Origin of the sequence: Bradyrhizobium sp. AUGA SZCCT0160 (assembly GCF_018130105.1) — a bacterium.
Lineage (GTDB): Bacteria > Pseudomonadota > Alphaproteobacteria > Rhizobiales > Xanthobacteraceae > Bradyrhizobium.
The window spans coordinates 114,004-168,930 of sequence record NZ_JAFCMD010000001.1 but is presented as its reverse complement, the minus strand read 5'-3'; the positions used below and the strand labels follow the sequence as shown (position 1 = coordinate 168,930).

Genomic DNA, 54,927 nt, shown 5'->3' with positions numbered 1-54,927 from the left:
TCGTTCGCGCACGACATCCTTCGCCCGCTTGTCGGACCTCAGTCCGAGGTAGACGGGCTGGCGCAGTTCGCCCTTGGCCGTCCACTCCGCGAATTTGACCTAGGCAACCAGCGACGGCCTGACCCAGGTCGTTACGGCCTCGTCCTTCACCTTGGCAGGAAAGGGCGATTTCGGAGCCGTCAGCTTCACGAGCTTGGCATGGAGGTCTTCCAGGACCTTATGGCTGAAGCCGGTGCCGACATGTCCGATGTAGCGCCATGCGGCGCCTTCCCGCACGGCGAGGACCAGGGCGCCGAAGAACGGCCTGGTGCGCCTGGGCGCCGTGAAGCCGGCGATCACCACTTCCTGCCGCTTTGCCGTCTTGATCTTCAGCCAATCCGGGGTCCGGCTTCCGGACGTATACGCGCTGTCGGCGCGCTTCGCCATGACGCCTTCCAAACCCTTCCGCTCTGCCTCGGCAAAGAATTTGGTACCATCCCCTTTGCGGTGAGCGCTGAAGGCGACCAGCTTGTCGCGCGGTAGAATCGCCTTCAGCCTCTTCTTGCGTTCGAGGAGAGGTTGCTTGCGCAAGTCCACTGCGTTCTCAAACATGAGATCGAAGGCGCAATACAGCAGCTTCGCTTCATGGCGCAGCGCGTTTTGAAGCAGCTGGAAATGCGAGACGCCGTCCTTTCCGATCGCGACGAGTTCGCCATCGATCACGGCGTCGCCCCTTCACGCCCTCCAGCGCTTTGGCGACTTCCATATAGTTGCGGCTGATGATCTTGCCATTGCGGCTGTAGAGCGCAACCTTGCCCCGGCGGATTTCTGCGATCATCCGGAAGCCGTCGTACTTGTCCTCAAAAACCCAGCCGGGATCGTCGAACGGCGCGTCGGTGAGCGTAGCGAGCATCGGCTGCAGGCGCTTGGGCAGGGTCGATGTCCGGCTCATTCGAGGGCAATCCTTTTAAGGGCGCGTTGCGAACTGCATGGAAGTCCTTCAAGGATGAAGGGAACGCTTCGAGGCCGCGTCGTGTTCCGCGGGCGCCGTGGCGTGCGCGACATTGACGATCGATCGGGAAGGGTGGCTCAGGCCGATGGCCAGGAAACTAAAAACCTACCAGACTTCGCTGGGCTTCTACGATCTGGCGATCGCGGCGCCGTCGATGAAAGCGGCTCTGGAAGCGTGGGGGGCGGATAGCAATCTCTTCCATCAGGGCGCGGCGAAGGAAAGTGACGATCCGGACGTCATCGCCGCGGCCATGGCGAAACCGGGCGTTGTGCTCCGGCGCCCCGTCGGATCCGAAGGATCCTTCGGTGAGCATGCTAAGCTGCCCACCAATCTAGGCGGCTCCGGGCCAAGGAAGGCCGCCCGCAAGTCGAAAGGCAGTCGAGCGAAGCAACCTTCCTCTAGCCCCGTCGACAAGGCTGCGGAGCGAAAGGCCGCTCTCGCCTTCGAAAAGGAGCAGAAGCGGCGTGAGCGCGAACGAGCGAGCGAAGAGGCCACCAGGCAGAAGGACCGTGAACGCCGTCAACAGGCGGTCGACAAGGCGCAGGCTGCGTTGGAGAAGGCCGAGCAGGAGCACGCGAGGCGGGCCGCCGCCATCCAGGCCGAGCTCGAGGCTCTCGAGCAGAGATCACAAACCGAGGTAGCCCGCTGGCATAAGGAGAAGGAGCGATTGCAAGCTGCGCTGCGGCGCGCGCGGGGCTAGTCAACGGCTCTTAGTGGCGGAGAGCGTACAGCATCCTTCTGCAAAAACCGTTTGCAAGAGCGCAGCTGGTCACAGCGTTCTCCAAGCTTCTGAACGCCGCAGGGCCGGCGGCGACGCAGCACCGGCCCGCCGGTGGGTGATAAGGTCTCGGTACATATCGCGGCAACGTCTTTGACTCGTTGGACTACCGCCCGCCGTTTGAGTAGGGCGCCTGTAGCGGATAGCCAAAGGCGCAACCCCCGCTGTTCATAGATGTGCGCTCGCGCAGATAAAATCGCGGCATCTCCATTCTCCGTCCCGCCGGCGAGGGTTTTCTGCTGACCGGTCCCCGGTCGACGTAGGCCCCAAGGGCGGCAGGCGGCGGCGTGGAAAATCGTTAACCAAGCCACCTATGGCCAGGCTGAAAAATTTTCAGGCACCCCTTGAAACCAAAATCCGGTTTTTTTATTTTTCAGTCGCCATCGCAAGATGGCTCCTGGGCGCCTGATGGGCCCGGGAAACCAGAGACGGGCACCGGTCGTGTCCGGTGCCGCTCGTACCCATTTTGCTCTTTGGAGGATCTGGCTATGCGCAGTTACGACTTCTCTCCCCTTTGGCGTTCGACCATCGGTTTCGACCGCCTCTTCGACCTCGCGGAATCCGCCCAGCGCGCGACCGAGGACAACTATCCGCCCTACAACATCGAACGGCTCGGCGAAGACAGCTACCAAATCTCGCTGGCAGTGGCCGGCTTCTCGCCCGACGAAATTTCGATCACGGCCGAGCAGAACGTCGTGACGATCGAAGGCAACAAGCCCGAAAAAGCCGAGCGCGAGTTCCTGTACCGCGGCATCTCGACCCGGCACTTCAAGCGGCAGTTCAACTTGGCCGACTACGTCCAGGTCAAGAGCGCCTCGTTCGACAACGGGCTGCTGAAGATCGAACTGGTCCGGGAAATCCCCGAGGCCATGAAGCCGCGGCGGATCGCCATCAACGGCAGCAACGTCCACCAGATCGAAGCCAAGGCGGCTTGAGCGAATACCCTCGGCGGCCCGGCCTCGTTGTGTCGGGCTGCCGCCCACACTCGTCTTAGAATGGAGGAAAACATGCGGCCGACGACCGCCATCCACGACAACGTTTTCGACTTCCAGGCGCTGCTGCACCCCGGCACCGTCTTCGAGCATCCCAAGGAGGTGGTATCGCATCCGGACCTGACGCTGGCCGAGAAGCGGGCGATCCTTGCTTCCTGGGCTTCCGACGCTTCAGCAATCGCCTCATGTCCCGCGTTGCGGGCTCCGGAAGGACTGAAGGCGCCTGTAAGCATTGACGCCATCCTCGAGGCCTTATGTGAACTCGATGGTGGCCCGCGCAACCCGCCTGGTGGCACGCCAAAGCGCCGGTTCTCGACGGCGCGGGCGCTGGCAGCTTGAGGAGGTACGCATGGACGATATCCGTTTACCTCGTCACGTGATCGACCGTCTGGAGCACCGCTGGGCGAACCGGCTGCAGCAAGACGCGAAGTCATGGAGCCAGAGGGGTAGGTCGGTCCGTTTACGCCATGTGCAGTCCAACGGTCCGCGAGACATCCCTGTTACCATCAGGCGCGCTCGTCGTGCTGCGGATGCCGTTAGGTTCGAATAGAACCGCAAGATTTCGAAAGCGATGGATGACCCGTACGATCTGGTGCTGGGCATGTTTGCCGTAGGGATCGCTGCCGTCATGCTGGTAGCGGGCGAACTCTACCTTGTGATGCGGCCCGATCCACCGGAAATCTACGCGCCACCGCCTTTGGTCGTAACGTCATCCATCAACTAGCGTAGCGTCGGGATGTCATACGATATGATCTGTCGAGACCAGGAGTTGGGCAATGGGAGGCACTGCATCTGTTCCAATGCTGTCGCCGGACGGCGGCTTGACGCATTATCTTACGGAAATCCGCAAGTTTCCCATGTTGCAGCCGGACCAGGAGTCGGCCTATGCGAAGCGCTGGCGCGAGCATGGCGAACGCGAAGCAGCATATCATCTTGTCACCAGCCATCTACGGCTCGTCGCCAAAATAGCCATGCGATATCGGGGCTACGGGCTGCCGATTGCGGACATCATTTCTGAGGGAAACGTGGGCCTCATGCAGGCCGTGAAGCGCTTCGAGCCGGAGCGCGGCTTCCGGCTTGCGACCTATGCGATGTGGTGGATCAAGGCTTCGATACAGGAATACATCCTGCGTTCGTGGTCGCTGGTAAAAATGGGATCCAGCGCCGCCCAGAAGAAGCTGTTCTTCAAGCTTCGCAGGACAAAAGCGGAAATCTCGGCGCTTGAGGATGGCGATCTCCGCCCGGAGCACACCGCCACGATCGCCCAGAGGCTCGGCGTGCAGGAGAACGATGTCGTTGAAATGAACCGCCGCCTTGGCGGTGACGTGTCACTCAACACCTTGGTGCATGCAGACGAGGCCGGCGAAGTGCAGGACTGGCTCGTCGACCCGGCACCTAGTCCCGAAGCCATGTACGCCGATCAGGAGGAAGCCAACCACCGGCGTCAGGCGCTGGCGGAGGCCATGGAAGTCCTCAACACGCGCGAGCGCTGCATATTTCAAGCCCGGTTCCTGTCCGAACCGGCAGTCAGGCTCGAGGAGCTAGCGACACGATACGGCATTTCACGCGAGCGGGTGCGGCAGATCGAAATTCGCGCATATGAAAAAGTTCGGGCTGCCGTTCGCGCCTGCCCGACGAGGGACCGCCCTCTGGAACAGCGACCAGATGCGCGGCCAAGCAGTACTCCGAAGAGCTTGCCGCCAATTGGCGGAAGTCGGGGAACAGCGATGTCCCTTAGGCGTTAAAGATTCGTGGGAAAAGCGTGAGTAGACTGCCCGTCGTTGGTCCTCTAACGGCGGGCTTTTTGTGAGTTGCGTTTGTGGCAAACCGTTTGGAGATGCCGGGGTTCATTAAGCCCCAGCTTGCGACCCTGAAGAGCAAGGCTCCCCAGGGCCGGCAGTGGATTCACGAAATCAAATACGACGGCTACCGCGTCCAGCTTCATGTCAACGGGGGAAAGAAGCGCGTGTTTACGCGGAACGGCCTCGATTGGACCAGACGGTTTTCCACCATCGCCGGCGCCTTCGATATCTCCGGCCAGGCCATCATTGATGGTGAGGTGGTCGTGGTTCATGAAGGCCGGACCAACTTCTCCGAACTCCAGGCCGAACTCGCCGCGGGCGGGCAAGATCGGCTGGTCTACTACGCCTTCGACCTGCTCTGGCGAGATGGCGACCTAAGGAAGCTGCCCCAGATCGAACGCAAGCAGATGTTGGTCGACCTTATGGGGGAGAATGATGTCGGCATGCCGGTGCTCTACAGCGAGCATCTGACCGGCGACGGCCAGGAGATGTTTGAGCATGCCGCGAAGCTTGGCTGGGAAGGCATCATCTCCAAACGCGCGGATGCGCCATATCGATCGGAGCGCACTGAGGCCTGGGTGAAAATCAAAACCGTCCAGACGGGGAAATTTCCGGTCGTTGGATTCGTCAAGGATCCTAGCGGTGTTGCCGCTCTTTATCTCGGGAAGAAGGAAGGCAAAGAGCTCGTCTACATGGGTAAGGTCGGAACAGGCTGGAATCGCACCACCTCAAGCCAAATCCGCAAGGCACTCGACACCGTCGTGAGTCCAAGGAGCAAACTTAGTAAGCCGCTCAAGAAGCCTAAAGCAACGTGGGTGGAGCCTGTTTTTACTGCCAGTATCGAGTATCGCGATATCACGTCTGAGGGCCTCCTCCGGGCCAGCTCGTTCAAAGGCCTGTCCAAGGGAACGAGCGGTTCCTGAAAGTGTTTTAGGTGGGAGGTGCACCATGGACAATAAAACTCAAGACACACCCGCTGAATGCGCCCGCGAAGCCCGGAAACAGGTCGCCTTGCTGGCGCCGGGGAAGGTTCGCGATGCGCTTATAGAAAAGGCCAAGCATTACGAGGCTGAAATGCGCGAAAAGGTTCTGAGTGATTGACGGTCTCAAGCTGAATCCGCAAGCAGCTTGGTACGGTCGTGAGCCCGAAGTCCAAGCTCACCAGGCAGGTGAAGAAAACCGAAGGCGACGTGGGTAGACCCGGTGTTTATGGCAGATATTAGTACCGGGATATCACCTCGGAAGGGCTGCTGCGGCAAAGCTCATTCAAGGGGCTGAGCAAAAAGGAACGTTAAGGCCTGGGCGGCGTTCCTGTTTTATGACCGAATCGCTTCCAACCCTTATCGAAAACTCGCTTCAAATCGCCTGGGATTACCTGGAGGGAATAGGCGAGCTTGCCGACCAGCAGCAAACCGCTGAATTCCTTCTCAGGAATGTTCAATCGCAGATGCTTAAGGGCGAGCGGCGGGCCCTTATGCTGTCAAACCGCGCGATCGAAAGCTACCGTAAACAGCCAAACCATCTGCAGCTCGTTAGGTGGGGCTAGGTATGGAATACGTCTACAAAGACAAGCAGCAGCCCACCAAAGAAGAGCGCGTGGCCAAGAAAGAGAAAGCCCGTTGGGATGCGGAGCAGAACCTCACCGCCCGAAAGAAGGTGGATGACGCGTTCCGGTCGAATTTTGAACGACTGAAGGCGGAACGTCTGGCCCGTGAAAACAAAGAATAGGATTGGCGGCCTGGCCCCCCAAGATGGCCGTCGTGGGCGCGCGGTATACCTGCGACATCTGGAGCAGGGGCCGCGCGTTAGTATGAGGCTACATGGATTCTGACTGTCCGATCTGCCTGGGGATAGGTTTCGTCTGTGAGAACCACCCTGACAAGGCATGGTCCAAAGAGAGTGGATGCCAGTGTGGCGCGGGAATGCCTTGCCAATGCGTGCGCGCCGAGGGGCTCAAGAATCCTACAGGGCAACCACGTGCAGATACATCCCCAGTAGAATGAGAACGCTGATCATGATGATTCCGATGAAGAACCGGCCCATCACTTCTCCTTGCGGACACCCTTAAACTTCTTGGCGCTTTTCTTGACGGCCATGAACTGCCCGCCCGTCTTGTTGCGCTTGGTCGCTGTCTTGGTCAGCGGGTTCTTGAGCTGGGTGCGCTTCTTCACGGCGCCCTTACGGGCGTTGTCGCCGGTCGGTTTGTTGATTGCCATTTGGTGCCTCCAAAGAACATCAATTTCCGAACCACTCGTGAGTTCCCTATTCGGAGGCGGCCGCCAGGCCGCTCGCATCTCGGTCTCGGGATGCTTCCACCTCTCTCCTTCCTTGCGTCTCTCTTTGGCGCCCATCGAGGAATAGTAGCATCATGCTCGGCGCCGGTCCTTCTAATCAGGAGGACATTCGAGGCAGGTATCACCGATCGAGTTCAGGACGCCGCGAACCTCGGCCGCCGCTGCATCAGGAGAGACCCCTGCTGGCGGGTCTTCACGGGCGATATCGATTGCTCGCTCCCATGCATGCGGATCGGCGCGGTCCTGCATCCAACCGTGCTCCTCGCACTCCCGGATGGCGCCAGCGTTTTGAAGCACGTCAATCGCCCATCCGCGCATCGTCCGTATCGCCGGCCTTCGTTCACGTGTCATCAGCATGGAAATGGCTCCTGAACGGCGAATCGTTTTGTCCGTCATTCGTTCCGGCCGATAACACATGGCTGGGATTCGCAATGGTGGGAACTCGCGGTATCATTGACACGCCGACACCCAGTCCCTGAACTTGGTCTTCCTGGCTTTTCGGTTGGGCGCGTGCGGCAAGTGCCGCACCGGGCTCTCGTGAACCGAGCCTTAAAACGTCTCGGCCACCCGGCTTCGATCCCTCGCGCGATAATGTCTCGCTCGCCGGAGGCACTCACCCTCGGTCCCGCCGTCATTTCATGCCGGCGTCGCTATCACTGCCCTTCGTTCGGGTGCCTTTTTAACCGGTCTCGCGACTGCACTCGGTCCCGGGTCCCGCCGCTATCGCGTCGGCGCTATGCTGACCCTCCTGCGGGTGCCTCTTTCTGTTGAGTGCTAAGGGCTCCGCCCTCGCGCGGGCAAGGGTGAAGTCCCGGAAGATCCGGGACCGGCCGGAGCGGTCTCCCCGACCTTCCGCGCGGAGGCCAAGACCGGACAGCTTCCACCATGTGAATCCGCTTGTGCAGGCCGGGTGATCCCCCTCCGCCCCGCCCGCCCTTGCCCTTGCTACCCCGGTCTCGCCGACGGGCAGGGCTGCAGGCGCGCGGTGCGCGCTGCACCCATGCCCTCAAAGGAGATTGATCATGACTGCCAAGAACGTTGAAATCGCAGCAGTGAGCGGGACCGAGAGTTTCATTCCGCTCAACAAGCTCAAGAAATCCCCCAGGAACGCACGCAAGACGCCGCACAGCGAGGCGTCGATTGAGGCCTATGCGGCCAGCATCGCCGCGAAGGGTATCCTGCAGAACCTTGTCGTCGAGCCGGAGCTGGACACGGAGGGTGCGGCTACTGGCTTCTATTTCGTTGCCCGGTTCGGTGTGACGCCGCATGTGGTGCGGCAGCGCCTGCGCTTGGGCGCGGTCTCGCCCAGGCTGATACAAGTCTACCGCGACGGCGATCTGGCGCTGGACCAGTTGATGGCCTTTGCGATTGCGGAGGATCATGCCCGGCAGGAAGCGGTGTACGAGCGATTGTCGTACAACCGTGATGCCAGCACCATCCGCCGCCTGTTGACGGAGACACATGTGGCAGCATCCGATCGCCGGGCGATCTTTGTCGGTGCGGAGGCCTACACGGAGGCGGGCGGCACGATCCTGCGTGATTTATTCACCGAAGATCGCGGCGGCTATTTCGAGGACGTGGCGCTGCTCGATCTGTTGGTGGCCGGAAAACTAGGACGAGCCGCAGATGCCCTGCGAGAGGCCGAGGGCTGGAAATGGACGCAGGCCCATCTCGACTTTCCGCACGCCCATGGTTTGCGCCGGACGTACCCGCATCCGGTGGAGCTCTCAGTGGAAGATCAGGCCGCCCTTGATGCTGCGCAGGCCGAATTCAACAGCCTGACCGAGCAGAACGAGACGGCCGAGGAACTTCCTGACGAGGTGGACGCGCGGTTTGGCGAGCTTGAGGCCGAAATCGAGCGGCTGGAAGCGAAGCGACAGGCCTATGACCCGGACTACATCGCGCGGGGCGGAGCATTCGTCATCCTCAACCATGATGGCACCGTGCGGATCGAACGCGGCTTCATCCGAACCGAGGATGAAAAGCCCCAAGGCGAAGCCGAGCATGCGGGCGATGCTTCGGAGAGCGCCGACGCCGACAGCAGTGAGGGCCGTTCAGGCGAGGAGGGAGAAGGGGAGGTGGATCAGTCCACGGACGAGGAAGAAACCGACAGTCCATTGTCGGATATCCTTGTTCGCGACCTCACCGCCCATCGCACCTTGGGGCTGCGGCTCAATCTGAGCGAACAGCCGGACGTCGCCGTGGTGGCCGTCACCCATGCACTCGCGGCGCAAATCTTCTATCTCGGGGCAGAGGCGCAAGTTGTCGAGATTCGTCCGGTCAACACAGTGCTGGCGTCTCATGCGGACGGGATCGAGGATACCCCGGCTGGCAAGGCATGGGCGGATCGTCATGCCAATTGGGCAAGGCAAATGCCCCGTGACGTGACCAGCCTGTGGACGTTCGTATCCGATCTTGATCACGACAGCCGTATGGTGTTGCTCGCGCATTGCGTCGCACTGACGGTCAACGCGGTCAAATTGCCTTGGGAGCGGAAACCACGGGCGCAGGCCACAGCCGACCGACTGGCGGAAGCTGTCTCGCTTGAGATGACCGGCTACTGGCGGCCGACCGTGCGGACCTACTTCGGGCGCATTACCAAGGAGCGCATCCTGGAGGCCGTGCGGGAAGGCGTCAGTCACGAAGCGGCCGACCGCATGGCCGACATGAAGAAGCCGGACATGGCAGAAGCCGCCGAGCAGCTGCTGGCCGCGACGGATTGGCTGCCTGCGATGATGCGGACACCGAAAACCGCGCAAGAGTGCGTAGAGCAATCGCAGACGGATGCTGCTGCGGAAGCACCCGCAAACGCTTATGCCGACGCCGCCGAGTGATCGGTATGGCCGGGACCGTCAACGCGGTCCCGGCTTGTCATCGTGCGACTGTCGAAATTTTCGGCCGCGCGCCTTCGGGCGCGCGGCCCACCTCATGATGCTCAACCCAGCCTTGATCGGGTGCATTTCATAGGAGAGCCTAAAGCCGGTAGGCAGGGCGCGTTGCGGTCAGCTCCTGTGAACCCACCCGAAGGATGGCACGTTGCGTCGAACCGGTTGGATCAGTCGCCGTTGCGGCGGGACCAGATCAGCGTGAAGCTGTCGTCGCCCTCCCCCTTCACCAGCGAGGCCTAAACCGGGGTTCTATCGGTCATCTCTGACATCGAGATCACAATTGGACTCCGCGGGGGTCTGAGTGAGGGCGGCACGGTCGGCTGCACCGCGATGCGAAATCATGCGCCATCGTTCGTTGGGTCACGCCTTCGCCTTTCGTTGATGCGCAAGCGCAAGTCTTTGTGCGACCGGTGATGCCATATCCTTGTGCGGTGACGATGACGGCAGTCATGGTGGTCTCCATCGGTCTGTTTGATGGGCGCACTCCTCACGCAACCTCGAATGGACGGATCAGGCCCGAGGGGCGGCTTCGCCTCGATCGCCTTCCCGCAACGGCTTAGCCGGCTTTTTTCCCCTGCCGCCAAGAGGCGGCATTCCTCGCGAGGCAAAAAAGCCGTCCGCCGCCGTCCTCCGCTGCGCTGCGGGCCCGAAGGCTGCGGGCCGATCGCTCCCCGGGCCAAGGACCGCCATCGAGGCTGCGATGGTCGCGGCCCGACAACAGAACGGAGACCACCATGGCTACCATCGGAACCTTCACCGCAGCGGACAACGGCTACACCGGTTCGGTCAAGACGCTCACGCTCAACGTCAAGGCCAAGTTCGTCGCAACCGAGAAGGACAACGACAAGGCGCCCGACTATCGCATCTTCGCCGGCGCCACCGAATTCGGCGCCGCCTGGAAGAAGACCGCGCAGAACAGCGACCGCGAATATCTCTCGGTCAAGCTCGACGATCCGAGCTTCCCGGCCCCGATCTACGCTTCGCTGGTGAAGGGTGAGGGCGACGACGGCTTCACGCTGATCTGGTCCCGCCGCAACGGCGACTGATCCAACCGGATCGACGCACCCCGCCTCTTCGGAGGCGGGGTTTTGCTGCGCTCATGACCACAACGCGCAGAACGAGGGGGAGAAGGCCTTCGGCCTCCTTGTTCGCATAATAGTCGCTAAGGGCTCCGCCCTCGCGCGCGCAAGGGTGAAGCGCCGAAGCCGGCGCCGGCCGGAGTGGTCTCCCCGGTCTTCCGCGCTGGTCGCAGAATTTGCATGAAGCAATGAGCACCAGGCGCGTGCAGACGCGCGCGTGCCGCGCGCCCCCTTGGGCGGGTGATCCCCCTCCACTCCGGCCGCCCTTGCCCTTGCCCTTGCTACCCCGGTCTCGCCGACGGGCAGGGTTGCAGCGCAGCGCTGCGCTTTAACCCAGCCCCATAAGGAGAAAGATCAATGACCCTGATGACCCTGACCCAGAATGAGCAGCCTGTTTCCGGCGGCTTTCGCGTGGACATATCGCGCGGCCAGCGCGTCGGCCGCGTGTCGTCGGAATGGTTTTCGCGGCCCGATGACGAGCGATATCTGAGCTTGCCTGACTTGTACGATGCTGTCCGCAGCCGCGCCGAGCACGCGCAAGCGCGGACGGTGGAGAGCCGGGCCATCAGGGTGGACGCAAGCCGTGACAATCCCGAGCGGTTGGCATTGGTGGTGTCGGGAAGAGACGAGCCGGTGGCCCCGACCCATTGGAGCTTTGGACAGTTGTGTACCCTTGTCGGCGCGCCAACTTCGTATCTGCGGCAACTCCCCGGAACGCTCTCGGGCATCAATCTGCAACATGGTCTGCTGACGCATCGCGCCGAATTGGTGAAAACCTTGGAAGCCGATAACGGTCGCGTCGAGCTTCGTGCTGTCACCGGGCCTGACTACGGCCGTATCTGGGATCACGAGCTTGTCGCGGCCGTGATGAAGATTGCAGGGAATGGGACGGGCGACACGCGTTGGAAGGTGCCGGGTGTGCTGGATTGGGCCACCATGACCCATAATCCCTTTGTGGACGTGACCAAGGACACCACCACGCTCTACGCCAGCGACCGCGATGTGTTCCTGTTTCTGGTTGACGACACCAACCCGATTGAGGCGGGGCGCTTGCCGGACGGATCACCGGATTTGTATTTCCGGGGATTTTATTGCTGGAATAGCGAGGTTGGCAGCAAGACGCTTGGGATTGCGAGTTTCTATCTGCGCGCCGTCTGCATGAACCGCAATCTGTGGGGCGTGGAGAATTTCGAGCAGATCACGATCCGGCATTCTAAATTCGCCGCCCAACGCTTCGCGCACGAGGCCGCGCCAGCCCTGACGAGCTTTGCCAATTCTTCGCCTGCGCCATTCGTCGCCGGGATCAAGGCGGCTCGGGAACGGATTGTGGCCCGTACCGACGAGGACCGGGAAAGCTTCCTTCGCAGGGGCGGGTTCTCCAGGTCGGAGACGACGAAGGTCATCGAGACCGTATTGGGCGAGGAAAACCGCAAGCCGGAAAGCGTGTTTGATTTTGTCCAGGGGATCACGGCGCTTGCCCGTTCCAAATCTTATCAGGATGCGAGGCTTGAACTGGAAGGCAAGGCCAAGCGCTTGATGGAGCACGCCATCTGACCGATAGGCCGCGCGATCGATAGCGGTTGCGCGGCCGCTTCCACCAGTGGGCCAGCATTGGCGCCGATCCGGAAGCCGGATCGGCGGCGATGACGCGTGGCCGCGTCCGGCGCTCGCCGGGCCTACGGCCCGGCTCGCGAAGAGAGAGGCACCAAGAGCCCGAAACGGTTACTTCTGCTTGCGATTCAATCGGATCGGCTTGCGACCCTTGGGTAATGTCTTGGGCGTCGCCGCTCCTCTAGGCGGCTGAACGAAGAATTCCGACAATTGAACACCCAGCGTTTCGGCCAGTCGATCGAGCAGATCGATGGTCGGATTCTCCGATTGCCGTTCAAGGCCACTCATGTATGAACGATCTATTCCCGCATCATATGCCAATTGCTCTTGCGGAATGCCACGATCGACGCGAATCCGGCGGACGTTCCAAGCCACAAGCGCACGTGCTTTCATGCGCAAAGGCAGCCATTAGGTAGGCCATCAAACCACTGGCTATAACCAATCTATTTGTATAGTTTGGTCCACAAGTCAGGCTTAGACTTCAATGAAGTGCCGTGCTGCATGATTAGACCACCTGTGGATCCCGACGTCGCAGATGTCGCACCAACCGATTCGGTGCTGACGACCTATGACGAGCAGCACGTCCTGACTTATGCGCGCCTTCTACAAGCGGAAAACGAGGGGGCCGATTGGCGGGAAGTCGCACGAATCATCCTGCATATCGATCCGGTGCGCGAGCCTGATCGTGCGCGAAATGCATATCTGAGTCATTTGAAACGCGCTAAGTGGGTTACCGAGCAGGGACGTCTGTTGCGCGGTTCTGGCCAGAATTAGAAGAAATTTTCCGACGATATTCCCCCGTGAATACAATTTTCTCCAGCCGAGTGGTGGTCGACCGCATGCACCACGTGGTGCCAAATTAGGGCCTTCCTACAACCCAGTCGATCAGAATTATTGCGCCGCAATCCTCGTTAGCTTTGTGAATGGGGCGGAAGCAATGCCTGAGTTCGACTGGCGGTCGCCGGAGTCTTACAAGAGCCTGCAAAATGCTGACATCACGGACATCGCCTGGGAGTGTCTTCGTCGCAATGCGGATTATCGACGCGACTACGAAGCGATGATCGCCAACAGTCCGGACGGCGAGGTAACGCCGGAATTCAGGAGGAGGTGGGGCATCTGCTTTCGCGCATGACCCGCAAGGCTCCAGCGGCGAGCAGAACGTTTTTTGGGCGCCCGAGGTTCTGCCGACTGTCATTCCAGTCGCAGGGACCATGTCGTCCTCTAACGGGGATACGTCTCAGCCACTACTCGACCTTGCGGCAGGCGAGGTCCGGCGTGCCTCCGATGGATGGCACGCGATCCTTCGCGTCGGCGCCGTAGAGCATCGGGTCTGGCTCAAAGAACCGCCAGCAATCGGGGCCAGCTACGTTGCAGAGTTGCCGTTCGACGGCGACTTCGACGCACGCGCGTATGCTGCCCGGCGGCTGTGGCGTGCAATGAATGGGCGTGCACCGGGGCCCGCGTTTCATGAACTGTCAAAACAGAGACGCGAGCGGCTGAGCGCTGCTATTCGCGCGCTCGATGCCCGCAATTTTGGCGGTACTTACCGATCAATTGCCGAGGTGTTGTTCGGCAAGGAGCGTATCCCGGATCGCGCGTGGAAAACCCATGATTTGCGCAACCGAACCATCCGTCTCGTGCAAACCGGCCTTGCATTGATGCGCGGCGGCTATCGCGACCTTCTACGGGCCTGGCGCAATGACAAGTAGTGCCTCTTTGGGGGTATCGAAAAGCTACCCCTTGATCATCGGCATCCCCCTGCGAGGGCCTGCTCCTCCACGATGACCGCACATCCGCCGGCGCCACCGCCGGTACGCGTCGTCAGCACAGAGTTCTCAAATGTCCGATCCGTTGGCCGGCTTACCCCCGCGATTCCTGCGCACGCCAGAGGCTGCGCGATATCTGGGCCTCTCCGGCCGCACCCTCGAAAAGCACCGTACCTACGGCACCGGGCCGACCTATCGGAAGATCGGCGGCCGGGTCGTCTACGCGCTGGATGATCTGAAATCGTGGGCCGATCTCGGTGCCAAGACATCGACCTCTGATCCCGGCAAGGGCACGGTACTGCCCGCCAAAAAACATCCGAACCTGCGCCCTTATGCGGGCCAGGAACGCCGCTGATCGCCAGGAAGGACAACGGCGATGCGGCGCAAATACCTGTCCGAGCGCGATCAGCTTGAGCTCTTTCGCGCGTTGCCCGGCGATTTGGCGCCGCGCGACGCGCAGGATCTGATGGCCTATCCGTTCTTTTCGCTCGCAAAGACCAAACGGGTCGTTCCCATCGATTTTCGTGCTGGCGCGATAGCCATTCGCGTCGAGGCTGTGCCGGAGCACGGCATGGCGACCATCTGGGACGCCGACGTGCTGATCTGGGCTGCGTCGCAGATCGTCGAAGCGCGAGACGCTGGCTTGAAGACTTCGCGACTGATGGCTGCAACGCCGTACGAAATTCTGACATTCGTCGGTCGTGGCACCAGCGCACGCGATTACCACCGATTGAAAGCCGGTCTCGACAGGTTGCAGTCGACGACCGTGCTGACTTCGATCCGCCAGCCGACCGAGCGGCGGCGTCATCGATTCTCCTGGATCAACGAATGGAAGGAGACGGCGGACGCAAACGGACGCCCGTTCGGGCTCGAATTGATTCTCCCCGATTGGTTCTACGCCGGCGTGATCGATGACGCGCTCGTGCTCACCATTGATCGCAAATATTTCGACCTGACGGGCGGACTTGAGCGCTGGCTTTACCGTCTCGTGCGCAAGCATGGCGGCCGGCAGGAGGGCGGTTGGAGTTTCGATCTTGTGCACCTCCATGCCAAGTCCGGCAGCCTCTCGCCGCTAAAGCATTTTGCATACGACGTGCGGCAGATCGTCGGGCGGCAGACATTGCCCGGCTATCAACTGGTGCTCACGCGCGCCCCGAACGGTGCCGAACGTCTGAACTTCGCGCCCATTCCTGTTGATCCCTTCACGGCGAGGCTTCGCAGGCGCGGACTCATTCCACAATCGGGAGAAAACCTGTGAATCAGCTCGTGCTATCGGGGACCACAACCCTCGTGCCATCGGGGACCGGATCCTCGTGCTATCGGGGACCGAAATCGGACCTAAGTCCCTGTTCCCCGGCGCTTTCCAGTCGCCGTAACTCTTCTAACCGGAAATCCTTTGGATTTCTTCTAACGCACCGCGCCGTTCGCGTAGCGGGGGACGACGACCAACAGCGATCTGCATGTCCCGCCTCGTGTCGCTGTCCACGACGGCGACGATGCTCCGTCGCCATCGCGCTCCAGCCAGACAATCGAAACATCTCTCAAGCCCGGAGCGTCTCATGAGCGATTTGACCGAAGTCGAGCTCCTTTGGCTCGAGCAGCGAATCGAGAACCGCATTCGCTTCGGCCGTGCTGTCGAGGAAAAAACCCTCGATCGTCGCCGGCGGCTGATGTCATTTGCGCCAGGCAGCATCTTCGCATTCGTTCGCTGGACGTCGAACGACTTCGGAACGGCGATCTCGCGGATCGACATTCTGCGAGCGGTCGCACCCGGACAACGCTGCTCGACCGTGCCCTATGTGAAACCGGGTGGTGAAATCCTTCTGCGGCTGTCTGGCTGGCCCAAGGTCGAACGGGCGCTCCAGCTGATCGATGCTGTCGAAGCATTGGACATCAATCCGGCAGACGCAGCACCCGACTATTGGCATCACGTTCATAACCGACTGTCCGTCAATGAGAACCCGCGTCTCTACACGAAAGCGCGCCACCAGGCGTGGCTTCACCGGCAGAGGGTCATGCGATGACCAGACGCCTGAAGACGTTGACGGCAATGCTTGTGGGGACGGCCGCCCTCATCGCGCCGACGGTTCTCGAAACGACACCGCTATACGTCTGGAATGCATCTGAGAGCGTGCCGATTGGCCTCTATCGCTTACAGCCGGCGGATGACCTCTTCGTCACAGAACTGGTCGCCGCTCAGCCGCCGGAGCCGCTTGCGACCTTCCTCGACCTGAACGGTTATCTGCCGGCGGGGGTGCTTATGCTCAAGCGCGTGCTGGCGCTTCCAGGGCAGACCGTCTGCAGAAGCGGACTCGCCGTTTCGGTGGATGCGATTGAAGTGGGCGAGGCGCGAGAGCGCGATGGCCGCGGCCGTCCGCTGCCGAAATGGCAGGGCTGCCACGTCGTCGGCGAGGGCGAACTCTTTGTCATGAACTGGCAGTCTACCAGCTCGCTGGATGGCCGCTATTTCGGGTTCTTGCCGGCATCGGCCATCATCGGCCGCGCGCTCCCTGTCTGGACCTGGGAGAATTAATCGTGCGCGCATTGGGTTCCCGATCTGCCATTCCTCTGTTCGGCCAAGTGCTACACCATTCCTCCATCCCGACCAACAATTGCGCAGCCGTCGCGCGCAGCGGCGGTCCAGGGCGGCCGAAAGGCCGGCGCGAAGCAGCTTTACCCTGGACGGGGGCGAGCACGGCGGCATGCTTGCGCTTGTTCGAGAGGAGCCTGCGCGCAGTCGTACCGTTGTTCGTTGCGGTGATCGTGAGTAACGCTACTGCTGTCGCCGAAACGCGACTCGCGCACCCTCCCGCAACGTATGCGACTAGCGATCCATCCGCGGATTTCGTCGAAGACGCCTCGCGTCGCTTCGGCGTTCCGGTTCGCACGATACGCGCAGTCATAAACGTCGAAAGCGCCGGAGACGTGCGCGCGAGGTCACCGAAAGGCGCCATGGGGCTGATGCAGATCATGCCGGAGACATGGGCAGAGCTACGTCTGCGGTACAACCTTGGTAGCGATCCCTACGATTCCCACGACAACATTTTTGCAGGTACCGCGTACCTGCGCGAACTGCACGACCAGTACGGTTCACCAGGCTTCCTCGCAGCCTACAACGCGGGACCTGGTCGCTACGAAGAGCATCTCGCCGGCCGTCCATTACCCGCAGAGACCCAGGCCTATTTGCAGAAGCTTGCGCCCGTCATCGGCAACGACATTGCCGCTTCCAGCGCGGTCGCGAGTCTGCGGCCATCGGCGGGATCGCTCTTCATCGTGCGGTCTGAAAGCTCAAAAGGCCGCTGCCCGCCCGCAGCCTGTGCGCCCGCCGAACCCGGCTCCAACGGCCGCTTCCGTTCACGACCTCTCGGCCGTTGTGCCGCAGGCAACTGGACAGTTCGTCGCGAGATCTGATGCGGGAGGCCCGCGATGACGGAATGCCCAAGCTGGCATGCATTGGTGTGCTCTGGAGAAGAATCGGCGCAAAGGCGATGGAGGTGGGCAGGTACGACAGCAGGACGGCGAGATAAAAGAGGCTCGCCGGTCGAACTGCAAGCCATTGGCATGGCTTGGGTTCTGGCGTGCCGGTCGGTCGGGGCGCGTGCCGCGCCAAGCAGTTTTAACAATGCAATCAAGGACATTCTCGGCACCGTTGGCACTTTCGCTCGCTCGGGGGCCCGGCCGTGACCGCGGGCGACAGCGATCTGCGTATTCGACCCGGACGCATCCGCAGCACTCGCGCGCCCAAGCCGAAGAGATTCATCAACCAGGTGCTGCGTGCTGCGAAGAAAGCCGGACACACTTCGGGTCAGGCTGCGCCGGGCAAGCGTTCCGCAGCCTATGGGCGCTCGACGTTTGGCCGCGGTAGGCTCGCGTTTAGCCGCAGCCGATTGTTCAGCGCGACGCGGCGCGTCGTGGTGAAGGCGCGCGTTGTCCGTCACAACGGACGAGCATTCCGCTCGGCACCGCTGACGACCCATCTTTCATATCTGAAGCGCGATGGCGTCACCCGGAGCGGCGAGAGGGCCGAGATGTTCGACGCCGGCAGCGACCGCGCCGATAGCAACGCTTTCGCGGAACGGTGTCAGGACGACCGCCATCATTTCCGGTTCATCGTCTCGCCCGAAGATGCCGGCGACATGACCGACATTAGGGCCTTCACCCGCGATCTGGCCAGACAGATGGAGACCGATCTCGGCACGCGGCTCGATTGGATGGCCGTCGATCACTGGAACACCGACAACCCTCACGTCCATCTTCTCGTTCGGGGAGTCGATGAGGAAGGCGCTGATCTCGTGATCTCCCGCGACTACATCAGCCGAGGCCTGCGCTCACGCGCTGAGGAATTGGTCGCGATCGAACTGGGTCCAAAGCCGGAGCATGAAATCCGCAATTCGCTGCAGAGGGAAGTTGCGGCAGAGCGCTGGACGCGACTCGACCATGAGATACGGTTGGCTGCCGACGAAACCGGCTATGTCGATCTCCGCCCCGACAACCCCGGCAGCTCCGACCCTGAGATCCGACGTCTGATGGTTGGTCGCCTCCAGCATCTGGCGAAGATGGGCCTCGCGGCACCAGCATCGCCAGGGGAATGGATGGTCGGGCTCGAGGCCGAGCGCAACTTGCGCGACCTCGGGATGCGCGGCGATATCATCAAGACCATGCACCGCGCCTTCACCGAGCGCGGCGAGGCGCGCGGTGTTGCCGACTACGTCATCGAAGGTGGACCGTCGGCGTCCCAGATCGTCGGGCGGCTGGTCGATCGGGGACTGTACGACGAGCTGACCGGCGAGGCATATGCCGTGATCGACGGAACAGACGGACGCGCGCACCACGTCCGTTTCCGCGGAATCGAGGCGTTCGAACATGTGCCACCGGTTGGCGGCATCGTCGAAGTGCGGCGCTTCGGTCAAGCCGGCGAGCCGAACCCCACCGTGATGCTCGCGACTCGCTCCGATCTCGATCTTGGCGAGCAAGTCAAAGCGAAAGGCGCGACCTGGCTCGACTACCGGATGGTCGAACGCGATCCGATGCCACTTGCCATGGGCGGCTTTGGCCGAGAGAGCCGCGACGCTATGGAAGCCCGTGCCGAGCATCTGGTTCAGGAAGGTCTGGCGCGGCGGCAGGGCCAGCGCGTCATCCTGCAGCGCGATCTCCTGGACACGCTGCGCCGACGCGAGCTGGACGAGGTGGGAGCAAAAGTCTCGGCCAAGACGGGCCTGCCTCACGTGAAGGCGGCATCTGGCGAGAACGTGGCGGGCACCTATCGACAGCGCCTGACGCTCGCATCGGGACGCTTCGCCATGATCGATAACGGGCTCGGTTTCCAACTCGTGCCTTGGTCGCGCGAGCTCGAAATGAGACTCAGTCAGCACGTCGCCGGCGTCGTGAAGGACGGCGGCGGCATTGAATGGGGCTTTGGTCGCAAGCGCGACCTCGGCCTCTAGCTTGAACTCGCCAAAGTCTATTGCGCAAAGGATGGCCAGGATGTCCGGAACCAAAATCCTCTGGGGACAGGTAATCGTTGTCGGCCTGATCGTCTTGCTCGGTATCTGGGGTGCAACCGCGTGGACCGCCTGGCGGCTCGCTTACCAACCGGAGCTAGGGCGCCCCTGGTTCGAATTGTCGGGCTGGAAGATCTACTACCCACCGATCTTCTTCTGGTGGTGGTTCGTCTACGACGCCTATGCGCCTCAGGTCTTTGTCGAAGGTGCCTTCATCGCGGCGTCTGGAACTTTCATTTCGATTGCGGTGGCGATCGCCATGTCGGTCTGGCGCGCGCGCGAGGCCAAGAATGTCGAGACCTATGGCTCGGCGCGCTGGGCCGATCTACGGGACGTGAGAGTGGCCGGACTTCTCGGTCAGGATGGAGTAGTGCTTGGCAAGCTCGACCGCGATTACCTTCGCCATGACGGACCGGAGCACGTGTTGTGTTTTGCGCCTACCCGGTCCGGCAAGGGTGTCGGCCTCGTCGTTCCCTCGCTGCTGGCTTGGCCGGGTTCGGCCATCGTTCACGACATCAAGGGTGAGAACTGGCAGCTGACCGCTGGTTTCCGCGCCCGTCATGGCCGCGTCCTGTTGTTCGACCCGACCAACCCAAAGTCCTCAGCTTACAATCCGCTCCTCGAGGTCCGGCGCGGGGAATGGGAGGTTCGCGACGTCCAGAACGTTGCCGACGTCTTGGTCGACCCCGAGGGCTCGCTCGACAAGCGGAACCATTGGGAGAAGACCAGTCATTCGCTCCTGGTCGGCGCTATCCTCCACGTCCTCTATGCCGAGCCGGACAAGACCTTGGCCGGCGTGGCCGCCTACCTGTCCGATCCGAAGCGGCCGATTGACGCGACGTTGAAGGCAATGATGACCACACCGCACCTTGGCGAGCAGGGCGCCCATCCCGTGGTCGCTTCCACCGCGCGCGAGCTCCTCAACAAATCCGAGAACGAACGCTCCGGCGTACTCTCCACTGCGATGTCGTTCCTCGGGCTCTACCGCGATCCGGTCGTGGCCCAAGTGACACGCCGCTGCGATTGGCGGATCGCAGACCTGATCGCCGATCTCAGCCCGACGACGCTTTACCTCGTGGTGCCGCCCTCCGACATCTCGCGGACCAAGCCGTTGATCCGCCTGGTGCTGAATCAGATCGGCCGGCGCCTGACCGAGGACTTGCACGACCGCGACCGCCGGCATCGAGTCCTGATGATGCTCGACGAGTTCCCGGCGCTGGGAAGGCTCGATTTCTTCGAGTCCGCGCTCGCCTTCATGGCGGGTTATGGCATCAAGAGTTTTTTGATCGCGCAGTCGCTTAATCAGATCGAGAAGGCCTACGGGCCGAACAATGCTATTCTCGACAACTGCCATGTCCGTGTCAGCTTCGCGACCAATGACGAGCGGACCGCGAAACGCGTGTCCGACGCGCTGGGGACGGCGACAGAGATGCGGGCAATGAAGAATTATGCCGGGCACAGATTGAATCCTTGGCTGGGGCACCTCATGGTCTCGCGCCAGGAAACCGCGAGGCCGCTCCTGACCCCTGGCGAGGTCATGCAGCTTCCGCCGCTAGACGAAATAGTCATGGTGGCGGGCACACCTCCGATCCGGGCCAGGAAGGTGCGTTACTACGAGGATCCGCGGTTCATCGAGCGGATCTTGCCGCCACCCGATCCTGCGGCCTCCGGCCGGTCATCGCGAACGGACGGTTGGTCGACGCTTGGAACGCTGAAGCCTTCGACAAATCCACCCGATAAAGACGAGCAAACAGAGGGAGACACAGCCAACAGCGGTCTTCGTCGTGAGCCCGAACTCCCCGATCACGTTGCGATCGTCAAGGAGACGACCGAGCCGACGCCGGCAGAAGAGTTTTCTGTCGTGCTTGACGACGACGAGGACGCGGTCCGCCAGTCTCGACTTCTTCGTCAGCAGATGCGTGGCGTTGCTCGCCAAGTCGCGCTTGATCCAAATGATGGTATGGAGCTGTGAGACCTCATGCGCGACCGGATGAATGTGTACTTTCCACCAGAGCTTCTGAAACAGATCTCCGATCTTGCCGATCGCAAGAAACTCTCCCGGTCCGCAATCGTCGAAGCGGCGGTTGCTTCATTTCTGTCACCGGACGGCGCCGACCGACGGGAGGCGGCGTTTACCCGTCGCCTCGACCGGCTATCGCGTCAGATGCAGCGGCTGGAGCGTGACGTCGGTCTGACGGCCGAGACATTGGCCCTCTTCATCCGCTTCTGGCTGACGATCACGCCACCATTGCCAAACGACGCGCAGGCGGCCGCGCAGATAAAGGGCCGGGAGCGCTTTGAAGGATTTGTCGAAGCGCTCGGGCGCCGTCTGCAAAAGGGGCAGAGCTTTCTACGTGAAATTCCAGAAGATATCGTCCGTCAGGAGACGCCCGGCGAAACCTGATAGAGTTGTGAAGCAAGCTATCTCGCTGGTCCTTCTTTTTCTACGCCAACCTACGATCGCCGAAAGCGCTTGTTGCGCCGGTTCGATTGATGGCTTTTCTAATCATCCCCATCTGAGGACGCTTTAGTCGTCCTCATTCGGTGGGGGCGACGATGGCAATCCATTCTTTTCAATCCGAGGCGACTTCGCGCGGCGCGCGAATGCTTCGTAGCGCGCTTGGCACTGCGATTGCACGCTACCTGGAAGATGACGCGATCGTCGAGGTCATGCTCAATCCTGATGGGCGGTTGTGGATCGACCGGTTGTCGAGTGGCCTCATTGATACGGGTGAAACTTTGTCTGCGGCGGACGGCGAGCGCATCGTTCGGCTCGTGGCGCACCACGTTGGGGCAGAGGTGCACGCTGGTTCCCCACGCGTCTCCGCCGAACTACCCGGGACCGGCGAGCGTTTCGAAGGCCTGTTGCCGCCGGTCGTCGCGGCTCCGGCCTTCGCCATCCGCAAGCCCGCGGTCGCTGTGTTTACACTCGACGACTATGTCGCCGCGGGGATTATGACATCTGATCATGCCGAAACCCTGAGGGAGGCGGTCGCCGCGCGCAAGAACATCCTCGTTGCGGGTGGGACATCGACCGGCAAGACCACGCTAACCAATGCGCTTTTGGCCGAGGTGGCAAAGACCTCCGATCGCGTCGTTCTAATTGAAGATACACGCGAACTTCAATGCAAGGCGCTCAATCTTGTATCGCTTAGAACCAAAGACGGCGTAGCCACACTATCGGATCTTGTCCGTTCCTCGCTTCGCCTGCGTCCTGACCGCATCCCGATCGGCGAGGTCCGGGGCGCCGAAGCGCTCGACTTACTCAAGGCCTGGGGCACCGGTCACCCCGGCGGGATCGGCACCATCCATGCTGGCACCGCGCTCGGCGCGCTACGGCGGCTCGAGCAACTCATTCAGGAAGCCGTCATCACGGTTCCGCGCGCCCTGATCGCCGAGACCATCAACCTCATCGCCGTGCTTGCCGGCCGCGGCTCAGACCGTCGCCTCAGCGAACTTGCCCTCGTCACAGGGCTTGGGTCTGCCGACGACTACAGCCTTTCACCAGCAGGAGACTGACATGCGTCCGCAATCTCGATTTCTTCGACAAGCCGCTTCAATAGCTGCTTCCGGCACGGTTCTCCTGACGACGGCGCGGGCTTGGGCGGCTGGCTCCAACATGCCGTGGGAGCAGCCACTCAATCAGATCCTGCAGTCGGTTGAAGGCCCGGTCGCGAAGATCATCGCCGTTATCATCATCGTCGTAACCGGGCTCACGCTTGCGTTCGGCGATTCGTCCGGCGGCTTCCGCAGGTTGATCCAGATTGTGTTTGGTCTGTCGATCGCGTTCGCGGCCTCGAGCTTCTTTCTGTCGTTCTTCTCCTTCGGCGGCGGCGTGGTGATCTGATGGATGACTCGGTCGCAGGTTTTGTCGTGCCCGTTCACCGCGCACTCATCGAGCCGATCCTGATGGGCGGTGCGCCACGATCGGTCGCGATCGTCAATGGCACATTGGCGGCCGCTCTTGGACTTGGACTGCGGCTTTGGATCGCGGGTCTCGTCCTCTGGTTCATCGGCCACATGGCCGCCGTCTGGGCCACCAAGCGCGATCCCGCCTTCGTCGATGTGGTGCGCCGACATCTGCGCATTCCCGGTCACCTCAACCTCTGAGCTCTCGGTCATGATGAACCTCGCCGAATATCGTCATTCCAATGCTCGTCTTGCGGACTTCCTGCCTTGGGCAGCCCTGATCGACGAGGGAATCATCCTGAACAAGGATGGCTCGTTCCAACGCACAGCAAAGTTCCGGGGACCTGACCTCGACAGTGCGGTGCCAGCTGAACTGGTCGCCGTCGCAGGGCGCCTGAACAATGCCTTGCGTCGTCTGGGATCCGGCTGGGCCGTATTCGTTGAGGCGCAGCGCCATTCTGCAGGTGCTTACCCGCCCAACACCTTTTCGGATGTTGCGTCTGCGCTCGTCGACGCCGAGCGGAGAGCACAATTCGAGGAGGCAGGCGCACACTACGAGTCCAGCTATTTCCTGACCTTCCTATATCTGCCGCCGGAGGAGGGGGCGGCCAAGGCAGAGCGACTGCTATATGAGGGCCGCGATCGCACAGTAGGAGCTGACGCTCTAGAGGTGCTCCGAGGGTTTGTCGATCAAACCAACCGCGTGCTCGGGCTTGTTGAAGGGTTCATGCCTGAATGCGTCTGGCTCGATGACCAGGCCACCTTGACCTATCTGCACTCCACGATCTCGACCAGGCGTCATCGCGTTTGCGTGCCCGAAATTCCCATGTACATCGATGCTCTATTGGCCGATCAGCCGCTGACCGGCGGGCTCGAGCCGATGTTGGGTTCAGCCAATTTGCGGGTTCTAACGATTGTCGGCTTCCCGGGCATGACGACTCCGGGAATTCTGGACGATTTGAATCGCCTGCCATTTTCGTATCGCTGGTCGACCCGCGCGATCATGCTCGACAAGACCGATGCCATCAAGCTGCTGACCAAAATCCGCCGCCAGTGGTTTGCCAAGAGAAAGTCCATCGGCGCAATTCTCAAGGAGGTCATGACCAACGAGGCCTCGACGCTGCTCGATACCGACGCTCACAACAAGGCGATCGACGCCGACACGGCGCTTCAGGAATTGGGGTCGGATCAGATCGGACAGGCCTTTGTCACGGCAACGATCACCGTCTGGGACGGCGATCCCGGTGCGGCCGATGAAAAGCTGCGGCTGGTGGAGAAGGTCATTCAGGGCCGCGATTTCACGTGCATGATCGAAACGGTGAATGCCGTCGAAGCCTGGCTCGGCAGTCTGCCGGGGCATGTCTACGCCAATGTGCGGCAGCCGCCGGTTTCGACCCTCAACCTCGCCCATATGATTCCGATGTCGGCCGTGTGGGCAGGCGAGGCGAGGGATCTGCACTTCAAGGGCCCGCCGCTCCTGTTCGGCAAGACCGAGGGCTCCACCCCGTTCCGGTTCTCCCTGCACGTCGGCGATGTCGGCCATACCCTCGTGGTGGGCCCGACAGGGTCTGGCAAGTCGGTGCTGCTGGCGCTGATGGCGTTACAATTCAGGCGTTACCCTGACTCGCAGGTCTTTGCGTTCGATTTCGGCGGGTCGATCCGGGCGGCCGCGCTCGCCATGGGTGGCGACTGGCATGATCTCGGCGGTGCCTTGTCCGACGTGAGCGAAAACCCCGTCGCCCTGCAACCGTTGGCCTGGATCGACGACGCTTCCGAGCTCGGATGGGCCACCGAATGGATCGGGGCGATCCTAGCACGGGAAAAGATCGAGATCACCCCGGAGGTCAAGGACCATCTGTGGTCGGCTCTCACTTCGCTTGCTTCGGCGCCAATGCAGGAACGCACCCTGACGGGCCTGTCAGTCTTGCTGCAATCCAATTCTGTGAAGCGTGCCCTGCAACCTTATTGCCTGGGCGGTCCGTCCGGGCGCCTGCTTGATGCCGAATTCGAGCGCCTTGGCGAAGCTTCGGTCCAGGCGTTTGAGACCGAAGGGTTGATCGGAACGAGCGCGGCCCCGGCCGTGCTGGCCTACCTCTTTCATCGTATTGGGGACCGCCTCGATGGCCGGCCCACACTTCTCATCGTCGATGAAGGCTGGCTCGCGCTCGACGACGAGGATTTTGCCGGCCAGCTCCGCGAATGGCTGAAAACGCTTCGCAAGAAGAATGCGTCCGTCATTTTCGCCACCCAATCACTTTCGGACATCGACGGCTCCGCGATCGCGCCCGCGATCATCGAAAGCTGTCCAACGCGCCTGTTGTTGCCGAACGAACGGGCGATCGAGCCGCAGATATCAGCCATCTACCGGCGCTTCGGCCTCAACGACCGACAGATCGAGCTTCTGAGCCGAGCGACGCCGAAGCGTGACTATTATTGCCAGTCCCGCCGCGGCAATCGGATGTTCGAGCTCGACCTTGGCGATGTTGCGCTCGCCTTTACGGCAGCTTCCTCCAAAACCGACCAGGCCGCCATTGAGCGGCTACTTGCCGAGCACGGCCGTGACGGCTTCGTGCCCGCCTGGCTCCAGCATCGTGGCGTCGCCTGGGCCACAGATCTGATCCCCAGACTAGGCAATCTGGAGGGATCGTTATGAGCCGTCTTAACAGTTTTCTGGCCGCGGGCACCATTGTCCTCACGCTTAGCGTGACAGCACCTGCTCGGGCGCAGTGGATCGTCTTCGATCCCAACAATTACGTCCAGAACGTCCTGACTGCCGCTCGGACACTGCAGCAGATCAACAACCAGATCACCTCGTTGCAGAACGAGGCGCAGATGCTGATCAATCAGGCAAAGAATCTGGCAAACCTGCCGTATTCATCGCTTCAGCAACTGCAGTCATCGATCGTGCGTACCCAGCAATTGCTGGCTCAGGCTCAGCGCATTGCTTACGACGTCCAGCAGATCGATCGCGCGTTCTCGATCAGCTATGCGCCGGCCACCGGCAATCAAACAAATCAGGTCTTGATCGCCAACGCTCAATCGCGCTGGCAGAATTCTGTTGCCGCGCTGCAGGACGCGCTCCGGGTCCAGGCCGGCGTGGTCGGCAACCTCGACACCAACCGCGTCCAGACGTCTGCGCTCGTAACATCGAGCCAGGGTGCCAGTGGCGCCCTGCAGGCAACCCAGGCAGGCAATCAGATCCTCGCGCTTCAGGCCCAACAGCTCGCCGATCTCACGGCTGCCTTTGCGGCTCAGGGCAGGGCGCAGAGCCTTGAAGCAGCTCAGCGCGCGGCCGCGCAAGACCAGGGCCGAGAACAGCTCCGGCGGTTTCTGACGCCGGGACAGGGCTATCAGTCCCAAGACGTGCGGATGTTCCACTAATGACCGACGTAAGGGCATTCAAGGCTCTGTCGCTTGCCACAACAGTCGTGGTGTTGGTCGTCGCGGCCTCCACGATCCACCTTCGTGGTGGAGAAGAGTCCGCGCCGCTGAAGGCACAGAAGACGTCGGACGCTGATGATTCCGATCTCGTCCGTTGCCGCAACGTCACTCTCGAAGAAGCAACTACTAGGTATCACCATTGCCAGGAAATTTGGGCCAAAAACCGGTGTCGCTTCTTTGGCAAGAAGGACGGTGCCGCAGTTTCCGGCCGGGGTGATCCAGCCTCCGGCCTCACGCCCGCACCAAAGGATCAGAGCCGTATGCCGCAAGGCTATCCCTCAGTTGCGATACCTGAGGTGAGCAAGCCATGACCGGTACCGGAGTCATCGATCAATTCCTGGAAACGTTCACTCGTTACATCGATAACGGCTTCGGGCTTCTGGGTGGTGACGTCGGATATCTCGCAACAACGCTTGCCGCGATCGACATCACGCTTGCCGCGCTGTTCTGGAGTTGGGGAACGAACGAGGACATCATCGCCCGCCTCGTCAAGAAGACGCTCTTCGTCGGTGTTTTTGCTTACCTCATCGGCAATTGGAATAATCTTGCGCGCATTGTCTTCGAAAGCTTTGCGGGACTTGGGCTGAAGGCATCCGGCGCAAGCCTGTCGTCAGCAGATTTCCTGCGACCCGGACGAATTGCTCAAGTCGGCCTCGATGCCGGCCGGCCGCTGCTTGATTCGATCTCGAACCTGATGGGTTACATCAGCTTCTTCGAGAATTTCATCCAAATCGTCGTTCTCTTGTTCGCATGGGTCGTCGTGCTGCTCGCCTTCTTCATTCTGGCGATCCAGCTCTTCGTCACCCTGATCGAATTCAAGCTGACGACGCTTGCTGGGTTCGTGCTCATCCCGTTCGGTCTGTTTGGCAAGACCGCATTCGCCGCCGAGCGCGTGCTGGGTAACGTCATATCTTCCGGCATCAAGGTCCTGGTCCTGGCCGTCATCGTCGGCATCGGCTCGACCCTGTTCTCCCAGTTCACTGCTGGCTTCGGTGGCGGCCAGCCGACGATCGAAGACGCGATGACACTGGTCCTTGCGGCGCTCACGTTGCTAGGCCTCGGTATCTTCGGTCCGGGAATCGCAAATGGCCTAGTGTCCGGCGGACCGCAACTCGGCGCCGGCGCCGCGATTGGAACGGGCCTTGCTGCTGGTGGCGCTGTTGCGGCAGGTGCCGGCCTTGCCGCTGGTGGTGCGGGCCTTGCCGGCGGAGCTATCGCAGGTACTGCGCGCGGTGGCGGCGCCCTCTTGAGCGGAGCATCCGCAGCTTATCGAAGCGGCGGACTTGCAGGCGTCGCTGAAGCGGGTACCTCCGCTGCCGCGAGCCCCTTGCGCCGAGCAGCGGTTGCATTCGGCAGTGGACAAACGGGTGAACCGGCCGCGAATGCTTCGGCGGACGGGCAACCCGATTGGGCACGGCGCATGAAGCGCGCCCAGACCGTTCGGCATGGCGCGTCCGCGGTCAGCCATGCCGTTCGCTCTGGTGATCACGGCGGGAGCGGCGTTTCCGTCAATCTTTCCGAAGGAGGGCGCTGACAACGGCCGAGCGTCGCTTTCAACATCGGCAGCGGGCAAGAACGCCGCAACCCGGACGCTGCACGACTTCAAACCGGACCACTCGATCTCAGGGGCAATAATCCATGTTCAAACGATCTTCCGTTCATTACGGGCGCATGCCCGAACCGGTCACACCCTACCAAAAGGCAGCGCAGGTATGGGATGAACGCATTGGATCCGCCCGCGTACAAGCCAAAAACTGGCGCTTGATGGCGTTCGGTTGCCTGATGCTGTCGGCAGGTCTCGCCGGGGGATTCGTTTGGCAATCGAGCCAAGGATCGATCACGCCCTGGGTGGTCGAGGTCGATCGTCTCGGCCAGGCCCAAAGGGTCGCCACGGCCAGCATCGACTATCAACCCACCGATGCTCAGATCGCCTACCACTTGGCGCGTTTTATCGAAGACGTCAGAGGCCTGTCCGCCGACGCCATCGTGCTGCGACAGAACTGGCTTCGGGCCTATGATTTTACGACCGATCGCGGCGCGGCCGCGCTCAACGACTATGCGCGTAACAACGATCCCTTTGCCAAGTTGGGTAAGGCGCAAATCTCCGTCGATGTATCGAGCGTCATCCGTGCCTCACCCGACAGCTTTCGGATCGCATGGACCCAACGCACATACGATAACGGCTCGTTGAGCTCGACCGAGCGTTGGACCGCGATTCTCACGGTCGTGATCGAGACGCCGCGCGATGCCGAGCGCCTGCGCAGGAATCCCCTCGGCGTCTACGTCCGCGCCATCAACTGGTCAAAGGAGTTGAGTCAGTGACCAATACGACGCCCGACGCGTATTCGAAGTTTCCCTTCACACATCGTAAGTTCAACCCTACCTGGTCCGAATTCGTGACCTCGAAGCGAACGCTCCTGGCCGCGGTTCTGCTTTGTACGTCGGCTCTCGGTGGATGCGCGACCTACATTCCGTCGGAGATTAGCTATGACAGGGAGGTTCCGTCGTTGCCGGCGTCTCCAGCCGCTCTCGACGACAGACAGCCGCCGCTTCACGTTCCACCACTTTGGAAGCCAGTTCTTGGCGGCAAGTCGGGAGGCAAGGAAGAGGCCGAACCTGTGACCCGGGTTGAGACAGCAAACAGTGCGGCGCGCGTCGAACCGCGCAAGAAGGGATACTTCAACGCGGCACAAATCTACGCGTACAGCCCCGGGGCGCTCTACCAGGTTTACGCAGCGCCCGGCCAGATCACGGATATTGCGCTCGAAGAGGGAGAGCTGTTGACGGGATCAGGACCAATCGCGGCCGGAGACACGGTACGCTGGGTTGTGGGCGATACCGAGAGCGGGAGTGGTGACACGCGGCGCGTCCATATCCTGGTGAAGCCGACCCGCGCTTCGATCGAGACCAACCTCGTCGTTAACACGGACCGGCGCACCTACCTGATCGAACTCCGCTCCCGCGAGCGGCCATACATGCCATCCGTTGTCTGGTACTATCCGGAAACCGTTCGCGAACGATCGCGATCGGCCCAGCTAAGACCCGTTCTTCCCGAATCGGCTCAGCGTGTCTTTCGTTACGCAATCGAAGGGGACAGCCCACCCTGGCGGCCGCTTGCCGCGTATGATGATGGCCGCAAGGTCTATGTCGAATTTCCGCAAGGGATTGTCCAGGGCGAGATGCCGCCGCTCTTCGTCATCGGTCCCGACGGTAAGACCCAACTCGTCAACTATCGCGCCTACGGCAATGTGTTGATCGTAGATCGGCTGTTTGCAGCCGCAGAACTGCGGCTCGGTGGCGAACACCAGCAGAAGGTCAGGATTGTCAGGACTGACGGGAGGCCGTCGTCATGAACAGCCAGAATGGAAACGATCACGAGCAGGCGATTCCGCCGCAAACACAGGACGAGCAGTCCAGGAACTTCCGGTTAAGGGCGGAGCATCCGCGCGTGACACGGTTGTCGCGAAAGATTCTGGCGGGAGGGAGCGCGGCTGCCTTGCTTGTCATCGGCGGCGCCGTGTTGTGGTCGTTGCAGAGTAATCGCTCCCGAAACCAGGCGGCCGATGAGCTCCATAGCACCGAGCATCACAATATTGCCGATGGCATTACAACGCTGCCGAAAGACTACGCCGGTGTGCCACGCCAAGCGATCCCGCAACTCGGTCCGCCGCTCCCTGGAGACCTTGGCCGGCCGATTCTTGCTGCTCAGGGCCAGTCGCCGACGATCGGCGCTACGGCTCCGGATGCGGAACAGCAACGCCGGGATCAGGAAAACGAAGCAGCCCGAGTAAGTCATTTGTTCGCTTCGACCAATGGGCGAGAAGTGCGTCCGCCTGCTGCCACGGTTCAGGGAGGCGACCGCAATGCTCCATCGATCTCGACCACCAATAACGACGAAGGATCCTCGCAGAGCGGTCAGGACAGGAAGCGCGCCTTCGTCAACGCATCCGTGGATCGCCGTACAGTAAGCCCCGACCGCGTAACCAGGCCGGCTTCACCGTATATCGTGCAGGCTGGAACCGTGATTCCGGGCGCACTGATCACCGGGGTCCGATCGGACCTACCAGGCCAGATCACCGCGCAGATAACAGAAAACGTTTTCGATTCGCCGACCGGGCGCCTTCTGCTCGTCCCGCAGGGGGCGCGTCTGATTGGCATTTACGACAGCCAGATTGCGTTCGGTCAGTCACGCGTGTTGTTGGTCTGGACCCGCCTTATCATGCCGAACGGTCGTTCGATCGTTCTTGAGCGGCAGCCGGGTGCAGACGCGGCCGGATATGCCGGCCTCGAAGACGAAGTCGACAACCATTGGGGCGAATTGCTCAAAGCCGCTGCCCTTTCGACGCTGCTTGCTGTCGGCACCGAGCTCGGAGCGGGCTCCGACACTAACAGTAACGACAGTGCCATCATCCAAGCACTACGGCGCGGAGCAGGGGACTCACTAAATCAAACCGGCCAGCAGGTTGTCCGTCGCAGCCTCAATATTCAGCCGACCCTGACCATTCGTCCGGGATTTCCGGTCCGCGTAATCGTCAATCGCGATCTCGTTCTCGAACCATACAGAGAGTGACATGACCAAGCTCAAGATCGGGGCGCTTCCAGACGAGAGACCCGTAAAAATTCACATTGAATTGCCGGCTTCGGTGCACCGAGATCTCGTCGCCTATGCGGCCGCCGTGGCGCAAGAAACCCGTCGGCCGGTCAGCGATCCGGGTAAGCTCATCGCGCCCATGCTGGCGCGGTTTATGGCCACGGATCGTGGTTTTGCAAAACGGCGTCGTGCGAGTCAATCACCGGACGAAAGCGAGGGATAGCGTTCGGACAATAGCTTGACAAAGCCGTGCAGCGCGGGATTTCCGTTTTCCCGGAGCCAATGAGCATGGAATGCCACCTCCGCGTGGCCTGCGTCGTCCTGCAATTCGCGATAAACAACGTCACTACCAACGCATTCAATATCGGATTCTAGAACGAAGCTAAGCCCACGTCCCATCTTTACAAGACCGTTGATAAGAGGTCGACTTGCGTCATGCCACTGCACGTTATCGGCATTATCCCAGATCAATAGCCTGGATTTAAGCATGTCCTGCAGATCGCCCCCTTGTTCGGATGCGCTCAGCAAGATGGGTTGATCGGCAAGATCGCTCCAGCAGATCCTTTGGCGCGCAGCCAAAGCATGCTCGCGAGGTAGTGAGACGAAAATGCGTTCGTCCCAAAGCGAACGGAACTCAAAATCGCTCGATCTAATTCGTCCTGGGATAATGATGACGTCGACGGTCTTACTCCGAAGACATTTATTCAGTCCGACTGGTGACCGCTCAATCGCGGCCATTTCAATCTGTGGAAAGCGTCGCGAAAAATCAGACAGCATTTCCCGCAAATTCCCATTTGAAATCGAGGTACATAAGCCTACCGAAAGCTGACCAGATACGCAGCGCGAAACAGCGCCAGCTGACCAGATGAGGGTGTCAATTTGCTCCAAAGCGCCTTTGGCACGGCTTAGGAAGCGCTCGCCTTCGTTAGTAGGCCGCACGCCTGCGGTCGATCGCTCGAATAAGGTGATCCCGATAACATGCTCGAGCTGAGACACTGACCGGCTTAATGCGGAATGCCGGACCGACAGTACGTCAGCTGCCCTCCGGAAGCTTCCACAGCTAAGTGCTAGTACTGCTGACCGTAGCTGCTTCAGCTCGATCGGGTACCTTAGTTGGCCACAATCGATGTTGCGCCTTGATTGCGCGTCCACTTCAGGAACCTCTCGAAGCGTCAAAGAACAAGATGCCGCACAGAGTATCAGCCTCAGCCAATAGAGCACCTGTATGATTTAACAGGAGAGCCGTCACTCTCAAGCAGGTACGTTCGACGGCCGCAAGAAACCGGCTGCTTGGTCCTACGCCACGATCGAAATTTGGTGGTGCTTCGAAACTTTGAATCCGCAGCACCAAAGGCAAGACGAGCTTGCATAATGGTTGTGGTGCTCGCAACCGAGCGAAAGAGGAGCTTACCGATGTCTGCCGTGAAATTTCCTGAGGTTGAACCTTTTGGTGAAGTTTACCACCTCAACGACGCAGGACATTCAAATGAAGTATTAAGGTTTGGCTATCGTGTCGCAGGGACAGATACCGTTCTAGCGTCTATCGCGGTTCCGCTGTCCGTCGTTCAGCGAGCTCTCCCACGAGAGGTGTCGGCGAGACTGGATCCGAATGGCACCATTTACGTGAGCCTCGAACTTGATGAGTTGGGCGGATCGGCACATTTCGAAGAGATAACATTGGTCCGGCTCGTGGAGCAGCTCTTGGAATCACGCAATCTATCGATGGAAGAAATCGAAGCGTCGGAGTTGGAAACTCTCCTGTGGACTTTCGAGGCATCAATTCAGCTCGTGAAGGCTGCGCTAGCGAACGTCAAGGCTCGCGAAAAGCGTATCGGTCGCTAATGAGGAAAGCGGCTCGGTCAGGCAAGCGAAGGGCCGCAACGTCGGCATCGCGGGCGACCATAGTGAGGGGGGGTTGAGGATGCGAGTTATACTAGTTTGGCGAATTCAGTATAACTCTAGGACAGCGCCTTTGAGCGCGCTAAGCCGCCTCTTGAGCGCTTCGTTCCGGGACAATCTTGGCAATAGCGTCCCTTAGTACGGTTGAGCTGGCACCGAGCCGCGTGCCGTGCTCAGCCAGGTGCCGACGGAAGGCACGTGCACCGGACACTCCGAAGAATGCGCCTACAAAATGCCGCGTTACGGCGTGCAATCGTGCCCCCTGCGATAGTTGATCTTCGATGTAAGGTATCATCTCCTCCAGAGCGGCTTGCATAGATTCGTGGGGAGCGGGTTCGTCGAACAGTTCACGATCAACCGCCAAAAGGCGCCATGGCTCCTGATATGCGCTGCGGCCGAGCATCACGCCATCAACGTGCGCAAGGTGGTGTTTGGCTTCTTCGAGGCTTCTGACACCGCCATTGATGATGATAGGCATATGCGGAAATGCGAGCTTGAGACGATAAACGCGCTCATAATCAAGCGGTGGAATGTCGCGGTTTTCCTTCGGAGATAAGCCGCTAAGCCAAGCCTTCCGGGCATGCACAATTAGGGCGTCCGCACCCGCCGCGACTACACCGCGAGCGAGCGTGTCCAACGCGGTTTCCGGATCTTGATCATCAATACCTATTCGGCATTTCACCGTCACCGGGACTCTTATCGCTTTTTTCATGGCGGCGACACCTGCAGCGACAAGTTCGGGCTCCGCCATTAGGCACGCACCGAACCGCCCGTCCTTCACTCGGTCGGAAGGGCAGCCGACATTGAGATTGACTTCGTCATAGCCAAAATCCTCGGCGATCTTGGCGGCAACGGCAAGTTCGCTTGGATCCGAGCCGCCGAGCTGCAGCGCAACCGGATGCTCATCGGCGGTATATCCAAGTAGGCGGGCTCGGTTGCCGTGGATAACGGCGCCCGTGGTCAACATCTCAGTATAGAGTCGGGCTTTTCGCGTTAGCACACGATGGAAGAAGCGGCAATGGCGGTCTGTCCAATCCATCATGGGCGCCACGGCAAAGCGCCAAAGCTGATCTTCCAATCCAGTATCCCTCTCGAATGCGTTACGAACCATCAAGTACTTCCGGCATGCGCAGGTCGTATCGGATGACACGAAAAACTGCAAATTTGTACGGTCTAGAGAAGCAATTTATTTGAGGTTTCTGTTCTCGAATACCGCCAGAATAGACCTACATCGGGATAATGTCATGGCAGCCCTTACTAAATTGACTTCGGGGAACTGGCGCATTCAGATTCGACGCAAAGGGCAGTATGCCACAAGGACCTTTCGAAAAAAGGAAGACGCTGAAACATGGGGTTTGGCCCTGGAACGGGAGATTGATCTCACGGCGAGGGCACCGTCAGACTGGGATAAGCTCACTCTTGAGGAGTTGATTGATCTGTATCTCCAGGACATGCTCGAGGTGGGTAAGAGAGTTGGAAGGACAAGACAGCTCTTCTTGGAGAGTATTCGGCCGACTCTAGGTAAGCTAAAGCTTTCGGAACTTACCCGTGCCAACTTTATCAAGTATGGTCGTGCTCGTGCCCAATTGGGAGCCGCACCGGGAACGGTCCTGTTCAATTTCTCCGATATTCGCGCAATACTGACCTATGCGGAATGCGTTTATGGAGCGCCTGTTCAACACCACGAGTTTGCCCTCGCACGTATTGCTCTCAAAAAGCTTGGTCTGATGCACAGAAGTCGCGCGAGGAATCGGCGTCCTACAGTCGACGAACTTCAGAGCTTGATCGACTACTTTGCAAATAGCCCGCGTCAATTTATTCCCATGGATCGCATCATTCAGTTCGCCGTCGCGACCGCAATGCGCGAGGGCGAAATCTTTCGTCTCGAATGGCCCGACGTCGACATGAGGAAACGTTTGATGACGGTGCGCGACCGAAAAGCGCCTCAATACAAGGAGGGCAACCACGAAATTGTGCCCATGCTCAGCCTGACGGGATTTGATGCTTGGCAATTGCTTCTTGAGCAGAGGATTCTTACCCGAGGAAAGGGAAGGGTCTTCCCTTATAGTGCCTCAAGCGCCGGCGCGGCATTCTCTCGTGCCTGCAAGGTTCTTCATGTCGAAGACTTGCGGTTTCACGATTTGCGCCGTGAGGCGGCGACTCGGCTCTTTGAAGCTGGGCTGCCGATTGAAAGGGTCGCTCTGGTCACAGGCCACAAAAGTTGGGATATGCTCAGGCGATACACCCGCTTGCGGCCCGAGGACCTTGTCAAAACGCAGCCGCCTCCTGAGACCTCCGTCGCAGATTTCATAGATCAGTTGATCGATTCGTGAACGTTGTGAGTGTTACGCAAGAAGGAGCACGACAGGCATGTCACGTCGCTTGCGCAAGGAGATTTATGACCGCGCTCATTACGTGGAAGGGCAAGGCGATGGAATAGAAATGGTCTTAATACGGATGGACGCTATTGAGGACGCAGTTAGGGCTTGGGACAGAGCAAAGCGACAGAAAATTAGGCGCTTGCAAGAGCGAGGGGTAACTAAGGCGCGGACGGGGTAAGCGTGTTCGGTTTCGGAATGTTGATTGGGAGCGCCGGGTGCGCTGACCCTGGGCCGCAGGCGCAGCCGGCGAACATAAAGCCTCCGAGGGCTTTAGATCGTTTTTGACCCAGCCTGCTTCAGCTTGTGGAAGGTATCGCTACCCGGCTTAGGGCCAAGTCCAGATCTGCCCGAATCGTCACGGTCCGCGTTCGCTTCGCCGGCTTCAAACTTGCGACCGGCAATCCGTACAGGGACCTCATCTTCGGCTTGATGAACGGCGGCGTGATGATCGATATCGACGCCATGGCTCGGACGATTCAACTTGTTCAGCAGGGCTTTGTGAAGATCCCCGAGTGATTAGACGAGGCGTAACCTCGCCAAACTCACCGAGAGAGTCATCCGCTTGCCGCTGCAAATGTAGAGCGATACTCGCCCGAGGGATTTTAAGCCGACATGCATTCTGGAAGGCTCGTCCATAGGGCAGCCCATGCCTGATGCAATAGGAGGACGCCACCACCGAACATCTGGTCGATGCACCGCAGCCACAATTTGCAGTCAACGGCGTCTCAACGGTACCCGGCGCAACGGCATTGACGCGGATCCAGTGCGGCGCCCACACGACTGCCATGAGCTCGCTGAGGTGGATGATTGCCGCCTTGACGGTGCTGTAAGCCCCCGACCCACCGTAAGGATGGAACGCAGACACGCAAGACAGATTGACAACTGCACCTTTCCGCCTCGCTGAAACCATGCGCCGAGCGAACGCCTGTCCCATGAGGAAAGTGCCGGTCAGGCCTATGTCGATGGTAGCCCGCCATTTGTTGAGGGGAAGATCGATCAGTTCACCGCCGTTAATCGCGCGATCGCGCTATTTACGAGATAGTCCAGGACCCGAATGCCTTCCAGGCAACACGACGGCATTCGCGCACTGGGCAGGATTACATCGCTAACGACAAAGACGGCCTTGCCTTTGCCCAACTTCGCGGCAAGCTCCGATCCGAACCGCATTCACGTCGCCGATTGCGACGCGCCACCTTCGGCCACGAAATCCTGAGCGAACCTCTCGCCCAAACCGCGAGCGCCTCCCGCAACGACGGCAACCTTGCCTTCAAATCGACCCACCACATCGCCTTTCGTACAGATGGAGTCTGCAAAGACACGCGTCCACGCGCTCCGCGAAAATCATTCCAGAACCGTACATGCGGCGCCTACTGATCTGAATTGCGTTTCTGTCAGCATAAGCGTGACGCGAAATCACCAAAGCCTGTGCAAGAAGTTACGACAGTCCGACGGGCCGCGTCGTGGGTGACGACGTAAGGCCCGCTGGCAATGTCGCGCACGGCTCCGCCAAAGTTATTGAGCGTCAGTTCACGCGTAGCCGATCATTGGCGCCGGTCGCCGCCCGGCATTTTTTTTGCGGGGACGTCCCTCTCTGACGCGCCGGCACCGGTTACGACTGAGCCTTGGCGGTAGCGGCCGCACTCCAGAGGGAGCCGGGATTAACGCGATCGGGGTAAAGCTCCAGCATCTTGTCGTAGAGCTCCGCCGCGGTTTTCGTCGCGTCATTCGACCGGATGAAGTCGCGAATGTACTGGCGCGTTTCTTCGACCTGTCGCGGGCTATCATCGTTGCCGGGAATCTTGTGCCCGGCAACGACCGCCGACGGTTTCAGGGCGTCGATCTTATCAAGCGCGGCAATCCATTCCAGCCGGGTTTGCCTGTTGGATTCGCTGAGAAACGGGTGAATGCCGTTATAGACAACGTCGCCAGCGACGACCAATCCGATGGACGGGACGTGAAGGCACGTCGTGTCGTCGGTGTCCGTATGACCGACCCTTACGACGACCAGTTTGTTTCCTTCCAGTTCGATCTCGTTGCCTTCCAGCGGATTCGCGATGGAAATAACGTCCGGAAGGTCTGGAAACTGCTTGCGGCGATCGTCTAGTTTTTCCGGCGTGATCTGAAGCCTCATTTTCGCAACGACCTCCCGTGTCGCCAGTGCTTGCGCGTTCGGGAAGCGATCCTGCAAAACCTTCAGCCCGAAAAAGTGGTCTGGATGTCCGTGAGTGACGTAGATTGCCTTCAGCGCTTTTCCGCGCGAAACAATGGCGTCCGCCAATCCGCTGCACTGTTCCACTGTCATGAAGGTGTCCACGAGCACCGCGTCCCGCTCTCCGTAGATCAAGGTCGCCGAATTGGCGATCCATATCAGCGACTCCTTGCCCGGCGGTAGGTGACCCGACGGCACGACCCGGCCAGGGCGATTGGCGGTAAATACCTTATACCTCAGGGCAGCTTTGTTCTCCGGGCTTGCCTTCGCCAATCCCGGCATCGTGAGCAAGACTGCCAGTGAGGCCAGCTTCATCATCTCTCGGCGCTTCATTTCGGATCTCGCTTTCAAGGACGCGACGGGGAATTTCCGGAACCCCTCGCGCACAATCTCCTATTAATGATGGCCATCATGATTGTATTCATGATAGATATCATGTATGGAGTCAAGCTGGTTCGGAGATGCACACATGAAAGTGAGTAGAGAACAGGTCGCAGAGCATCGGACGAGGATCCTGGCTGCCGCGGCGTGCCTGTTCCGGCTGCGCGGCTTCGACGAGGTCACGGTGGCTGAGGTCATGAAGGACGCCGGTCTGACCCACGGCGCCTTTTACGGGTACTTTCCATCCAAGGAGGCACTCATTGCCGAAGCTATCCGACATGCTCTGCCCCCGGCTCCCGACGAAGCAAAGCCGCGCCGGCCGGCGGCGGACTATGCCGACGGCTATCTCAGCGTCAGGCATCGCGACAACCGCGCGACCTCCTGTCTGTTTTCAAGCTTGGGAACGGAAGCCGCGCGGGGCTCAGCCGAGCTCCGGCACGGTATGACGGAGGGCGTTCGTCGCCGGATCGATCATCTCAGTGTTGAGGCGGAAGGCGATAAGCCCGTGGACAAACGGCGCGCGGCGATTGCCGCCTGGTCAGCCATGATCGGCGCGATGATTCTTGCCCGTCTCGTCGACGATGAGAAACTCTCGAAGGAAATCCTGAGCGCCACGCGTGCGTCGCTGCCATTGGCTTAGCCGTGCGCCTCGGGAGACCGGACGGCAATCGGGCTGGTCGGCGCCAGGTTGCCTTTCGCCAGCGAATCTTACCGCTGATGTCGCGTACATTTCGGGGTATGCGGAGAAGCTGCAACAAGAGACGCGCGGCGCACCACCGAAACTATAAGGTACAAGTTAGGATGGCGAGTAGCAGACGCGCGCGCACGGTAAAGTGCGCGCGCTTCCTTTTAGGCGGCGGCGGTGACCGCTGTGATTGGGGCCAGCAAGCCTTGCAGATAGTCGGCGGCACGTTGTGCATGCGATGCTGCGGTGAAAATTGCACGCTTGTCGCTTTTGAGAACCTTGAACCAACCTTCAATATAGGCGGCGTGCTCCTCGCGCACCTGTGGTGTAAGGTCGAGATCGGCCAAGATAAATGCCGCGCCTAACTCCGCGACCAGTTCTTCCATCTCATAGCCCGCGTCTCCGTGTCGCTTACGTCCGAGATCGCGATCCAGGCGGGATTTATGCCTCGTCCAGTGCGTGAGTTCGTGTATCAGTACGGCGTAATAGCTTTCAGCATCCTGAAAAGCCTCGATATGCGGAACGCAGATAACGTCACGGCTTGGGCTGTAGAACGCTCGAGCGCCGCCGTGCTGAATATCGGCGGCGGTGCTGCTCAGAACTGGAATGCCCGAAGCCTTGACGTCCCGGAGAACGGCTTCGAGCTTCTCGATGATCACCGGCGCCAGACCCTCGCTGGGTTCATCGAGAAAGGCGTCGACCATTGAAGTTGTGAACGAGCGATTGACGAAGATCAGGCTGACGATGACCAACACGAGCGAAAAGAACGTGAGCGCGCGCACCTCGTCTGCAGGCATGCCATAGGAGCTGGTGAGCTGGCTGTTACCATCACACCCCCGGTGAGGAGCAACGCAAGACCACCTTGGAGGACAGACCAGATCACTAGGCTTTTTGGTAAAAGTGGCTCGTCCGGCGAGCGCGGCGGTCGCTGCATTACGTTGCGCTCCTCGGTCTCAGTTCCGGATCACCCGACGCCTTGCAGAAGCCCTGCCATTCGGAGTCCGAGATCGTGCCGCAGGTGATATAGCCATCGAGCGTCTTGAACACGAGGTCCGGGCGGTCGTTGGGATCCATGGTGGTGGCTTCAGCGCCGAATACCGATGATGACGAGGCCACCGATCCAACGGAGCGTCACCAAGCCGAATTTCGCACATTGCGAGGTGAGGGTAGGTGCCGTGGCCGTTGCTGGCGTAGTTGCTGGAAGCACCCTTGTCCTTCATCGTCCTGACGAAGCTGGCGACATCCTTGATACCCGAGTCAGCCGGCACGGTTAGTGCCAGATAACCTTCCGTAATCTGGGTGATGGGTGCGAAATCGCTGACAGGGTCGTACGGCAGCGATTTGAAAAGTGCGGGCGCGAACGCATGCGTGGCGGCGCCGCTCAGCAGGATCGTGTAGCCATCGGGCTCGGCCTTTGCGACGAAGCTAGCGCCGATCGTACCTCCCGCGCCGACCTTGTTCTCTACGATAACGGTGGCCTTGAGCGCCTTTTGCAGATGGTCAGCGAGCAGTCGGCCGGTGATATCGACGACTCCGCCAGCCGGATACGGGACAACCAGTTTGATGACGCGGTTGGGGTAGGTTTGGCCGTTGGCCGTTGCTACGCAAATGAAGAGCGCGCAAACGGATACCAGCGCTTGACGCATGAGCAACATTACTTCTCATCCTCCAATCGTTCTGAAGCACTGCGGCTATCGGGTGCGGAACGCGATAGCGGCGATGTCGTCGGCGTGCGCTCGCCGCTGGTGCACTGACAGCTGTGCGATCTCAAGCAATGGTCTTGAGATACAGGCTCGGATCGAAATACTTGCTCGCTGGCGTAAAGTCCTTGATCCCGGCGTTGGCCATGAAGAAGTCGGTGGTCTGCTGCAGCCAGTTGGTCACGGTGCCGTCTGTATACAGCTTCTTCCACTCTTGCGACGTGAACATCTTCTGCGCCTTGAACGACTCGTTGATGTCAGCCAACGGCGTCTGGCTGTAGTGGGCCTTCTGCAGTTTTTCCATCGCCTCTGTGGGATTGGCGACGATGTAGTCATTGGCCTCGGCCCAGCCCTTGATAAGCTTGCCCAAAGTCTCCTTGTTGGGTTCGTAGTAGTCATTGGCTGCCGCCCAGCCACCGATGATGGCGGCTTGCGGGTAGTAGGCCGAGGCGTCGGCGAGCTTGATGGCGCCCGGTACCTTGTCGCGCACGGTGACATTGAACGGCACCCACAGCGCCACCGCTGGAACAGCGCCCGAGATAAATGCCGTCACGGCGGCGGGCATGGTCTGGTTGACGAGTTCGACTTCCTTGGGATCGATATTGTTGGCGCGCAATGCCTTGTCGAGGAACACATGGGCGGTGGTACCGGTCGCCGTGGCGATGCGTTTGCCCTTCAGATCCGCGAACGACTTGATGCCCTGGTCGGACCGCACCCAGAGATGGGCTGTCGCCACTTCGATGTCGTTGATCAAAAATACCTTGCCCTGTCCGCGCGCCGGAAAATTCGACAGCACCGCGCCGGTCGCCAGCACGTCGAGGCTGCCGCCGATCAGGGCCTGGAAAATCTCGAGGCCGGTATTGAACTGCCGCAGCTCCAGATTGAGGCCCTGCTTTTCGAAGGTGCCGCGGTCCATTCCGGTCCAGATCTGCCCGTCGACGGCGACCGTATGCAAATAGCCGACGCGAACTTTCGTCTTGGCCTGGGCGAGGGCGGGTGCGGAAGCCGCAAAGCCGCCGAGCGCGACGCCGGCGGTTGTGGTCAGAAATTGTCGTCGATCCATGGCATGTCCTCCGTTTGCTTTTTGATTATTCCGTAAATGAAGCCGGCCGCAGCTGAGCCTGCTGCGCGCGGTATTCGCTCATGACGAGCTCTCTGATGTGGCTTCGCAGTTCGCCGAACTCCGGCCGTTCCTGCAGCGATTCATCGCGCGGATACGGGAAGGGCACGTCGATGATCTCCTTGATCCGCGCCGGTCGTGCCGTCACCACCACGATGCGCGAGGCGAGGTAGATCGCCTCTTCCACCGAGTGTGTGATCAGCATGACGGTCTTGCCCTCGGTGGCGAGCACCTTGAGCAGCAGGTTCTGCATGTTCCCCCGGGTCTGGGCGTCGAGCGCCCCGAACGGCTCATCCATCAAGAGAAACTGCGGCTTCACCGCGTAAGCGCGGGCGATGGCAAGGCGCTGCCGCATGCCGCCGGACAGGTGCTTGGGATACGAATTGGCGAAATCCGACAGGCCCATCAGCCCCAGATAATGCTCGCAAATCTGGTTGCGCTCGGTGGGCGGAACATGATTGGCCTTGAGTTTCAGGCCGAATGCGATGTTCTCCTTGACGGTCAGCCAGGGGAACACACCGTATTCCTGGAAGATGACACCGCGCTCGGGACCAGGCCCCTTCACGGGCAGTCCGTCGAACAGCACCTTTCCGGCTGTGGGTTTCTGGAAGCCGGCCAGCATGCTCATCATCGTGGTCTTGCCGCAGCCGGAGGGGCCGATCACGGCGATGAAGTCGCCGTCATTGATGTCGTAGCTGACATCTTCGACGACCCTGAGCTTGCCTTTCGGCGTGTCGAATTCGAGCGAGACGCCATCGAATTGCGCGCGATGAATGCCGGCCGTGTTCATGCGACGGCTCTTTCCTGCCACACCAGCAAGCGAGCGCTGATCCGCCGCAGGATCAAGTCCATGATCAGGGCAATGCAGCCGATGCAGATGATGCCGACATAAATGACGTCGAGCAGGAAATAGGTCGAGGCGTTCTGGATCATCGCGCCGAGCCCACGCTGCGCCGCGATCAGTTCGGACGCAACAAGAGTTGCCCAGGCCACGCCGAGCGCGACGCGCAATGCGGTGAGGATATGCGGCACCGTGAGCGGGATGATGACTTTGCGAAAGATCTCGAATTCGCCGGCACCCAGCGTCTGCGCCACCCGGATGTAGAGCGGGGTGATCTGCGATACGCCCTCATACATCACGATCACGCCGGCAAAGAACGAGGCGTAGAACAGGATCACGAGTTTTGCCACTTCATCGACGCCGAAATAGACGATCACCAGCGGGATCAGCGCGATCGGCGGAAGAGCGCGAAAGAAATTGATCATCGGATCGGCGAAGGTGCGGGCCGAGCGGTACCATCCGAGCAGGAAGCCGACTGGAACCGCGGCGAGAATACCGAGCATGACGCCCAAAAAAACCCGGCGCGTCGAAGCAAAGACATCGACCAGCAGCCCCTCAGTCAGCAGCAGCTCGACGAATTTCGCGGCCACCTGATGCGGCGCCGGTATCAGCGATTGATTGACGAATCCACTCCAGCGCACGGCGTACCACAGTGCGATGGCGCCGACCCACGGCGCGAGCCCGAGCAAGAAGCGTCTCGCGACACTGCCCACCATTTCGTTCCTTCCGGCGGTAATTCCGGTTGATAAGGGCTAAGTCATATTATAAATAGGAGGACCATACAAGAGGCGGTCGCGGCCTCAAATCGTGCCTTCGGACGCAGAAATGACATCACCCACCTTTGCCATCCGCAAGCTCGAGGCTTTCTCGTATCGCTATCCGTTATCGACGCCGGTCGTCACCTCGTTCGGCCGGATGCTGAATCGGCCGGCAGTGTTCGTGCGGGTTGAAGATGATGACGGCCACGCCGGCTGGGGCGAGGTCTGGGCGAATTTTCCCTCGACCGGCGCCGAACACCGCGCGCGGCTGGTCAACGAGGTACTAGCGCCGCTGCTATCCGGATTTGTGACAAGCGAGCCCAAGGAGGTCTGGGAAAAGCTGACGCAAGCCACCGCCGTCGTTGCCTTGCAGTGCGGCGAGCCGGGTCCGTTCGCCCAGGCCATCGCAGGAATCGATCTGGCTGTGTGGGATCTCTATGCACGGCGCCGCAATATCGCGCTGTGGAAGCTGCTCGGCGGTAACAGCGGCCAGATCCGGGTCTATGCCAGCGGTATCAATCCGACAGGCTCGCGACACATGGCCGAGGCGGCGCTGAACAGAGGGCATCGCGCGCTGAAATTGAAGGTCGGCTTCGATCTTGCCGCCGACTGCGCCAACCTCAAGTCGCTTCGTCAACTGATCGGCGACGGCATGCTCGCCGCCGATGCCAACCAAGCCTGGTCGGTGGAACAGGCGCTGGACGTCGCACCTCATCTAGGCGAATTCGCGCTCGCCTGGCTCGAAGAGCCGATCCGGGCCGACCGGCCGTGGCAGGAATGGCAACGCCTGCGTCGAGCCACCGACGTGCCGCTCGCAGCGGGTGAGAATATTGCAAGCCGTGCCGGTTTTGAGCAGGCGATCGGCGACGACGTGCTGCGCGTCGTCCAGCCAGACATTGCCAAATGGGGCGGTCTGAGCGTCTGCGCCGGGATTGCCCGCGACATCTTGAAATCAGGCAAGACGTTCTGTCCGCATTATCTCGGCGGCGGCATCGGTCTGCTGGCATCAGCGCATTTGCTGGCTGGAGTAGGCGGCGACGGATTGCTGGAAGTCGATTCAAACGACAACCCGCTGCGCGACCGCTTCTGCGGTCCGGTCGCCGACATCAGCGATGGTATGGTGACGCTGAGCGATGCGCCGGGCCTCGGGATCGAGCCTGATCTGTCGTCGATCGATGCGTATCGGACAGCCTGATCCGGCGGAAAGAATTCGATGGCCGCTCAGGGATATGACTACATCATCGTCGGCGCCGGATCGGCCGGCTGCGTAGTCGCGAACCGGTTGTCGGGCGATCCGTCCTGCCGCGTGATGCTGCTGGAGGCCGGAGGGTCCGATCGCAATTTCTGGCTCAAGCTCCCGGTCGGTTACTACCGGACCATCTACAACGAGCGCTTTTCTCGCCTGTTCAAGACTGAGCCGAGCGAGACGACCGGCGGCCGTTCGATTATCTGGCCACGCGGCCGCGTGCTTGGCGGATCCTCGTCCATCAATGGCCTGATTTTCATACGCGGTCAGCATGACGATTTCGACGACTGGGAGCGGCTCGGTGCGAAGGGATGGAGCTATCGTGATCTGTTGCCGTACTTCCGCCGCTATGAGCGCTATTCCGGCGGCGAAAGCCAATATCACGGTGGCCTCGGCGAATTCGAGGTGTCGGACCTGCGCAACAACAACGTCGCCTCCAAGGCTTGGGTGCAAGCCGGTGTCGAATTCGGATTGCCGCGCAATCCCGATTTCAACGGGGAAACGACGTTCGGGGTCGGCAGCTACCAGCTCGGAATTGGCCGGCATTGGCGAACCAGTTCGGCATCGGCATTCCTGCGGCCAGCGGCCCATCGCCCAAACCTGACCGTCATCACCGGTGCGCAGGTCAGCAAGGTAACGTTTCAGGGATCTGTGGCGACAGGTGTTGACTGGATCAAGGACGCTCGGCCGTTCAGCGCCACCGCCGATCGCGAAGTCATTCTATCGGCGGGTGCCTTGCAGTCCCCGCAAATCCTGCAACTTTCAGGCGTCGGTCCGGCGGATTTACTGCGCGGGTTCGGCATTCCGGTCGTCGCGGACTCACCGGAGGTTGGGGGCAATCTACAGGATCATTATCAGGCGCGGTTGATCGTGCGATTGAAGCAGCGCATCTCGCTGAACGATCAGGTGCGCAACCCGGTCGAGCTTGCTAGGATGGGTCTACAATGGATGTTCGCTGGCAGCGGTCCTTTGACCGTCGGCGCGGGGCAGGTGGGTGGCGCCGCCTGCACGGAGCACGCCGTCGGTGGGCGCCCCGATGTGCAGTTCAATGTGATGCCGCTGTCGGTCGACAAGCCTGGCGACCCCTTGCACAGCTATTCCGGCTTCACGGCATCGGTTTGGCAGTGTCACGCAGAATCGCGCGGGCGGCTGGCGATCCGATCGGCGGATCCGTTCGACCAGCCGCGCATCGAGCCGAATTATTTTGCCGAGGAAATCGACCGCAAAACCATTGTTGCCGGCCTTCGGATGCTGCGAGACATATATCGGCAGCCTTCGTTTCGCGATCTCTGGGATGTCGAGATGGTGCCGGGCGAGGCGGTCGACGCGCCGGAAGGCCTTTGGGATTTTGCGCGGACCACCGGAGGAACAGTGTTTCATTGCGTCGGCACCTGCCGTATGGGCAGCGATGATCGATCGGTGCTCGACCCGCAATTGCGGGTGCGTGGAGTCGAAAACCTGCGCGTGATCGACGCTTCGGTGATGCCGCTGATCACGTCGGCCAATACCAATGCGAGCAGCCTGATGATCGGGGAGAGGGGCGCCGCCCTGATCACGTCGTGAATCGCTTTCTGCCGGTATCCGACCGGAGCGTCAAACGTGCAGGTTGAGGCCATGATGGATCTAATTTCAGATAGCCACGTTCCCAAATACGCACAGATTGCCGATATTTTTCGTCAGCGGATCGCGCGCGGAATTTGGGCACAGGGCGTGCGGTTGCCAGCGAACGAGTTGCTCGCCACCGAGTTCGGCGTCTCCCGCGTTACCATCCGGCAGGCGGTCGATCTGCTGGCGCGGGATGGGATTATCGAAGCTCAACAAGGCCGCGGTACCTTCGTCACCGGTACCTTGAAGCAGGATCGCTGGCTCAAGGTTGAAACGACGCTTTCCGACCTCGCCGAGGTTTACCGCGATACGTCGCCTGAAATCATCAACATCTCGGAAAGCCGTACCGAGGCGCCCGTGCTTCCCACCGACGGCAAGCCGGCGGAGCATTATGTGTTCATGCGCCGCGTCCACTCGCGCAACAAGCGGCCCTATTGCGTGATCTCGATCTACCTCGACGAAAAAATATTCCGCAAATACCCAAAACGTTTCCGCAAGGAGACGGTGATTCCGATCCTGAAGGATATGCGCGATCCGCGGATCAGCAGCGCGCGGCAGACGCTGACGATCGGCACGGCGGATCTCGAGGTCGCAAAATTGTTGCAGGTCCCCTTGAACTCTCCGGTGGCCGAGGTCAGGCGGATTTTCACCACCGCCGATCGGACTGTGATCTATCTCGGGGAAGTGACCTATCGCGGGGACTTCATCCGGATTGACATGGATCTGCGGCCGTGAGTGCGGGCAAATGAAAAAAGTTCGTAATTTCTCGGTTGGAGTTTTCGCCAAGGGTCTCAGTACTTGGGTCTCAATGACTGTTCCGGTTCGCCGCGGTGGTGGCCCGATCGACGGTGACGAGGACTTCGGCTCTCGAAGAGGCTTTCAAGGCTTCCGCTCAAGTCCATCTCCATTTTTTTGATCGGCATTCGGAGGGCAACACTTAGTGACCGACCACCGATACCGACACTCCCGTAGCGAAAGCCGCGTTCGGGACGCGGGCGCCTTGTCCATACTCGGTTTCTTCAGCGTCGCACGATCAAAGGCAGTCCCTCTATCACGGAATGAACGATTATGGATTAGCCGCTTGTGGCGCAAAGCGGTCGTTCGCTTCGCGCCTAGCGGCGCGATAAGGAGACCTGAGCGATCGCGCCCGCATTTCGCGAGGGCTGCCATCTTGATGTCCCTCGGCCTGCTCGGCCCGGTAGTAACCGTTCAGGCGGCCCGCGAACTGGCGCGCCGGTTGTCGTTTGCAGCGAACCTGCCTCAACCTTCTTGGTTAAATCACAGCTTGCATTTCGTGTTCGAGCTTCGCGATAGGTGCCGTTTCACGACGTCTTTGGCGGTCATTCTTTGTTTTTTCAGTAGTCCTACGGTCCCGCGTTAACCAAAGCAGCAAGTCGGAATTGTAGCTTGGTTCGGTCGCTGGTGAGCGCGGGTGGTTGCGCTCGCGTGGGGAATGCACCTTGAACGTTGGGCAGGTACAATGATGCGGATCATCCAAAATTTGCGGATCGGGACTAAGCTGGCGATCACGTCGGCACTCGGCGTCTTGCTGCTCGGTTCCATGATTGCCAGTCAGATCTACGGCAATGCCGGGGTGCGTCAAACCTATCAGAGTGCACTCGTCCAGCAGACGATTTCGCGTGATGCCATCGACGCCAAGGCTTCGCTCCGTGGCATGCAGATCGGCATCCGTGACCTCCGTCTCGCCAGCACTTTGGCGGATTTGCAGAAAGCCAAGGGCTACCTCGATGAACGGTTGAAGTCGGTCGAAAAGTTCGCGGACGAAATGTCGAGACTGTCTCAATCCAGCGAAAATCGCGCGCGCGTCGGAAAGCTTAAGGGGTTGGCCGTCGACTATAGTAAGGGAGGACACCAGATCGCGGCAGTGATCGGTGAAGCGATCGGCCTCGGCGCGGCGGGGGCCAGTTCGGACGCACAGGTTGCAAAGCTGAAGGGCGAGGCGATTCGCATTGCCCGTGAGGTGACCCTTCCGATCGCGGCTGAAATTGAAAAGCTCGCCAATCAGATCGCTGATTTCGCCAAGCAAAGGGCGCAAGAGGAAAATGCCGAAGCGGCGCGTGAAATGGCCGCCGCCGAGCGGGTCTCGCTGGCCATCGGCATTTGTTCGATTGTGCTGCTGTTGGCCACTTGGGTGTTTTCCTTCGTCACCATCGCTCGTCCGATGCGCTCTTTGACAGTTGCGATGGAAGAACTCGCCGGCGGCAATTTTGCTGTCGTGCTGCCCGGCCTTGGCCGCAAGGATGAAGTCGGTGGCGTCGCGGGCGCCGTCGAAAAATTCAAGATCGTCTCGGAGCAAAAGTCCCGCGACGAAGCCGAGGCCAAGGTCAAGCAGGATCAGGTCGTCGCCCAGCAGCGCAAAGCCGATATGATCAAGCTCGCGGACGATTTCGAGGGCGCGGTCGGCGAAATCGTCGAGACCGTGTCGTCGGCTTCGACCGAACTGGAGGCCTCCGCGGGCGTGCTAACGAAGACCGCCGAACGGGCGCAGGAAGTCACCACCACGGTGGCGGCGGCTTCCGAAGAAGCTTCCACCAACGTGCAGTCCGTGGCATCGGCCACCGAAGAGTTGTCGTCGTCCGTCAACGAGATCAGCCGCCAGGTGCAGGAATCGGCGCGGATGGCCGGCGAGGCCGTCGACCAGGCTCGTACTACCACCGATCGCGTCAGCGAATTGTCGAAAGCCGCAAGTCGCATCGGCGACGTCGTGGAACTCATCAACACCATCGCAGGCCAGACCAATCTGCTGGCGCTCAATGCCACCATCGAGGCGGCGCGCGCCGGCGAGGCCGGCCGCGGCTTTGCGGTTGTGGCCGCCGAAGTCAAAGCGCTGGCCGAGCAGACCGCGAAGGCCACCGGTGAAATCGGTCAGCAGATCACCGGCATCCAGACCGCGACCGAGGATTCGGTGGCCGCGATCAAGGAGATCAGCGGCACCATCGAAAGATTGTCGGAAATCTCATCGACCATTGCCGCCGCGGTAGAAGAACAGGGCGCGGCGACGCAGGAGATCTCCCGTAACGTGCAGCAGGCCGCCGAGGGCACAGGGCAAGTCTCCGCCAACATCATCGACGTGCAGCGCGGCGCCGGCGAGACCGGGTCGGCGTCTGCTCAGGTACTTTCGGCCGCGCAGTCGCTTTCCCAGGACAGCAACCGCCTCAAGCTCGAGGTCGGCAAGTTCCTTGACTCGGTGCGCGCGGCATGACGACGGTGGCAAAAGGCGTTCTAACAGTCAGCGTCAGCTTGTAGGTTGATCGACGCTGGCGGCAGGGGACCGGTTTTCGGAGGCTTCTTTTCGTGCCGAGCCGCGAGATTAAGCAGCTGCCACTTGAAAAATGGATCGGCAAGGCTTGCTAGGTCGCGGGAGTCGAACGCTCCGACTGTTCCAGGCTGGTGCGTTCATCCGGCACAACATCGGTCTCGCTGACCGGGGCGCTGGCGTATGGTCGGCAGGAAATCACCACCGATCGCACCGCGACGGTAGCCGGCGTCGTTCGGCTACGCGCCGAATCCAAAGCCAACGCATGGTCCGGCCGGATCGAAGGCGGCTATCGATTCGTTGCGCAGGGTTTTGGATGGACACCATACGCGGCGGGCCAGCTCACAACGTTCGATCTGCCGGCCTATGCCGAACAGGCGATCCTTGGCAGCAACCACCCACAGCGAACTTGGCCTTCGCACCGACGAGTCCTTTGCGATGACGAGCGCGGTCCTGACTGCGCGGCTGCGCCGCCTAGGCGCACGACTTCAACCCGGACCGCAGCATCGCCGCTCCGTTCCAGACACTGCCGGGCTCACGGCCCCGCCAGAGGTTCCTACGTCCTAGTGCCTATTATCCCAAACCCGTAGCGGCGCCTCAAGCTCAAGCATTAGCGGTCGTTCTCGTACACGGGAGCTTTGTCAACGGTGCAGGTTGGGAAGACTTCGACACCGACTACAAGAAGGACGCCTACTCATCAAGGATCCGCCTCCCGGTGCTTCCGTCCGGCGATCTTCGCCTGGAAGGCTATCTGTTTCTCGAAGGCGAAGTACCGTTTTTCAAACGTCTGCTCACGACAGGCCGCTTTTGGCGGATTGTGTTGAAGAAGTCGGCGGCTCAAATGTTTGGGATGTTGTAAGTAATCAGGGCGCGCGTGAGTTTGTTTGCTCTCAGGCCGGCGTTGGGACGGGCAGCGGGATCAGCTTTGCCAGCTTTCGGAGGTTCTGGGCGGTGGCAGCCAGCAGGAACTCGTCTTGAGCACCAAATGGACCTCTCAGCCTAAGCCGATCGAGGCGCAGGATGCGCTTCAGATGCGCGAACAGCATTTCGATCTTCTTCCGTTCACGGCGCGACCTGACATAGGCATCGGTCTTCGCGATGTCGCGCGCAACGTCTCGGGCCTGTTCGTGGATTGAACGCGGGACCTTGCGGGCAGGCATTTTCGGACAACACCGCGGCTTCAGTTCGCAAGCATCGCAGTCATACTTGCTGGCGCGGTAGAGCAGTGTTGCCCATCATTCACCAGAGTTCCGGTAGAGCTCAGCACCTTGCCGGCGGGACAGATGTAGAGATCGTGTTCCTGATCGTAGGCGAAGTCTTCGCGGGAGAACGTCCCATCGTCGCGGGCCGACTTGTCGAACACCGGAATGTGCGGCTCGATCGCGTGCTCGTTAACCAGCCACCCCAGCATCTCAGCTGAGCCGTAAGCACTGTGGGCGGCCAAGCGCTCGGGACAGAGCCCAAGGCGATCTTCGGTGCGCTCAATCATTGTGCGTGCCGCACCGACCTCGGCCTGCCGGATAGCTCGTGTCGCCTCGACATCGACGATGATCGCCGCCTTCAGGTCGATCAGGTAGTTATCGGCGTAGGCAAAGAAGGCATGCCCTTTGTGAGCGCCGGTCCATTGCGCGGCCGGATCCGATCTGGAGATGAACTTCGGTACCGTCTCGCTGGCTGCGCCCCAGGCAGCCTCATCCAGGGTATCGAGATATTCCCGGACGGATCGGCGCGTCCTGGCGACAGCCTCCCAGTCGATATCATCAGACCCGGCAGAAGAGCGCTGCTTGTTGGCATCAGCAGCAATCAGGCTGGCATCGACCGCAAAGGCCGTCCCATCAACCAGCCCTTCTGCCATGCAGCGTCGGACCACGGTCTCGAACAGCTTGCGCAGCAGATCGCAATCGCGGAAGCGGCCATGCCTATTCTTGGAGAAGGTCGAGTGGTCCGGCACCTCGCCATCGAGGCCGAGCCGGCAGAACCAGCGGTAGGCGAGGTTCAGGTGCACCTCCTCGCACAACCGCCGTTCGGAGCGAATGCCATAGCAGTAGCCAACCAGCAGCATCCGGATGAGCAGTTCGGGATCAATCGAAGGTCGGCCGGTCGAGCTATAAAATGGCGCCAGATGGCTCCGAACTTCTGACAAATCGACAAAGCGATCGATCGACCTCAGCAGGTGGCCGGCCGGAACATGTCGCTCAAGTGAGAACTCGTAAAACAGGGCCGCCTGGTCGACCTGCCGAGGACCAATCATCGATTCAAGTCTCCACCCACTAAGGGGAAATGAATCAGCGATCTCCTTCGGCTTCAACAGTCGAGTTTTTCAACACAATCGGCGCAAAGCAGCCATTCACAGTCTGGAAAATCGCGGTTCAGGCCGGCGACGCGTTGGAAGCCGACGACACCATCATGATCCTCAAATCCATGAAGATGGAGATACCCGTCGTGCGCCCGAAGCGGGCCGAGTGGTCAAGATTCTCGTCGCCGAGGGTGCACCTGCGCGAGGGCCAGGAAATAGCGGTCTTCGCCGCCTCAGTTTGTGTGCTGTCCGTATTTGATGGCAGTTTGTTCTAATTTGAATCCGGCAGCGTCTTAAATCGCTAACGACGCCTTAAGTTCTTTGTCGACGTGAGCAATATTGACCAAGGCTTTGTGCGCTGCGGGCGTCATATGGTCCCATCGGCGCCCGACACGGCATCTACCGGTGACTGAGAGCTCTACGTTCCCGCCTGTGAAGGGCGTACGCCATGTTGAATCGCCGACCATTATGTCCGACCTGCCAAGCAGCAAGGATGCTGGGACGGATCACACCCGGTCCCTGTGGTTTCCATATCCGGTCGTTCGAGTGCGCGACTTGCGACCACGCCCACCAAGCTGTAGCCGACTCGGCCGATCCGATGAATTGTCCCAGAACAAACGGCTGGCTTCACGGTCAACTGCAAGCGCCGACGTAGCATCAACTTATTTGGCGGGATTTTTGTACGAAGGCTTGGAATATACGGGCACGGTGCCAATCTCGCTCCCTGCATCGTTCATAACAGCGATGCGACGCTCGTCTTCGGGCTTATCGAGTGAAACGCCCATGGCGATCACTGCCGCCCTGATGATTGCAGCGGTATCGTTGTCGCAAACAAAGCCCGACGCATCAAAAAGCCTGTGGCCGTTTTTAACATCAAAAATGTAGCGTGGCATTGGTAACCTCTGGATTGCCAAGCACTTGCAGACGGCATTGTTCCGCGAAAAAGGCCACTGAGTTCGCCAAGGTGACAACAAGCGGTTAGCCGGATGCTCGATGACACGCTGTTCCAGGCGGGGCCTCGCGTTAGGCCATTCCTCTCACCGGTTGGACGTCCCTACAATGATGAGGACCATGGCCAATTTTCAGGATCGTGTTGCTACACTCGAACGGCAATGCCGTCCCCGAAGCTGGCGTTGTCCAGGCGTCGGAAGTCTCTAATCGACACGGCCGTGGCAGGGGACCAGGACGCGCTACAGCCCGCAGCGGCGTGCTGCAGCCTGGGCTCTAAACAGGCCCGGCGTGTTCCGTTCCTACTTCAGATTATAGGGGACCTTCCAGGCAGGCACACGTTATCCAGACAGCCCAGGCAGCTGCGGTTCCGGAGTATGTACTCCGAAGTATCGGCCGCCGAGAACTCGAAGGGAAATAAAATGCCCGCGCGCCCTAGCCATATTCCACACGTCAAAGAACGCACGGCGTTACAAAGAATGAGCTTCACGCGCGGAGTTCGGCCGGAACAAATGCAACCAGCAGGAAAGCTGGTCATTGCGGGAATGTTAATGAAGGGCTGGATCGCGAAACAACGAGACGGCAGAACCTACTGCATAACGCCGGTGGGCGATGAAGCGCTAAAAATGATTATTCCCACGAGATGAGCGGCCTTTCGATTGCGCTCCCGATAGTCACCCATTCCAATCGAGCCAGGGGTGTGTTTCGACCCTTAGTGACCTAGTTTGAAACGGCGGTGGCCAAATTTGAATTTACGAAATAAACCATGCCGAGCTGGCGGGGAACGGTCCACAACCAAAAGTGTTGTGTCTGCACAACCGCAATTTTTGGCTACCCCCCGGTGACTGAGAGTGTTGTGCTCCCGTCTCAAACGGAGCGATCCCATGGAACCGCAATTTTGGGCCGACCATATTGACGCTCATCGCTTGCTCGTACAGGTCAGCACTGGTCGAAGCACCGCCAACTACAAAGACAATCAAAAAATCTACAATCAGGGCGAAGACGCCAATTTTGTTTTCTTCGTTCAACACGGTAGCGTGAGGGTTACCACCAAATCCGAACATGGCTTAGAGACTTCGCTAGGAACAGCGCAGAAAGGACAGTTTTTCGGAGAAGCGTGCTTGCACGACGTGCCCGTGCGGATCGCTTCAGCCACGGCGATAGGTGACTGCCGAATTACCTCAGTTACAAAAGAAGCAATGCTTTCCACGATTTATCGTCAGCCCAGATTTGCAAGAATGTTCTTTGATTATTTGTCTGACCATAACAGTTGGGTTCAGAAACATTTGCTTGATCATCTTTTAGAACCCGTGGGAGCGACATGATGAATTTGGCTGGCGCAACCCAAGCCGCGACGTACAGGTCGGCCTCATCAGCCTCTTTCTTGCCAAACGGATGGACCTTAAGCGGCAGCTCGTCGACATTGTCACCGATCTCCTGGTCTGGCTCGACGCCGAAGGCAAGATCGTCAGGCGCACCAAAAAGATCTATACGATGATCCTGTTCGGCATCATCAACTACACCTACACCTGGTACGACCCCAAGGGCGCGATCGGTCCGCAGGAATTTGCGGATATGGCCGTCGAATTGTTCTTGCATGGGTTCGCGCCGGCAGGGGCTGGGAAGGCCATCACGACCGGCAAGAGAAGGCTTAGCTTTCTTGAAATCTGGGCATCGGAGACCCGGGATTCGAAATGAAGACGCCCTGATCAGTCATCGAATCTGCTTGGCATAGACCATCTGCTTCGCGACAGTTGGCATTCGACGGGGTGCGAGCTAGCAGTTGATCAGGCACCGCCAATCATCTACGGAGAAGCGAGATGTTGACCATCACCGCGATTATGCGGGTCAAGCAGGGGTGCGAGGCCGCCATGCTGGAGGCGCTGCTCGATGTCGTCAGCAGCGTGCGTGCAAATGAGCCGGCGACGATCGGCTACT

The 54,927-nt window shown here is 60.2% G+C and carries 62 protein-coding genes and 4 pseudogenes (2 of these 66 cut by a window edge); 49 read left to right on the top strand and 17 right to left on the bottom strand.

From position 1 onward, the window contains the following. Positions 1-931, bottom strand: a pseudogene (gene ligD / locus JQ558_RS00835) (non-homologous end-joining DNA ligase) (it extends 18 nt beyond the left edge of the window). Positions 932-1,076: 145 nt separating this feature from the next. Between ligD (JQ558_RS00835) and JQ558_RS00830 the strand changes: the two are divergent. The 9 genes from JQ558_RS00830 to JQ558_RS00790 all read left to right on the top strand — a co-directional run bounded on the left by JQ558_RS00830 (position 1,077) and on the right by JQ558_RS00790 (position 6,291). Next, positions 1,077-1,691, top strand: coding sequence for a cell envelope biogenesis protein TolA (locus JQ558_RS00830; RefSeq protein WP_212292565.1), 615 nt, complete (start codon positions 1,077-1,079; stop codon positions 1,689-1,691). A gap of 566 nt (positions 1,692-2,257) precedes the next feature. After that, positions 2,258-2,704 carry a small heat shock protein HspD gene (gene hspD / locus JQ558_RS00825; RefSeq protein WP_014492184.1) on the top strand — a complete coding sequence of 149 codons (447 nt, stop codon included), beginning with the start codon at positions 2,258-2,260 and terminating at the stop codon, positions 2,702-2,704. A gap of 72 nt (positions 2,705-2,776) precedes the next feature. Then, positions 2,777-3,100, top strand: a complete 324-nt coding sequence (locus tag JQ558_RS00820; protein WP_212292564.1) for a hypothetical protein — start codon at positions 2,777-2,779, stop codon at positions 3,098-3,100. A 232-nt stretch (positions 3,101-3,332) separates the two neighbouring features. Then, a complete protein-coding gene (locus tag JQ558_RS00815) occupies positions 3,333-3,485 on the top strand; it encodes a hypothetical protein (RefSeq protein ID WP_212292563.1) in 153 nt (50 codons plus the stop codon). A gap of 52 nt (positions 3,486-3,537) precedes the next feature. After that, on the top strand, positions 3,538-4,506 hold the full coding sequence (gene rpoH / locus JQ558_RS00810; RefSeq protein ID WP_212292562.1) for an RNA polymerase sigma factor RpoH: 969 nt from the start codon (positions 3,538-3,540) through the stop codon (positions 4,504-4,506). 74 nt (positions 4,507-4,580) lie between these two features. Further along, positions 4,581-5,486, top strand: coding sequence for a non-homologous end-joining DNA ligase (gene ligD, locus JQ558_RS00805; RefSeq protein WP_312014934.1), 906 nt, complete (start codon positions 4,581-4,583; stop codon positions 5,484-5,486). Between the two features lie 25 nt (positions 5,487-5,511). Beyond that, positions 5,512-5,664 carry a hypothetical protein gene (locus JQ558_RS00800; protein WP_212292561.1) on the top strand — a complete coding sequence of 51 codons (153 nt, stop codon included), beginning with the start codon at positions 5,512-5,514 and terminating at the stop codon, positions 5,662-5,664. Between the two features lie 217 nt (positions 5,665-5,881). Then, positions 5,882-6,109, top strand: coding sequence for a hypothetical protein (locus JQ558_RS00795; RefSeq protein ID WP_212292560.1), 228 nt, complete (start codon positions 5,882-5,884; stop codon positions 6,107-6,109). A 2-nt stretch (positions 6,110-6,111) separates the two neighbouring features. Next, positions 6,112-6,291, top strand: coding sequence for a hypothetical protein (locus JQ558_RS00790; RefSeq protein ID WP_212292559.1), 180 nt, complete (start codon positions 6,112-6,114; stop codon positions 6,289-6,291). Between the two features lie 314 nt (positions 6,292-6,605). On the opposite strand, the gene JQ558_RS00785 is transcribed toward JQ558_RS00790, so the two are convergent. Continuing rightward, the gene (locus JQ558_RS00785) at positions 6,606-6,779 is read right to left on the bottom strand and encodes a hypothetical protein (RefSeq protein ID WP_212292558.1); all 174 of its coding nucleotides are present in this window, start codon (positions 6,777-6,779) and stop codon (positions 6,606-6,608) included. 171 nt (positions 6,780-6,950) lie between these two features. After that, positions 6,951-7,214: a hypothetical protein gene (locus JQ558_RS00780; RefSeq protein ID WP_212292868.1), complete on the bottom strand. Its 264-nt coding sequence runs from the start codon at positions 7,212-7,214 to the stop codon at positions 6,951-6,953. A 665-nt stretch (positions 7,215-7,879) separates the two neighbouring features. Between JQ558_RS00780 and JQ558_RS00775 the strand changes: the two genes are divergently transcribed. From JQ558_RS00775 to JQ558_RS00765, 3 genes are all read left to right on the top strand, one after another. Further along, positions 7,880-9,691 (top strand): ParB N-terminal domain-containing protein, encoded by a 1,812-nt coding sequence (locus JQ558_RS00775; RefSeq protein WP_212292557.1) that lies wholly within the window; start codon positions 7,880-7,882, stop codon positions 9,689-9,691. A gap of 788 nt (positions 9,692-10,479) precedes the next feature. Further along, positions 10,480-10,791 (top strand): DUF736 domain-containing protein, encoded by a 312-nt coding sequence (locus JQ558_RS00770; RefSeq protein WP_212292556.1) that lies wholly within the window; start codon positions 10,480-10,482, stop codon positions 10,789-10,791. Positions 10,792-11,181: 390 nt separating this feature from the next. Next, complete coding sequence (locus JQ558_RS00765) at positions 11,182-12,378, top strand: DUF932 domain-containing protein (protein WP_409410474.1); 1,197 nt, start codon at positions 11,182-11,184, stop codon at positions 12,376-12,378. Positions 12,379-12,546: 168 nt separating this feature from the next. Here the strand turns inward: JQ558_RS00765 and JQ558_RS00760 are convergent, their stop codons facing one another. Continuing rightward, on the bottom strand, positions 12,547-12,828 hold the full coding sequence (locus JQ558_RS00760; RefSeq protein ID WP_212292555.1) for a helix-turn-helix domain-containing protein: 282 nt from the start codon (positions 12,826-12,828) through the stop codon (positions 12,547-12,549). Between the two features lie 108 nt (positions 12,829-12,936). Between JQ558_RS00760 and JQ558_RS00755 the strand changes: the two genes are divergently transcribed. The 22 genes from JQ558_RS00755 (at position 12,937) to JQ558_RS00650 (ending at position 31,866) form a co-directional block, all read left to right on the top strand. Next, positions 12,937-13,209 (top strand): DUF2285 domain-containing protein, encoded by a 273-nt coding sequence (locus JQ558_RS00755; RefSeq protein ID WP_212292554.1) that lies wholly within the window; start codon positions 12,937-12,939, stop codon positions 13,207-13,209. 163 nt (positions 13,210-13,372) lie between these two features. Further along, positions 13,373-13,567: a transcriptional regulator domain-containing protein gene (locus tag JQ558_RS00750; protein ID WP_212292553.1), complete on the top strand. Its 195-nt coding sequence runs from the start codon at positions 13,373-13,375 to the stop codon at positions 13,565-13,567. 79 nt (positions 13,568-13,646) lie between these two features. Then, entirely contained in the window at positions 13,647-14,144 is a 498-nt protein-coding gene (locus JQ558_RS00745) for a DUF2285 domain-containing protein (protein WP_212292552.1), read from the top strand. 130 nt (positions 14,145-14,274) lie between these two features. Then, the gene (locus JQ558_RS00740) at positions 14,275-14,556 is read left to right on the top strand and encodes an AlpA family transcriptional regulator (RefSeq protein ID WP_212292551.1); all 282 of its coding nucleotides are present in this window, start codon (positions 14,275-14,277) and stop codon (positions 14,554-14,556) included. A gap of 21 nt (positions 14,557-14,577) precedes the next feature. Then, entirely contained in the window at positions 14,578-15,459 is an 882-nt protein-coding gene (locus JQ558_RS00735) for a replication initiator protein A (protein WP_212292550.1), read from the top strand. A 301-nt stretch (positions 15,460-15,760) separates the two neighbouring features. Next, positions 15,761-16,225, top strand: coding sequence for a DUF2840 domain-containing protein (locus tag JQ558_RS00730; RefSeq protein ID WP_212292549.1), 465 nt, complete (start codon positions 15,761-15,763; stop codon positions 16,223-16,225). Beyond that, the gene (locus tag JQ558_RS00725) at positions 16,222-16,734 is read left to right on the top strand and encodes a S26 family signal peptidase (RefSeq protein ID WP_212292548.1); all 513 of its coding nucleotides are present in this window, start codon (positions 16,222-16,224) and stop codon (positions 16,732-16,734) included. The genes JQ558_RS00730 and JQ558_RS00725 overlap by 4 nt, the downstream gene beginning before the upstream one ends. A gap of 2 nt (positions 16,735-16,736) precedes the next feature. Beyond that, the gene (locus JQ558_RS00720) at positions 16,737-17,612 is read left to right on the top strand and encodes a lytic transglycosylase domain-containing protein (RefSeq protein WP_312014933.1); all 876 of its coding nucleotides are present in this window, start codon (positions 16,737-16,739) and stop codon (positions 17,610-17,612) included. A 269-nt stretch (positions 17,613-17,881) separates the two neighbouring features. Then, the gene (locus tag JQ558_RS00715; RefSeq protein WP_212292547.1) at positions 17,882-19,645 is read left to right on the top strand and encodes a DUF3363 domain-containing protein; all 1,764 of its coding nucleotides are present in this window, start codon (positions 17,882-17,884) and stop codon (positions 19,643-19,645) included. A gap of 40 nt (positions 19,646-19,685) precedes the next feature. Continuing rightward, positions 19,686-21,674, top strand: a complete 1,989-nt coding sequence (locus JQ558_RS00710; RefSeq protein ID WP_212292546.1) for a conjugal transfer protein TraG — start codon at positions 19,686-19,688, stop codon at positions 21,672-21,674. A 6-nt stretch (positions 21,675-21,680) separates the two neighbouring features. Beyond that, positions 21,681-22,106, top strand: a complete 426-nt coding sequence (locus JQ558_RS00705; protein ID WP_212292545.1) for a CopG family transcriptional regulator — start codon at positions 21,681-21,683, stop codon at positions 22,104-22,106. Between the two features lie 152 nt (positions 22,107-22,258). Continuing rightward, positions 22,259-23,221 carry a P-type conjugative transfer ATPase TrbB gene (gene trbB, locus JQ558_RS00700; RefSeq protein ID WP_212292544.1) on the top strand — a complete coding sequence of 321 codons (963 nt, stop codon included), beginning with the start codon at positions 22,259-22,261 and terminating at the stop codon, positions 23,219-23,221. Between the two features lies 1 nt (position 23,222). Next, on the top strand, positions 23,223-23,549 hold the full coding sequence (locus JQ558_RS00695; RefSeq protein WP_212292543.1) for a TrbC/VirB2 family protein: 327 nt from the start codon (positions 23,223-23,225) through the stop codon (positions 23,547-23,549). Then, positions 23,549-23,812: a VirB3 family type IV secretion system protein gene (locus tag JQ558_RS00690; RefSeq protein ID WP_212292542.1), complete on the top strand. Its 264-nt coding sequence runs from the start codon at positions 23,549-23,551 to the stop codon at positions 23,810-23,812. The genes JQ558_RS00695 and JQ558_RS00690 overlap by 1 nt, the downstream gene beginning before the upstream one ends. Positions 23,813-23,822: 10 nt before the next feature. Next, positions 23,823-26,264 carry a conjugal transfer protein TrbE gene (gene trbE, locus JQ558_RS00685; RefSeq protein ID WP_212292541.1) on the top strand — a complete coding sequence of 814 codons (2,442 nt, stop codon included), beginning with the start codon at positions 23,823-23,825 and terminating at the stop codon, positions 26,262-26,264. Then, complete coding sequence (gene trbJ / locus JQ558_RS00680; RefSeq protein ID WP_212292540.1) at positions 26,261-26,992, top strand: P-type conjugative transfer protein TrbJ; 732 nt, start codon at positions 26,261-26,263, stop codon at positions 26,990-26,992. The genes trbE and trbJ overlap by 4 nt, the downstream gene beginning before the upstream one ends. After that, complete coding sequence (trbK-alt, locus tag JQ558_RS00675; RefSeq protein WP_212292539.1) at positions 26,992-27,363, top strand: putative entry exclusion protein TrbK-alt; 372 nt, start codon at positions 26,992-26,994, stop codon at positions 27,361-27,363. Before trbJ ends, trbK-alt begins: the two co-directional genes overlap by 1 nt. Continuing rightward, positions 27,360-28,586: a P-type conjugative transfer protein TrbL gene (gene trbL, locus JQ558_RS00670; RefSeq protein ID WP_212292538.1), complete on the top strand. Its 1,227-nt coding sequence runs from the start codon at positions 27,360-27,362 to the stop codon at positions 28,584-28,586. Before trbK-alt ends, trbL begins: the two co-directional genes overlap by 4 nt. 104 nt (positions 28,587-28,690) lie before the next feature. Beyond that, positions 28,691-29,374, top strand: coding sequence for a conjugal transfer protein TrbF (gene trbF, locus JQ558_RS00665; protein WP_212292537.1), 684 nt, complete (start codon positions 28,691-28,693; stop codon positions 29,372-29,374). Then, entirely contained in the window at positions 29,371-30,405 is a 1,035-nt protein-coding gene (gene trbG, locus JQ558_RS00660; protein WP_212292536.1) for a P-type conjugative transfer protein TrbG, read from the top strand. Before trbF ends, trbG begins: the two co-directional genes overlap by 4 nt. Then, positions 30,402-31,622: a TrbI/VirB10 family protein gene (locus tag JQ558_RS00655; protein WP_212292535.1), complete on the top strand. Its 1,221-nt coding sequence runs from the start codon at positions 30,402-30,404 to the stop codon at positions 31,620-31,622. Before trbG ends, JQ558_RS00655 begins: the two co-directional genes overlap by 4 nt. Before the next feature lies 1 nt (position 31,623). Then, on the top strand, positions 31,624-31,866 hold the full coding sequence (locus tag JQ558_RS00650) for a DUF2274 domain-containing protein (protein ID WP_212292534.1): 243 nt from the start codon (positions 31,624-31,626) through the stop codon (positions 31,864-31,866). Here the strand turns inward: JQ558_RS00650 and JQ558_RS00645 are convergent. Next, the gene (locus JQ558_RS00645; protein WP_212292533.1) at positions 31,839-32,795 is read right to left on the bottom strand and encodes a LysR family transcriptional regulator; all 957 of its coding nucleotides are present in this window, start codon (positions 32,793-32,795) and stop codon (positions 31,839-31,841) included. The two genes, JQ558_RS00650 and JQ558_RS00645, sit on opposite strands and share 28 nt — an antisense overlap. 261 nt (positions 32,796-33,056) lie before the next feature. Between JQ558_RS00645 and JQ558_RS00640 the strand changes: the two genes are divergently transcribed. Continuing rightward, positions 33,057-33,485 carry a hypothetical protein gene (locus JQ558_RS00640; RefSeq protein WP_212292532.1) on the top strand — a complete coding sequence of 143 codons (429 nt, stop codon included), beginning with the start codon at positions 33,057-33,059 and terminating at the stop codon, positions 33,483-33,485. A 139-nt stretch (positions 33,486-33,624) separates the two neighbouring features. Here the strand turns inward: JQ558_RS00640 and dusA are convergent, their stop codons facing one another. Beyond that, positions 33,625-34,653, bottom strand: coding sequence for a tRNA dihydrouridine(20/20a) synthase DusA (gene dusA, locus JQ558_RS00635; protein WP_212292531.1), 1,029 nt, complete (start codon positions 34,651-34,653; stop codon positions 33,625-33,627). Positions 34,654-34,786: 133 nt separating this feature from the next. Between dusA and JQ558_RS00630 the strand changes: the two genes are divergently transcribed. Together JQ558_RS00630 and JQ558_RS38260 are read left to right on the top strand one after the other, a co-directional pair. After that, positions 34,787-35,875 carry a site-specific integrase gene (locus JQ558_RS00630; RefSeq protein ID WP_212292530.1) on the top strand — a complete coding sequence of 363 codons (1,089 nt, stop codon included), beginning with the start codon at positions 34,787-34,789 and terminating at the stop codon, positions 35,873-35,875. 351 nt (positions 35,876-36,226) lie between these two features. Further along, positions 36,227-36,439 (top strand): hypothetical protein, encoded by a 213-nt coding sequence (locus JQ558_RS38260; RefSeq protein ID WP_409410473.1) that lies wholly within the window; start codon positions 36,227-36,229, stop codon positions 36,437-36,439. On the opposite strand, the gene JQ558_RS38255 is transcribed toward JQ558_RS38260, so the two are convergent. Together JQ558_RS38255 and JQ558_RS00620 are read right to left on the bottom strand one after the other, a co-directional pair. After that, positions 36,339-36,920 carry an SDR family NAD(P)-dependent oxidoreductase gene (locus JQ558_RS38255; RefSeq protein ID WP_409410485.1) on the bottom strand — a complete coding sequence of 194 codons (582 nt, stop codon included), beginning with the start codon at positions 36,918-36,920 and terminating at the stop codon, positions 36,339-36,341. The genes JQ558_RS38260 and JQ558_RS38255 overlap by 101 nt on opposite strands. A gap of 612 nt (positions 36,921-37,532) precedes the next feature. Beyond that, on the bottom strand, positions 37,533-38,465 hold the full coding sequence (locus JQ558_RS00620) for an MBL fold metallo-hydrolase (protein WP_249142260.1): 933 nt from the start codon (positions 38,463-38,465) through the stop codon (positions 37,533-37,535). Between the two features lie 106 nt (positions 38,466-38,571). Here JQ558_RS00620 and JQ558_RS00615 point away from each other — a divergent pair, with 106 nt between their 5' ends. Then, positions 38,572-39,153, top strand: a complete 582-nt coding sequence (locus JQ558_RS00615; protein ID WP_312014932.1) for a helix-turn-helix domain-containing protein — start codon at positions 38,572-38,574, stop codon at positions 39,151-39,153. A 209-nt stretch (positions 39,154-39,362) separates the two neighbouring features. Here JQ558_RS00615 and JQ558_RS00610 read toward each other — a convergent pair whose 3' ends face one another. From JQ558_RS00610 to JQ558_RS38250, 4 genes and pseudogenes are all read right to left on the bottom strand, one after another. Further along, positions 39,363-39,995, bottom strand: a complete 633-nt coding sequence (locus JQ558_RS00610; RefSeq protein WP_212292863.1) for a zincin-like metallopeptidase domain-containing protein — start codon at positions 39,993-39,995, stop codon at positions 39,363-39,365. Beyond that, positions 39,932-40,132, bottom strand: coding sequence for a hypothetical protein (locus JQ558_RS36995; RefSeq protein WP_249142259.1), 201 nt, complete (start codon positions 40,130-40,132; stop codon positions 39,932-39,934). Before JQ558_RS36995 ends, JQ558_RS00610 begins: the two co-directional genes overlap by 64 nt. Before the next feature lie 20 nt (positions 40,133-40,152). Further along, positions 40,153-40,299 (bottom strand): annotated as a pseudogene (locus tag JQ558_RS00605) (CoA transferase); the annotation flags it as partial. 101 nt (positions 40,300-40,400) lie between these two features. After that, positions 40,401-40,667, bottom strand: a pseudogene (locus JQ558_RS38250) (Bug family tripartite tricarboxylate transporter substrate binding protein); the annotation flags it as partial. Between JQ558_RS38250 and JQ558_RS00600 the strand changes: the two are divergent. Next, positions 40,563-40,952: a hypothetical protein gene (locus JQ558_RS00600; RefSeq protein ID WP_212292904.1), complete on the top strand. Its 390-nt coding sequence runs from the start codon at positions 40,563-40,565 to the stop codon at positions 40,950-40,952. The pseudogene JQ558_RS38250 and the gene JQ558_RS00600 sit on opposite strands and share 105 nt — an antisense overlap. 13 nt (positions 40,953-40,965) lie before the next feature. On the opposite strand, the gene JQ558_RS00595 is transcribed toward JQ558_RS00600, so the two are convergent. The 3 genes from JQ558_RS00595 to JQ558_RS00585 are packed head-to-tail and all read right to left on the bottom strand — an operon-like array spanning position 40,966 to position 43,575. After that, positions 40,966-41,961, bottom strand: coding sequence for an ABC transporter substrate-binding protein (locus JQ558_RS00595; protein WP_212292529.1), 996 nt, complete (start codon positions 41,959-41,961; stop codon positions 40,966-40,968). Between the two features lie 25 nt (positions 41,962-41,986). Then, positions 41,987-42,808 carry an ABC transporter ATP-binding protein gene (locus tag JQ558_RS00590; protein WP_212292528.1) on the bottom strand — a complete coding sequence of 274 codons (822 nt, stop codon included), beginning with the start codon at positions 42,806-42,808 and terminating at the stop codon, positions 41,987-41,989. Then, positions 42,805-43,575, bottom strand: coding sequence for an ABC transporter permease (locus JQ558_RS00585; RefSeq protein WP_212292527.1), 771 nt, complete (start codon positions 43,573-43,575; stop codon positions 42,805-42,807). Before JQ558_RS00585 ends, JQ558_RS00590 begins: the two co-directional genes overlap by 4 nt. A gap of 109 nt (positions 43,576-43,684) precedes the next feature. Between JQ558_RS00585 and JQ558_RS00580 the strand changes: the two genes are divergently transcribed. From JQ558_RS00580 to JQ558_RS00560, 5 genes are all read left to right on the top strand, one after another. After that, positions 43,685-44,812 carry a mandelate racemase/muconate lactonizing enzyme family protein gene (locus JQ558_RS00580; RefSeq protein WP_212292526.1) on the top strand — a complete coding sequence of 376 codons (1,128 nt, stop codon included), beginning with the start codon at positions 43,685-43,687 and terminating at the stop codon, positions 44,810-44,812. An 18-nt stretch (positions 44,813-44,830) separates the two neighbouring features. Next, positions 44,831-46,426: a GMC family oxidoreductase gene (locus JQ558_RS00575; RefSeq protein ID WP_212292525.1), complete on the top strand. Its 1,596-nt coding sequence runs from the start codon at positions 44,831-44,833 to the stop codon at positions 46,424-46,426. Positions 46,427-46,480: 54 nt separating this feature from the next. Beyond that, positions 46,481-47,203 carry a GntR family transcriptional regulator gene (locus tag JQ558_RS00570; protein ID WP_212292524.1) on the top strand — a complete coding sequence of 241 codons (723 nt, stop codon included), beginning with the start codon at positions 46,481-46,483 and terminating at the stop codon, positions 47,201-47,203. A gap of 745 nt (positions 47,204-47,948) precedes the next feature. After that, a complete protein-coding gene (locus JQ558_RS00565; protein WP_212292523.1) occupies positions 47,949-49,691 on the top strand; it encodes a methyl-accepting chemotaxis protein in 1,743 nt (580 codons plus the stop codon). Between the two features lie 188 nt (positions 49,692-49,879). Next, positions 49,880-50,335 (top strand): autotransporter outer membrane beta-barrel domain-containing protein, encoded by a 456-nt coding sequence (locus JQ558_RS00560; protein ID WP_409410472.1) that lies wholly within the window; start codon positions 49,880-49,882, stop codon positions 50,333-50,335. A gap of 300 nt (positions 50,336-50,635) precedes the next feature. On the opposite strand, the pseudogene JQ558_RS00555 reads toward JQ558_RS00560, so the two are convergent. Next, positions 50,636-51,996 (bottom strand): annotated as a pseudogene (locus tag JQ558_RS00555) (IS1182 family transposase). A gap of 29 nt (positions 51,997-52,025) precedes the next feature. Here JQ558_RS00555 and JQ558_RS00550 point away from each other — a divergent pair. Next, complete coding sequence (locus JQ558_RS00550; protein ID WP_212292522.1) at positions 52,026-52,316, top strand: biotin/lipoyl-containing protein; 291 nt, start codon at positions 52,026-52,028, stop codon at positions 52,314-52,316. 387 nt (positions 52,317-52,703) lie between these two features. Here JQ558_RS00550 and JQ558_RS00545 read toward each other — a convergent pair whose 3' ends face one another. Further along, a complete protein-coding gene (locus tag JQ558_RS00545) occupies positions 52,704-52,934 on the bottom strand; it encodes a DUF6894 family protein (protein WP_212292521.1) in 231 nt (76 codons plus the stop codon). Positions 52,935-53,366: 432 nt separating this feature from the next. Between JQ558_RS00545 and JQ558_RS00540 the strand changes: the two genes are divergently transcribed. The 4 genes from JQ558_RS00540 to JQ558_RS00525 all read left to right on the top strand — a co-directional run. Beyond that, on the top strand, positions 53,367-53,636 hold the full coding sequence (locus tag JQ558_RS00540) for a hypothetical protein (protein WP_212292520.1): 270 nt from the start codon (positions 53,367-53,369) through the stop codon (positions 53,634-53,636). 237 nt (positions 53,637-53,873) lie between these two features. Further along, a complete protein-coding gene (locus JQ558_RS00535) occupies positions 53,874-54,314 on the top strand; it encodes a Crp/Fnr family transcriptional regulator (protein WP_212292519.1) in 441 nt (146 codons plus the stop codon). Between the two features lie 70 nt (positions 54,315-54,384). Further along, a complete protein-coding gene (locus JQ558_RS00530; protein WP_212292518.1) occupies positions 54,385-54,687 on the top strand; it encodes a hypothetical protein in 303 nt (100 codons plus the stop codon). A gap of 122 nt (positions 54,688-54,809) precedes the next feature. Further along, positions 54,810-54,927: the beginning of a putative quinol monooxygenase gene (locus JQ558_RS00525; RefSeq protein ID WP_212292517.1), read on the top strand. The gene runs 188 nt beyond the window's last position; the window shows 118 of its 306 coding nt (coding positions 1-118); its start codon is at positions 54,810-54,812; its stop codon lies beyond the right edge, outside the window.

Coding starts and splice junctions, on each gene's coding strand:
- JQ558_RS00830 (WP_212292565.1), top strand. CDS start 1,077: ATGGCCAGGAAACTAAAAACCTACCAGACTTCGCTGGGCTTCTACGAT.
- hspD (WP_014492184.1), top strand. CDS start 2,258: ATGCGCAGTTACGACTTCTCTCCCCTTTGGCGTTCGACCATCGGTTTC.
- JQ558_RS00820 (WP_212292564.1), top strand. CDS start 2,777: ATGCGGCCGACGACCGCCATCCACGACAACGTTTTCGACTTCCAGGCG.
- JQ558_RS00815 (WP_212292563.1), top strand. CDS start 3,333: ATGGATGACCCGTACGATCTGGTGCTGGGCATGTTTGCCGTAGGGATC.
- rpoH (WP_212292562.1), top strand. CDS start 3,538: ATGGGAGGCACTGCATCTGTTCCAATGCTGTCGCCGGACGGCGGCTTG.
- JQ558_RS00800 (WP_212292561.1), top strand. CDS start 5,512: ATGGACAATAAAACTCAAGACACACCCGCTGAATGCGCCCGCGAAGCC.
- JQ558_RS00795 (WP_212292560.1), top strand. CDS start 5,882: ATGACCGAATCGCTTCCAACCCTTATCGAAAACTCGCTTCAAATCGCC.
- JQ558_RS00790 (WP_212292559.1), top strand. CDS start 6,112: ATGGAATACGTCTACAAAGACAAGCAGCAGCCCACCAAAGAAGAGCGC.
- JQ558_RS00785 (WP_212292558.1), bottom strand. CDS start 6,779: ATGGCAATCAACAAACCGACCGGCGACAACGCCCGTAAGGGCGCCGTG.
- JQ558_RS00780 (WP_212292868.1), bottom strand. CDS start 7,214: ATGCTGATGACACGTGAACGAAGGCCGGCGATACGGACGATGCGCGGA.
- JQ558_RS00775 (WP_212292557.1), top strand. CDS start 7,880: ATGACTGCCAAGAACGTTGAAATCGCAGCAGTGAGCGGGACCGAGAGT.
- JQ558_RS00770 (WP_212292556.1), top strand. CDS start 10,480: ATGGCTACCATCGGAACCTTCACCGCAGCGGACAACGGCTACACCGGT.
- JQ558_RS00765 (WP_409410474.1), top strand. CDS start 11,182: ATGACCCTGATGACCCTGACCCAGAATGAGCAGCCTGTTTCCGGCGGC.
- JQ558_RS00760 (WP_212292555.1), bottom strand. CDS start 12,828: ATGAAAGCACGTGCGCTTGTGGCTTGGAACGTCCGCCGGATTCGCGTC.
- JQ558_RS00755 (WP_212292554.1), top strand. CDS start 12,937: ATGATTAGACCACCTGTGGATCCCGACGTCGCAGATGTCGCACCAACC.
- JQ558_RS00750 (WP_212292553.1), top strand. CDS start 13,373: ATGCCTGAGTTCGACTGGCGGTCGCCGGAGTCTTACAAGAGCCTGCAA.
- JQ558_RS00745 (WP_212292552.1), top strand. CDS start 13,647: ATGTCGTCCTCTAACGGGGATACGTCTCAGCCACTACTCGACCTTGCG.
- JQ558_RS00740 (WP_212292551.1), top strand. CDS start 14,275: ATGTCCGATCCGTTGGCCGGCTTACCCCCGCGATTCCTGCGCACGCCA.
- JQ558_RS00735 (WP_212292550.1), top strand. CDS start 14,578: ATGCGGCGCAAATACCTGTCCGAGCGCGATCAGCTTGAGCTCTTTCGC.
- JQ558_RS00730 (WP_212292549.1), top strand. CDS start 15,761: ATGAGCGATTTGACCGAAGTCGAGCTCCTTTGGCTCGAGCAGCGAATC.
- JQ558_RS00725 (WP_212292548.1), top strand. CDS start 16,222: ATGACCAGACGCCTGAAGACGTTGACGGCAATGCTTGTGGGGACGGCC.
- JQ558_RS00710 (WP_212292546.1), top strand. CDS start 19,686: ATGTCCGGAACCAAAATCCTCTGGGGACAGGTAATCGTTGTCGGCCTG.
- JQ558_RS00705 (WP_212292545.1), top strand. CDS start 21,681: ATGCGCGACCGGATGAATGTGTACTTTCCACCAGAGCTTCTGAAACAG.
- trbB (WP_212292544.1), top strand. CDS start 22,259: ATGGCAATCCATTCTTTTCAATCCGAGGCGACTTCGCGCGGCGCGCGA.
- JQ558_RS00695 (WP_212292543.1), top strand. CDS start 23,223: ATGCGTCCGCAATCTCGATTTCTTCGACAAGCCGCTTCAATAGCTGCT.
- JQ558_RS00690 (WP_212292542.1), top strand. CDS start 23,549: ATGGATGACTCGGTCGCAGGTTTTGTCGTGCCCGTTCACCGCGCACTC.
- trbE (WP_212292541.1), top strand. CDS start 23,823: ATGATGAACCTCGCCGAATATCGTCATTCCAATGCTCGTCTTGCGGAC.
- trbJ (WP_212292540.1), top strand. CDS start 26,261: ATGAGCCGTCTTAACAGTTTTCTGGCCGCGGGCACCATTGTCCTCACG.
- trbK-alt (WP_212292539.1), top strand. CDS start 26,992: ATGACCGACGTAAGGGCATTCAAGGCTCTGTCGCTTGCCACAACAGTC.
- trbL (WP_212292538.1), top strand. CDS start 27,360: ATGACCGGTACCGGAGTCATCGATCAATTCCTGGAAACGTTCACTCGT.
- trbF (WP_212292537.1), top strand. CDS start 28,691: ATGTTCAAACGATCTTCCGTTCATTACGGGCGCATGCCCGAACCGGTC.
- JQ558_RS00655 (WP_212292535.1), top strand. CDS start 30,402: ATGAACAGCCAGAATGGAAACGATCACGAGCAGGCGATTCCGCCGCAA.
- JQ558_RS00650 (WP_212292534.1), top strand. CDS start 31,624: ATGACCAAGCTCAAGATCGGGGCGCTTCCAGACGAGAGACCCGTAAAA.
- JQ558_RS00640 (WP_212292532.1), top strand. CDS start 33,057: ATGTCTGCCGTGAAATTTCCTGAGGTTGAACCTTTTGGTGAAGTTTAC.
- dusA (WP_212292531.1), bottom strand. CDS start 34,653: ATGGTTCGTAACGCATTCGAGAGGGATACTGGATTGGAAGATCAGCTT.
- JQ558_RS00630 (WP_212292530.1), top strand. CDS start 34,787: ATGGCAGCCCTTACTAAATTGACTTCGGGGAACTGGCGCATTCAGATT.
- JQ558_RS00620 (WP_249142260.1), bottom strand. CDS start 38,465: ATGAAGCGCCGAGAGATGATGAAGCTGGCCTCACTGGCAGTCTTGCTC.
- JQ558_RS00615 (WP_312014932.1), top strand. CDS start 38,572: ATGGAGTCAAGCTGGTTCGGAGATGCACACATGAAAGTGAGTAGAGAA.
- JQ558_RS00610 (WP_212292863.1), bottom strand. CDS start 39,995: ATGCCTGCAGACGAGGTGCGCGCGCTCACGTTCTTTTCGCTCGTGTTG.
- JQ558_RS36995 (WP_249142259.1), bottom strand. CDS start 40,132: ATGCAGCGACCGCCGCGCTCGCCGGACGAGCCACTTTTACCAAAAAGC.
- JQ558_RS00600 (WP_212292904.1), top strand. CDS start 40,563: ATGCGTGGCGGCGCCGCTCAGCAGGATCGTGTAGCCATCGGGCTCGGC.
- JQ558_RS00595 (WP_212292529.1), bottom strand. CDS start 41,961: ATGGATCGACGACAATTTCTGACCACAACCGCCGGCGTCGCGCTCGGC.
- JQ558_RS00590 (WP_212292528.1), bottom strand. CDS start 42,808: ATGAACACGGCCGGCATTCATCGCGCGCAATTCGATGGCGTCTCGCTC.
- JQ558_RS00585 (WP_212292527.1), bottom strand. CDS start 43,575: ATGGTGGGCAGTGTCGCGAGACGCTTCTTGCTCGGGCTCGCGCCGTGG.
- JQ558_RS00580 (WP_212292526.1), top strand. CDS start 43,685: ATGACATCACCCACCTTTGCCATCCGCAAGCTCGAGGCTTTCTCGTAT.
- JQ558_RS00575 (WP_212292525.1), top strand. CDS start 44,831: ATGGCCGCTCAGGGATATGACTACATCATCGTCGGCGCCGGATCGGCC.
- JQ558_RS00570 (WP_212292524.1), top strand. CDS start 46,481: ATGGATCTAATTTCAGATAGCCACGTTCCCAAATACGCACAGATTGCC.
- JQ558_RS00565 (WP_212292523.1), top strand. CDS start 47,949: ATGATGCGGATCATCCAAAATTTGCGGATCGGGACTAAGCTGGCGATC.
- JQ558_RS00550 (WP_212292522.1), top strand. CDS start 52,026: ATGAATCAGCGATCTCCTTCGGCTTCAACAGTCGAGTTTTTCAACACA.
- JQ558_RS00545 (WP_212292521.1), bottom strand. CDS start 52,934: ATGCCACGCTACATTTTTGATGTTAAAAACGGCCACAGGCTTTTTGAT.
- JQ558_RS00540 (WP_212292520.1), top strand. CDS start 53,367: ATGTACTCCGAAGTATCGGCCGCCGAGAACTCGAAGGGAAATAAAATG.
- JQ558_RS00535 (WP_212292519.1), top strand. CDS start 53,874: ATGGAACCGCAATTTTGGGCCGACCATATTGACGCTCATCGCTTGCTC.
- JQ558_RS00530 (WP_212292518.1), top strand. CDS start 54,385: ATGGACCTTAAGCGGCAGCTCGTCGACATTGTCACCGATCTCCTGGTC.